This is a genomic window from Aeromonas piscicola (assembly GCF_000820005.1).
In the GTDB taxonomy this organism is placed as follows: Bacteria; Pseudomonadota; Gammaproteobacteria; order Enterobacterales; family Aeromonadaceae; genus Aeromonas; species Aeromonas piscicola.
In genome coordinates this window covers 142,152-199,822 of sequence record NZ_CDBL01000073.1, presented here as the reverse complement: position 1 = coordinate 199,822, position 57,671 = coordinate 142,152, and the positions used below count along the sequence as shown (strand labels likewise).

The window sequence follows — 57,671 nt, the reverse complement described above, 5'->3', positions numbered from 1 at the left end:
CATGGCCAGGGGGATGCGGCCAGCCTCGCCACCCTGCTTGGCCAAAGCGCACCTCCCGACCACAGCCAGAGCATGACGGTTGGCGCTCTGCTGCTCTCCCCGTCCCCGCTTACCTTCTGGCAGGAGTTAACCCCATGAGCCAAGCCATGCTGACCCTCGATGGCGAGCCCATCATCATGAAGTCGATGCGGGTATCCGCATCGATGCAGTTTCAGGACAAGGATCAGAGCGGCCAGACCAGCTCGACCAGCAGCGCCGAACAGGGCGCCAAGGGCAAAGAGCTCGACATCTCAGGTCTCATCCCGTTCAAGGATGAGCGCATGCTGAGCCGGCTGTTTGAGCTGGCCGATGCCAAGGGCGATGGCGGCAAACGCCACGTCTACCGGGTCGGCTCGCTGCTCGCCAAGTCGGTGAAGGTGCGCCAGGCCAAGTTTGCCGGCCGCATCACCGCCAGCGAACAGGAGGGACTATTGGCCTGGCAGGTGCAGTTCACCTTGAAGGAGTTCAACTCGGTACCGGAGAAGCGCGAACAACGCTTGCCGAAGAAAGCCCCCACCGTGGGCCAGAGTACCGCCAACACCCGCACCGCCAAGCCAGGCGCCAAAGGGACTGGCGACGACGAGCAAGACCTCAGCAGCTTCGAGCGCTATGTACTCAAACCGATGGATGACATGCTGGCATGAAACTCTCCACTTCACTGACCCTCGCCGGCCAGCCGGTGCACCTGGTCGACCATGACCTTGTGCTGGACATCAACGCCGGCGGCCGCGCCGCCCTGACCATTGAAGGAACGGCCAGCAAGGGGCAGACCTTCACCCTGGACACCGGCTACAACGGCGACCTGCGCCGCTGGTTCACCGGCTACGTGTACGACGTGCAGCCTGCCGCCAATGGCGCCAGCAAGCTGCTGTGCCGCGAGCTGGCCGGTGCCTTGGGCTCCCGGCTGCCGGTCAGCCAACAACACGCCACCCTACGCGGCCTGCTGGCCTGGCTGACCGACCAGACCGGTCTGACCTTCCTGCTGCCCCAGGGCAGCGATTACACCGACCGGCCGATCCCGAACTTCACCAGCGCAGGCACCGGCTATCAGCTGCTCGATAACGCAGGCCGCGCCTTCGAGGTACCCGACTTTGTCTGGTACCAGCAACCCAATGGCGCCATCTTTGTGGGCAGCCACGCCCACAGCCGCTGGCATGACAAGGAGGTCACGCTTGATCCCGCCTGGTCAGGCCGCCAGGCGGGCGACACCCTGACCCTGTCGCCGGTGCCGGCCATCCGGCCCGGGACCATCATCAACGGCAAGCGGGTTATGCGGGTGCGGCTCAAGGGTGATGAGATGACCCTGACCACAGCCACCCCGGGCAAGGTCAGCAAGTCGCCAGAGCGGCGCAAGATAGAGGGGGAGTTCCCGGAGCTGGCCGACAAGATGCACCTGCCCAAGTTCGGGCGAGTCGAGGCCATCAGCGATCAGGCCAGCTCTGGCCAGCTCAATGACCCCTTTCGCCCCCGCTATGCGGTGGACGTGCAACTGCTGGGTGAGGATGGCCAGCCGGACAAGGCCGCCCCACTTTATCGGGCCGTGCCGCTGCCAGTGCAGTTCGGCGGGCAGGAGCAAGGGCTGCTGCAGTTCCCCCTTGAGGGGACGCTGGTTGAACTGGGGTTCGCCTTCGGGCGGGCCGACCGGCCCTTTATCCGCACCGTGCTCGGTGGTGGCTGGGCCCTGCCGGACATCACCCCGGGCGAGCAGCTGCAGCAGCAGCGGGCCGAGGTGTTCAGCCGCACCGATACCGTGGGCAACCTGAGCCGCCACACCGACCGGTGCCTGCATGACCAAGCCCTGCAGATGCGCCACCAGAGTGACGACTACCTGGGGGAACATGGCCAGCATCAACTGCAGGTGGTACAGCACAGCATCGAGGAGGTGGGCGGGTTCAAGCTCATCGAGGCGCTGGGCGCCATCGAGCTGTTGGCTGGGGATGATCTCACCCTGGGGAGTCTGGGCAACATGAACCAGACCACGGCGGGGGATCTGGTCGAGGTGGTGGGTCAGCTGCGCCGTGCGGTCGCCGGCGAACTGCAACACCTGGAGGCGCCCCGTTCGTGGATGGGGACAGAGAGCTTGAACATCTTCCGGCTGCTGCTGCTGCTGATGAATGTGGTGGAGCAACTGGCCGCTGCCACTGCCAGCCACACCCATGGCAGCGGGCCAGTGCCCGGTAACAGCGGGGCCATGACGGGACATGGCCAACAGGCCAAGCAGTTGGCCAGCCAGCTCACCCCCATCATCGAGTAAAACGAAGGGCCTCTAAGGCCCTTACTCATTTTTGCTCAAACATCTCTTTGTTAAGCTTCTCTTTCAGTGCTTCCAGAGAGAGCTTGTCGAAAGCCTGATCCAGTTTCATTAGCCCTTGTGCACCACAATTTTGGGAGTAGAGGTCCTTGCCAAAACGCCAGCTCGTCTGTTTGACGTAACACTGCTCCCATCCCAAACGCTCAATACTCGACATACTGATTTTTTGCGTCAGCAGTCCCAGAACAGCAGCAACAATAATCAGAGAAATGACAACGATCCCCCGTCGCTTAACAGCCGTTGAAGAAAGGTCTGGCTCAGGTATGGCAATAGAAAACATCAATCTCCCACCGGCATACAGCATGAAGGGGGTCGAAAGTAAGCCAATGAAGATTGCAAACCAACCTCGCCAGTCATTCATTCGCAACGGATCTGCAGGTGTCAGTGCAAGCAGATCCAAGAATTCAGAACCAAATACCATGGCCATCCAAACGCCACCGATCCCGAGTAACGCGACCACCAATCCACTAGCCCGCATCTGCCATGAGACATGCACAGTCGTCATTCAAATTTCGCCTTAACCGCTTGTTTCATCATCTCAGAGAGCTCTGCTTCTTCGTCGGCAAAGTCGATGAGTTTACCAGCAACAATCGTTGCCAAAGCAAATACTGTCCCAGTTAACAGTATCCCAGGCCCAAAGACTGTAGCCACAACACCTGCTGCAATGATGCCTACACCATTGGCAAGCGTACCTTTAACAAGATCGACACCTACATTACTGAAGAGGTCGACCATCGTGACTTCATCTTTCAAGATGTAATCAATAACGTTGATAGATACAGAAAAGACAAAATCAGCCAAAAAACCCATCTTTACCAAGTGGGCATTTGCCTTTGCACCTATACCCAACCTAAGAATTTTGGGATTGCTGGCCTTCCAGATATTACCTGGGATCGTTTTGTGAACCTGCTTGTAGTTCTTGATGATCGTATAGGGCTCGCCATTGATAACTTTTGTGTAAGCAATTACCCCCATACCACCTAATGCTTTAGCGGTAGATTGAGCGAGCCGAATTCGTTCACCAGCGTCTTTGATAGATTTTGCATCCCCCAAGTTGTCTTTGGCGTTGAGCTCCTTCCAAAGCTCCTGGAGCTCTTCAAATGTCAGCACAGCAACGGTTTGTGCCGCCTGTGTATAAACGACATCAAGGTACTCACCAGTCAGGGGGTTATAAGGAGGCCAAAAACCGGGTGATGATGCGGGAATTTCCACAGGGCTAGTGGCTGGAGCAATCGCGGCGGCACGGGCAGATGGAGCTCCATCGCCAACCGTGACAGTTCCCCCACCAATGATTACACCACCACAAGAAACCCCCTTCCCTGTGAACGCGAGTGGCTGACCATTAACAAAGACGGTGGAAGAGCCCGCAGCGATAAACCTGGGATGTGGTGGGTTATTGGGTTTGTCATGAGGTTCAAGCGGGTCACCGAGTCGAGCAGCAGGAAGACCATCAATAAATACATCTGACGAGCCGGAGATAATCTTGGTCGGTGGAAACCCGTCATGGTCGGTTCCAATATCTCCGACCTTAGCCGCATTACCCATAGCGTGTCCCCATTCTGTGATTCAAGAACGGAACACTGTAAGGAGTCACTAGAAGCTTGGTCAAAGTTCTAAACCGAAAGTTAAGAACCGAGTCCCAAAAAGAACAGCCATACGACAAGGGGTGACCGAACGGCCAAGGCTGCCTGACAGCCCGAAGATGGCCAGGGAAAGGCGCCGCATCCATAGAGCCATCAGGCAGTGTTGCATCATACGTGAAGCCTGAGCGCGCTCACAGCCTCACCATGCAAGCTGGCGACGCCCGCCGCCGCGTCTACGTCACGGAATCCGCGCTCTTCCGCTCCCGCCTGCGCGCCGCACCGATAAAATTTTTTGCAAAAGTGGATTACCGCAAAACCATAGGCCCAGACCGCACCAGATAAAGGATCTCGGTCGATGTGAGGATCTGAAAGGATCGAAAAAAATTGCAGGGTTTTACAGTTTGAAAGGGGTCTGACTAGCGGTGTCGAAAACGTAAGTTGTTGAATGTATTGGGAGGGTCGTACTTTCCGTGGGGATTTGAATAATCAGGAAGGATCCGGATTGCTGCGTGGGAACAACTGGAAGGCGTTTGGTTTCAACCGGTTAGGTGTGATGAGGGCCGATTTGATAACTGAAATTTTGAAGGGGGTATGTGACTTTGATGTACTTGTTGGCCTATCCTCACGGAAAACAGAAGCCTGTAAGATGTGGTTGGCTGTATAAGCGTGGCCAGAATGTCAGAGTCGCGGACACATTGTGGACATGAAAAATTTAAATTCGTTATAAATCAAGGGATTGAAAACACACAAATGGCAGCCTCGGCTGCCATTTTCATTTGTTCTGCATCAGTCTGGGGTACGGGCCGCTCAGAGCGCGTTGCGCCTGGGCCCGAATGGCAAACGCCAGCGAAACAGGCTGTTGAAGGTGGCGCGCCACTGATTGGGTCGCCCCAGGATCTGTCTCTGCAAACGGGTCTCTTCCTTGAGCATCACCTCATCGCTGCGGGCCCAGGCCTGATGGTAGAGCTGCTTGATCCCCGCCAGCGCGTCCGGCGACTTGGTGATCAGAGTGCGGGCAAACTCCCGCGCCTCTGCCAGCGGATCCTCGCAGACCCGGCTCACCAGCCCGAGGGATTTTGCCTCCAGCGTATCGCATTCACGCCCGCTCATGGCCAGCTCCATGGCCGTGTCCACCCCCATCAGGTTGCGCAGGGTGACGCTGCCGCTCATGTCGGGAATGATGCCCCACTTGATCTCCATCACCGAGAAGCGGCAATCCGGGGTGCTGAACCGAAAATCGGCCCCCAGCGCAATTTGCAGGCCGCCACCGAAACAGACCCCCTGGGTCACCGCAATCACCGGCACGGACAGCTGATGCCAGCCGTAAGCCACCCGCTGGGCCAGGTTGGTCGCCTGATCCGCCTCGCGCTTGAGGATGTCGAGCGCAGCCACCGGCTGCTTGAGCATGGATTTCACATCCAGTCCGGCACAGAAGGCGCGCCCCTCACCGTGCAGGATCACAGCCCGCAGCCCCTTGTGCTGCTGCAACTCGCGCAGCGTCTCGTCGATCGCGCCAAACATGCTTCTATCCAGCGCATTGAGCTTGTCCCCCCGCGCCAGCATCACTTCGGCGATACCGTCCCGGATCTCGCACTTGACCCTTGGTTTTTCCATTATCCTCTGTCCTCTCCTGAGCCTGTACTGGTCATACCACCACGTTATCAGAGTGTTATCGCCAGGTACAGCGAGGGCATATGTTTCCCGTTGCAGATGCCGCGTGCGACTAAAGTCGGCTGGCTCAGACGCCACCGCTTTGTCAGACTGACCTGACGCCACCGGCCAAGGATTGCCATGACCACCCTGTTCAACTTTGCCCGCCCGCCGTTTGACAGCCTGAGCGCCGAGGCGCGCCAGCGGCTCGCGCAGAGCCTCTCCATCTGCTATTTCCGCGAGGGCCAGGTGGTGCTCAACGCTGGCGATGTCCCGCCCGGCCTCTACCTCGTCATCAAGGGGACAGTGGAGGAGTCCGCGCCTCACCACCACTTCGGTGACTACGGAGTCGATGATCTGTTCGACGTGCGTGCCCAGTTTGACGGCCGCTGTCGCCACAGCTTCACGGCACTGGAAGATACCCTCTGCCAGCTGATCCCCCGCCACACCTTTCTGGCCCTCTGCGAGCAGGCGCCGACGCTGGCCAGCTACTTCACCGCCAATCTGGTCGAGCGGCAACAGCAACAGGAGCAACGGGAACAGCTGGGCCAGAAGAATCTGGCGGAATTTATCCTGACCAGGATAGAACCCGGCCATCTGCAGGCGCCGCTCGTCGTCGAAAACCGCCTCAGCCTACTGGCAGCCACCGAGGCCATGGTGGCCAAGGGCACGGATTGCCTGCTCTACCCGGCGCCGGATGGCAGCCTGACCCTGGCGACCCGCAAGACACTGCTGCACGCCCTCACCCTGAAGGGACTGCCGCTGACGGCACCACTCGCCGTGCTGACCCCGACACCGCTGATTGGCCTGCCGCTGGGCAGTTACCTGTTCGATGCCCTGTTATTGATGACCCGTCATCGCATCAAGCGGCTGGTCATCTGGCAACAAGGCGAGGTGGCGGGCATATTGCAGCTGACCCAGGTGCTGGGGCTCTTTTCCACCCACTCCCACGTGCTGACCCTGCGCATCGCCCGGGCAGACTCCCAGCCCGCACTGGAGGCAGTGGCCCGCGAGCAGCAACAGCTGACTCGCTCCCTGTTTGGCCAGGGGATCCACACCGCCTTCCTGATGCGCCTCATCGCTACCATCAACGAGCAGCTGATCGCCAAGGCCTTTGCCCTGGTGATCCCGCCCGAGGTGCAGGACAAGGTGTGTCTGCTGATGCTGGGCTCGGAGGGGCGCGGCGAGCAGATCCAGAAAACCGATCAGGACAATGCCCTGATCCTGCCCGCCGGCCTGCACTGGCCGAATCAGCAGGCGGACTTGGCCGCCTTCAGCGCCCTGCTGGAGCGGCTCGGTTATCCGCCCTGCCCCGGCCAGGTGATGGTCAACAACCCGAGCTGGGTGAAAGAGGTCAACGAGTGGCAACAGGAGATTGAGCGGGCCTGCGTCAACGCGGGCGAGGCCGACTTGCTCTGGCTCGCCACCCTGGCCGATGCCCACCCCATCGCCGGGGATCGCAGCCTGCTGCCTCCCGTCGCCCGCAAGCTGCGGGAACAACTGGCCGATCGGCAGGATCTGCTGGCGGAGATGGTGCGGCCGGCGGTGGCCTTTCATGCGCCGCTGACCCTGTTTGGTCGGCTGGAGCGGGCGCCGGATGGGCTGGATCTCAAGCGGGGCGGCCTCTTCCCCTTGGTGCATGGCATCCGCATGCTGGCGCTGGAGGCGACCATTCTGGAGACCTCGACCCTGGGGCGCATCGAGGCGCTGGTGGCGTGCGATCGGCTCAGCGCCAGCTATGGCGCCAACCTGGCGGAGGCGTTCCGGCTCTTTATCCGCTTGCGCTTGCGCAGCCAGCTCAAGGGGGGCGACAGCCGGGTGCAGGTAAGCGAGCTCAGCCACGGCGAGCGGGATCTGCTGCGCCAGGCGCTGCATCAGGTGAAGAAGTTCCAGCAATGGCTCACCTTGCACTTTCGTCTGAGACAATAGGCATGTGGAACCACTGGCGACGCCGTTGGCTTGGTCGCGCTTTCCTGGAGGGAGAGTTCGCCCCGCTCTTCGCCCCGCCGCCGGGCGATGAGCGGATCGCCCTCGATTTCGAGACCACCAGCCTGGATCCCGAGCGGGCGGAGATAGTCTCCATCGGCGCCGTGCGCATCCAGGGCAACCGGCTGCTGACCGGCGAGGCGCTCACCATCAAGGTGCAGCCACCCGCCAGTCTGAGCGCGCAATCCGTGGTGATCCACGGCCTGCGCCATCAGGATCTACAACAGGGGTTGACGCTGGAAGCCGCGCTGCGCCTGCTGTTGGCTTTCATAGGCCCGCGCGAACTGGTGGGTTACCACATCGCGTACGACCTGCGCATCCTCAACATGGCCTGCCAGAAACTGTGGGGGCTGACCCTGCCCCAGCGAGGCATAGAGGTGAGCCGCCTCTATCACGACAGCCTCTATCGGCGCTATCCCGACGCCGCCATCGATCTGCATCTGGCGGCCATCTGCCAGCACCTGGCATTGCCTCCCCTGCCCGCTCACGACGCCCTGAGTGACGCCATCACGGCCGCCCTCATCTACCTGCGCCTGACTCAAGGCGGGCCATTGGCTTATCCCAAAGTCTAATTGCTCATAAATAACATTTAATTCACATTTTAATTACATGAGCAGGTCTGCTGCTCGGTAGGGACCTCCCTTCATCCACCGCTGACACTCAATGTCATGGAGAACTGCAATGGAACAGCAACCTTATCTTCGGATCCAGCAAGATCCCAACTTCCAGGAGCTGATCGCCAAGCGTCAGCGCTTCGCCTGGACTCTTTCCATCCTGATGCTGGGGCTCTACCTGGCCTTTATCATGCTCATCGCCTTTGCCCCCGGCTGGCTCGGCACCCCCTTGAGCCAAGGCTCCACCATCACCCGTGGCATCCCGGTCGGGGTGGGGCTGATCCTCGCCTCCTTCGTGCTGACCGGCATCTACGTGTTCCGCGCCAACGGCGAGTTTGACGAGTTGACCCAGAAGATCCTCAAGGGAGTGCAATCATGAAAGGCAAGTCTCTGCTGTTGCTGGCCACGCTGGCCTCTTTTCCCCTGCTGGCGGCCGATGCGCTGACCGGTGAAGTCCATCGCCAACCCCTCAACACCTCAGCCATCGTGATGTTCGTGATCTTCGTGGCGGGCACCCTGTTCATCACCTACTGGGCCTCCAAGCGCAACCGCTCCGCCTCCGACTACTATGCCGCTGGCGGACGCATCACCGGCTTCCAGAACGGACTGGCCATCGCCGGCGACTACATGTCCGCCGCCTCCTTCCTCGGCATCTCGGCCCTGGTCTACACCTCGGGCTACGATGGCCTCATCTACTCCATCGGCTTCCTGGTGGGCTGGCCCATCATACTGTTCCTGATCGCGGAGCGGCTGCGCAACCTCGGCAAATATACCTTTGCCGACGTGGCCTCCTACCGCCTCAAGCAGACAGAAGTCCGCACCCTCTCCGCCAGCGGCTCCCTGGTGGTGGTGGCGCTCTACCTGATCGCCCAGATGGTGGGTGCCGGCAAGCTCATCGAGCTGCTGTTCGGCCTGCAATACCACGTCGCCGTGGTGCTGGTGGGCATACTGATGGTGCTCTACGTGCTGTTTGGCGGCATGCTGGCCACCACCTGGGTTCAGATCATCAAGGCGGTGATGCTGCTCTCCGGTGCCAGCTTCATGGCCATCATGGTAATGAAGTCCGTCAACTTCGACATAGGTGCCCTGTTCAGCGAAGCGGTCAAGGTGCATGAGAAAGGCATCGCCATCATGAGCCCGGGTGGTCTGGTGGCCGATCCCATCTCCGCCATCTCGCTCGGCCTGGCCCTGATGTTCGGCACCGCCGGCCTGCCCCACATCCTGATGCGCTTCTTCACCGTGAGCGATGCCAAGGAAGCGCGTAAGAGCGTGTTCTACGCCACCGGCTTCATTGGTTACTTCTACATACTGACCTTCATCATCGGCTTTGGCGCCATCCTGCTGGTCAGCACCAATCCGGCCTTCAAGGATGCCACCGGCGCCCTGCTGGGCGGCACCAACATGGCAGCCATCCACCTGGCCGATGCGGTCGGCGGCAGCCTGTTCCTCGGCTTCATCTCGGCCGTCGCGTTCGCCACCATACTGGCAGTGGTCTCCGGCCTGACCCTGGCGGGCGCCTCGGCTGTCTCCCACGATCTCTATGCCAGCGTCATCAAGAAGGGCAAGGCCAACGAAACCGACGAGCTGCGCGTCTCCAAGTACACCACTGTGGTGCTGGGAGTAGTCGCCATCGGTCTGGGGATCCTGTTCGAGAAACAGAACATCGCCTTCATGGTGGGTCTGGCCTTCTCCATCGCGGCCAGCTGCAACTTCCCGGTGCTGTTCCTCTCCATGTTCTGGTCCCGTCTGACCACCCGTGGCGCCGTCTACGGTGGCTGGCTCGGGCTGATCAGTGCAGTCAGCCTGATGATCCTGGGCCCGACCGTGTGGGTGAAGGTGCTGGGGCATGCCCAAGCCATCTTCCCCTACGAGTACCCAGCCCTCTTCTCCATGGCAGTGGCCTTCATCGGGATCTGGCTGTTCTCGGTCACCGACAAGTCGCAGAATGCAGCCGACGAGCACGCCAAGTTCCTGCCCCAGTTCGTCCGCTCACAAACCGGGCTGGGCGCCTCCAGCGCCACCGCCCACTAAGCGCAAATCCCTTTTTGCAAGCCGGCCCTGTGCCGGCTTTTTTCATGGTCGCCCATCATGAGCGACAAGCCGTGCGCAATGGGGGCGGATCACAGTTCTTGCTAAAACTTTTAGGGGATCTGTGCCATAATGCGCGCCATTTGGCAGACAACCCGGGACACATCCTTTGTTAAGCAGCAACAATATCACCATGCAATTCGGCGCCAAGCCGCTGTTCGAGAACATCAACGTCAAGTTTGGCGGCGGCAACCGCTATGGCCTGATTGGCGCCAACGGCTGTGGCAAGTCCACCTTCATGAAGATCCTCGGTGGCGACCTTGAGCCCACTGGCGGTAATGTGAGCCTGGACGTCAATGAGCGCATCGGTAAGCTGCGCCAGGATCAGTTCGCCTACGAAGAGATGCGCGTGCTGGACGTGGTCATGATGGGCCACAACGAGCTATGGGCCGCCATCGCCGAGCGCGATGCCATCTACGCCAACCTGGAAGCCACCGACGACGACTACATGAAGGCCGCCGAGCTGGAAGGTTTGGTCGCCGAGTATGACGGTTACACCGCCGAGGCCCGCGCAGGCGAGCTGCTGCTGGGTGCCGGCATTCCCATCGAGCTGCACAATGGCCCGATGAGTGAAGTGGCACCAGGCTGGAAGCTGCGGGTGCTGCTGGCACAGGCACTGTTCTCCAACCCCGACATCCTGCTGCTGGACGAACCGACCAACAACCTGGACATCAACACCATTCGCTGGCTGGAGCAGGTGCTCAACGATCGTGAAAGTACCATGATCATCATCTCTCACGACCGTCACTTCCTGAACTCGGTCTGCACCCACATGGCGGATCTGGACTACGGCGAGCTGCGCGTCTACCCGGGCAACTACGACGACTACATGACGGCGGCCACCCAGGCCCGCGAGCGTCTGATCTCCGACAACGCCAAGAAGAAGGCCCAGATCGCCGATCTGCAGTCCTTCGTCTCCCGTTTCAGCGCCAACGCCTCCAAGTCGAGCCAGGCTACCTCCCGTCTCAAGCAGATCGACAAGATCAAGATTGAGGAAGTGAAGGTCTCCAGCCGTCAGAACCCCTTCATCCGTTTCGAGCAGGAGAAGAAGCTGTACCGCAACATCCTGGAAGTGGAAGGCGTTGCCAAAGGCTATGGTGAGGCGCCCCTGTTCAAGGGCCTGAGCATGATGCTGGAAGTGGGCGAGAAGGTCGCCATTCTGGGTACCAACGGTATCGGTAAATCCACCCTGATCAAGACCCTCATGGGCGAGCTGGCACCGGACAGCGGCACCATCAAGTGGTCAGAGAACGCCCAGATCGGCTATTACGCTCAGGATCACGCCGACGATTTCGATACCGATCTCAACGTGTTCGACTGGATGGCCCAGTGGAAACAGGCCAACGAAGACGAGCAGGCGGTGCGCTCCGTGCTGGGTCGTCTGCTGTTCACCCAGGACGACATCAAAAAGCCGGTCAAGGTACTCTCCGGTGGCGAGCAGGGTCGCATGCTGTTCGGCAAGCTGATGATGCAGCGTCCCAACATCCTGATCATGGATGAGCCGACCAACCACCTGGACATGGAATCCATCGAATCCTTGAACCTGGCGCTGGAGATGTATCAGGGCACCCTGATCTTCGTCTCCCATGACCGTGAGTTCGTGTCGTCCCTGGCGACCCGCATCATGGAGCTGACCGAAAACGGTATCCGCGACTTCGGCGGTACCTACGAGGATTACCTGCGCACTCAAGGCGTGGTATAAGCCTCGCCAGCCAAGGCGCTTGAATAAAAGAAACCGGCAAGCGATTGCCGGTTTTTTTATGGCCGGCGATCGTCCCCTGCTGATGATCAACCTGGTCCGCGCTGCAACGCAGTGCAATGTACCCGCGCAACCAGCATAACGACTTAAGTGCCAATCCTGCAGATAAAAAAACGGCCCCATCACGGGGCCGTTTTCAATGGGTTGCAACCGGTCGGGTTTATTCGACTGTGGCTTCCACATCGGTGAAGTACTCGATCTTGGCGGCTTTGCGCAGCTCGTCGATCAGCGACTTGTAGCTCACCTGGGCCTTGCCCTGGCCAAGCTGGCCTTGCAGCAGGCTGACCATCTGGGATGGCTCCTTGGTCACGTTGACCTTGTCCAGAGCCACCACGACGCGATCGCCATTGGCTTCGGTCACCAGCTCGACGCTCGGCTTGCCATCCTGCGGATGAGGCATGCGGAACGCCTGGGCCAGCAGGTTCTGATCCATGTCCTGAGTGAAGCGGGCAACGCCCTTGTGCGTATCCACCTTCAGACCCAGTGCGGTCAGGTCGGCCTGGATGTTCTCACCGGCTTTCAGCTTGTCCAGCAGACCCTGCGCCTTGCCACGGGCCACTTCACTGGCCTTGTCGTGTTTGATGGCAGCAATCACCTGCTCCTTGATCTCCGCCAGCGGTTTGGCCGCTTTCGGTTGATGGCCGGTGATGTGCATGACCAGGGCCTTGCCATCCGCCAGCTCGATCACGTCGGAGTTGGTGTTGTCATCACGCAGCTGCTCGGAGAAGGCAGTGGACAGCGCCTTGGGATCATTGAGCGGTGCCGGCGCATCGGCCTGACTGAAGTAGTCAGAGGAGATGACCTTCAGGCCCATGGCATCGGCGGTCAAGTCCAGCGAATCCGGGTTTTCGAAGCTGCTGTCAGCCATCTTCTGCTGCTCGGCAAAGAACAGCTCCTTGGCCTTGTCAGCTTGCAGACGGCTGATGGTCTCTGCTTTCACATCGGCAAACGGCTTGGTCTGGGCAGCTTCAACCCCCAGCAGCTTGATGACGTGGAAGCCGAACAGGCTCTTCACCACGGTGGAGAGATCGCCCGCCTTGGCCAGCGCGAAGGCCGCCTTCTCGAACGCCGGATCCATCACCCCTTTCTCGAACCAGTCGAGCTCGCCGCCCTTCTTGGCGGAGAAGGTGTCGGAAGAGTTGGCCTTGGCCAGAGCGGCAAAATCATCGCCCCCCTTGGCCTGTGCCAGCAGGGCGTCAGCCTTCTGCTCGGCCGCTTTCTCGTCCTTGCCAAACGGGATCAGTATATGCGCGACGTGACGACGCTCGGCACGCTGGAACAGGTCCTGGTGCTGATCGTAGTAATCCTGGGCATCCTGCTCGGTGACCTTGATATCCTTGCCGAGGGTGGCGGCATCCAGCAGCAGATAGTCGACCTTGACCTTCTCGTCGTTCATGAAACGGGCGCTGTTGGTCTTGTAGTACTGATCCACTTCCTCATCGGAGACTTGAACATCCCCCATGTAGGCGGCGGCAGCCAGACGCACCAGGCGCAAATCCCGGGTCTGGTTGTAGATCCGGTCGAGCTGCTCGGCTTCACCCTTGAGTGCAAATTCGGAGCCCAGCAAGGCGCCCATCAGCTGCTGACGCACCATGTCCTGGCGCAAGGAGTCACGGAACATCTCGGGGGTCATGCCGGCACGACGAATGAGCTGCAGGTAGCGGTCATTGTTGAATTTGCCATCTTCGGCAAACTCCGGCATGGCGACGATGGCCTGCTTGATCTGCTCGTCGCTGACGCGCAGACCCAGCTCGCGGGCCTTGCTGTCAAACAGGGCCTGATCGATCAGCCGGTCCAGCACACCACGGCGGAACTGCTTCATGTAATCGGGATTGGCGGCCAACTGGCTGAAAGACTCCCCCATTTGGGATTCCATGCGGGCCCGCTCGTTGCGATAGGCATTTTCCAGCGCAGCTGAGCTGATCTCATTGCCGTTGACGGTGGCGGGGGCGGTACGTGCCGGGCCATTGAGGTAGCTACCTACACCGGCCAAGGCAAAGGAGAGGATGATCAGGCCCAAGATAACCTTGGCTACCTTGCCCTGCGCCCCTTCGCGTAGTTTATCCAACATCATGTTTGTACTTATGCTCCCGTACTCGATGGGCGTAAATAATGAAAAGGCGCACCGATTGCGATGCGCCTTGGTCAATCAGTATGAGGGAGAGCCCTCTCACTTGTCTGGTCTGCGACCAAGGACGGTGGCCGATGTGATATCAGCGCCCGGACTTAGTTGACAGCGTCTTTCAGGGCCTTACCGGCTTTGAAGGCAGGAACTTTACCAGCGGCGATTTCGATGGTCGCGCCAGTTTGCGGGTTACGGCCAGAACGGGCAGCACGCTCGCGCACGGCGAAAGTACCGAAACCCACCAGAGCAACCTGGTCACCCTCTTTCAGGGCTTCACCAACGGCGTCAATGAAAGCATCCAGCGCACGGCCAGCAGCGGCTTTGGAGATATCAGCACCGTCTGCAATCTTGTCAATCAGTTGAGATTTATTCACTCTTATATTCCCCTTTTATCGAACATCGCTGCGGCGCCGATTTCCCTGGCCACAACAAGTGGAGGTTTTATAGCAAGCCTCCTGATCAGTTGCAAGTGACAATCTAGCGCAAACCCGCGCCACATCACGCATTGCGACTCATCATGAGTACCCGATCGGTGGTCAAGGCTACTTCCGTTACCCGGCGCATGCAAGCCTTAACCACCCCCCGAATGCGCCAAATTTGCGGCGCATCAACATTTACACGACAGAAACGCGCTCAAACCCCTGCGGATTGTCCTGCAACGCCAGTTCCAGCACCTCGTCAATCCAGCGAACCGGATAGATTTCAAGGTCTTGTTTGACGTTGTCCGGGATCTCTTCGAGATCGCGTTCGTTCTCTTTCGGGATGAGCACACGCTTGATACCACCGCGATGCGCCGCCAGCAACTTCTCTTTAAGACCGCCGATGGGCAAGACTTCGCCGCGCAAGGTGATTTCCCCCGTCATGGCCACATCAGCACGGACCGGATTGCCGGTCAAGCTGGAGACCAAAGCGGTACACATGGCGATACCGGCACTCGGACCGTCTTTCGGGGTCGCCCCTTCCGGCACGTGCACGTGGATATCGCGCTTCTCGTAGAAGTCAGCATTGATGCGCAGCTTGTCGGCACGGGCCCGCACCACCGTCATGGCGGCCTGGATGGACTCCTGCATCACGTCACCGAGCGAGCCGGTGTAGGTGAGCTTGCCCTTGCCCGGCATATTGGTGGTCTCGATGGTGAGCAGATCGCCGCCCACTTCGGTCCACGCCAAGCCACAGACCTGACCCACCTGGTTCTGGTCGGTGGCCTTGCCGTAATCGAAACGCTGTACCCCGAGGAACTCCTTGAGGTTGGCCTGATTGACCTGAACATGCTTGATGCTCTTGTCCAGCAGGATGCGCTTGACCGCCTTGCGACAAATCTTGGAGATCTCGCGCTCCAGATTCCGCACCCCCGCCTCGCGGGTGTAGTAGCGGATCACCCCAACCAGAGCTGAATCTTCGATGGTGATCTCGGACTCTTTCAGGCCGTTGCGCTGGATCTGCTTGGCAACCAGATGCTGCTTGGCAATGTTGAGCTTCTCATCTTCGGTGTAACCGGAGAGACGGATCACTTCCATCCGGTCCAGCAGCGGACCCGGAATGTTCATGGAGTTGGAGGTGGCCACGAACATCACGTCCGACAGGTCATAATCCACTTCCAGGTAGTGATCGTTGAAGCTGTTGTTCTGTTCCGGATCCAGCACTTCCAGCAAGGCGGAAGCGGGATCGCCGCGCATGTCCGAGCTCATCTTGTCGATTTCATCGAGCAGGAACAGCGGGTTCTTCACGCCAACCTTCGCCATCTTCTGGATAAGCTTGCCTGGCATGGAACCTATGTAGGTACGACGGTGACCACGGATCTCCGCCTCGTCACGCACACCGCCGAGCGCCATGCGCACGTACTTGCGACCGGTCGCCTTGGCGATGGACTGGCCCAGCGAGGTCTTGCCCACACCGGGAGGCCCGACCAGACAGAGGATGGGGCCCTTGAGCTTGTTCACCCGCGCCTGCACCGCCAGATACTCGAGGATGCGATCCTTGACCTTCTCCAGGCCAAAGTGATCCGCGTCCAGCACCTCCTGCGCCTTGCCAAGGTCTTTCTTGACCTTGGAGCGCGCCTTCCACGGCACCTGCACCATCCAGTCCACGTAGCTGCGCACGACGGTGGCTTCGGCAGACATGGGGGACATCATCTTCAGCTTGGAGAGCTCGGCCTGGGCCTTGTCACGGGCCTCCTCCGGCATCCCCGCCTCTTCAATCTTGCGATTGAGGGCTTCGAATTCATCCGGGCTGTCTTCCAGCTCACCCAGCTCTTTCTGGATGGCCTTCATCTGCTCGTTGAGGTAGTACTCGCGCTGGCTCTTCTCCATCTGCTTCTTGACGCGAGTGCGGATGCGTTTCTCGACCTGCAGCAGGTCAATCTCCGACTCCATCATCGCCATCAGAAACTCGATGCGCTCGGACACAGAGGCGATTTCCAGCACCTTCTGCTTGTCTTCGAGCTTGAGCGGCATGTGCGCGGCCATAGTATCGGCCAGACGAGCAGCGTCGTCGATCGCCGAAATCGAGGTCAGCACCTCGGGCGGGATCTTCTTGTTGAGCTTGATATAGCCTTCAAACTGACCGATGGCGGAGCGTACCAGCACATCCTGGTCCTTCTCCTCGATGGCGGTGGAGGCGATGTACTGCGCCTCACCGACGAAGAAATCCTTGTCATCGATCATCCGCTCAAGACGGGCACGCTGGCCACCCTCCACCAACACCTTGACGGTGCCATCCGGCAGCTTGAGCATCTGTAGAATATTGGCCACTGTCCCGACGGAGAAGATCTCCTCCACCGTTGGCTCATCGGTTGACGCATCCTTCTGGGCCACCAGCAGAACTTTCTTGTCCTGCTCCATGGCCGCTTCCAGACAGCGAATGGATTTTTCCCGCCCCACAAAGAGTGGAATGACCATGTGGGGGTAAACCACCACGTCACGAAGAGGCAGGACGGGAATCTCGATGCGTTCTGAACGCTCTAGGTTCATATATGTCCTCTCGGCTTGTTATACCGTTGGCAAAGCGCTTGGCTGAGTATATGGGGGCGCAGAGATGAGATTCAATCGCCGAAACCGTAAAAAGCATGAAAGGGGCAAAAAGCCCCTTTCATTTGATTAAAAATCAGACTGTTACTCTGATGCAGCGGCCTGGGTCTCAGGATTTTCGTAGATCATCAAGGGCGCGGAGTCCCCTTTGATCACCGTCTCATCGATAACCACCTTGCTGACACCGTCCAGAGACGGCAGGTCATACATGGTATCGAGCAACACGGCTTCCACGATAGATCTCAGACCACGGGCACCGGTTTTCCGCTCCATCGCCTTGCGCGCAATGGCGTTCAGAGCATCATCACGGAACTCCAGCTCCACCCCTTCCAGATCGAACAACGCGGCATATTGCTTGGTCAGCGCGTTTTTCGGCTCTTTCAGGATCTGGATGAGAGCAGCCTCGTCCAGCTCGGTCAAAGTCGCGACCACCGGCAGACGCCCGATGAACTCGGGGATCAGACCGTATTTGATCAGATCTTCCGGCTCCACCTTGGCGAAGTTCTCGCTCAGGGTCGCTCTGGCATTCTTGGATTTGACGTCAGCGCCAAACCCTATGCCGGTGCCCTTGACGGAGCGCTGCTCAATGACCTTGTCCAGACCGGCAAAGGCGCCGCCACAGATAAAGAGGATCTTGGAGGTATCAACCTGCAAGAACTCCTGCTGCGGGTGCTTGCGTCCACCTTGCGGCGGGACGGAAGCAATAGTGCCTTCGATCAGCTTGAGCAGGGCCTGCTGCACCCCTTCCCCGGACACGTCGCGGGTAATGGAGGGGTTGTCTGACTTGCGGGAGATCTTGTCGATCTCGTCGATGTAGACGATGCCACGCTGGGCCTTCTCTACGTCGTAGTCACACTTTTGCAGCAGCTTCTGGATGATGTTCTCCACGTCTTCGCCCACATAACCGGCTTCGGTCAGGGTGGTGGCGTCGGCCATGGTAAAGGGCACATCCAGCAGACGAGCGAGTGTTTCGGCCAGCAGGGTCTTGCCGCTACCGGTCGGGCCAATCAGCAGAATGTTGGACTTGCCCAGCTCCACACCACCGGCTTCGCTGCTGTTGCGCAGACGCTTGTAGTGGTTGTAGACGGCCACGGCCAACACCTTCTTGGCATATTCCTGCCCGATCACATAGTCATCCAGGTGAGCACGGATTTCATGAGGGGTCGGCAGCTCGCTACCATCACGCTTGGGAGAGATCTCACGGATCTCTTCGCGGATGATGTCGTTGCACAGCTCGACACACTCATCACATATGTAGACGGAAGGGCCAGCGATCAGCTTGCGCACTTCATGCTGGCTTTTGCCGCAAAAAGAGCAGTAGAGCAGCTTATCACCCTCACCCTTGCGTTTTTCTGTCATTCAGCAACCTCGTTTTATCAATAGAGGATGGATCGTCCTGTTGAGTTTACAACAGTCCGGGACACCCTGCTCAGCCGCGCTGGCTCAGGATACCGTCTACCAGGCCATAGGCCACGGCTTGATCGGCCGACATGAAATTGTCACGGTCGGTATCACGCTCTATGGTGGCCATGTCCTGTCCGGTGTGGAAGGCCAGACGATCGTTCAGGGTATTCTTGATCTTCAGGATTTCCTGGGCATGGATCTGGATGTCAGATGCCTGGCCCTGGAAACCGCCCAACGGCTGATGGATCATCACGCGGGCATTGGGCAGGCAGAAGCGCTTGCCCTTGGCACCACCGGCCAGCAGGAAGGCACCCATGGAGCAGGCCTGCCCCATGCAAACTGTGCTGACATCCGGCTTGATGAACTGCATGGTGTCATAAATGGACATGCCGGCCGTGACGGCACCACCCGGAGAGTTGATGTAGATGCTGATGTCCTGATCAGGATTCTCTGACTCCAGGAACAGCAGCTGAGCTACCACCAGATTCGCCATATGATCTTCGACCTGACCGGTCAGGAAGATCACCCGCTCCTTCAGCAGACGAGAATAGATGTCGTAGGAACGCTCCCCTTTTGCAGTCTGCTCTACCACCATGGGGATGAGCGCATTGCGTGGGGATTCAGTCACATCGTTATAGTTCTTGTACATAAGGCATTGTCCCTAAAATAAAATGGCCCGAGTGGAGATCACACGAGCCATTATACTTAACAGTCTTGACCTTAAGTCAAATGTTCTTAGGCAGCGGCACCGGACTTGTTGATCACTTCGTCAAAGGCAACTTCTTTCTCGGTCACTTGCGCCTTGGACAGGATCAGGTCGATGGCTTGATCTTCAACCGCCAGATTGCGCACGCCATTCAGCATTTGCTCATTCTTCTGGTAGTACTCGATCACTTCCTTCGGATCTTCGTAGGCAGTGGCCATGGACTCGATGATGCTGGTCACGCGAGCATCGTCAGCCTTGATCTCGTTGGTACGAATAACGTCACCCAGCAGCAGACCTACGCGAACACGACGCTCGGCCTGGGCCTGGAACAGCTCGGCTGGCAGCTCAGGTGCGTTGCCGCCCTGGAAACCACCGAAACGCTGCAGGGCCTGTTGACGCAGGGTGTCGATTTCCTGAGCAACGGCAGCCTTCGGCAGATCAATCTGGTTGGCTTCAACCAGACCGTTCAGCACTTGCTCTTTCACGCTGTTTTTCAGGGCTTGAGCCAGTTCGCGCTCCATGTTCTTGCGCACTTCGGCTTTCAGCTCTTCAACGTTGCCGCTCTCGATACCGAAACGCTTGACGAACTCTTCAGTCAGCTCAGGCAGGATCTGCTCTTCAACCTTGTTAAGCTTGGAAGCGAACTTGGCCGCTTTGCCTTTCAAGTTTTCAGCGTGGTAGTCAGCCGGGAAGGTCACGTCGATGGTGAACTCGTCGCCTGCTTTCTTGCCCATGATGGCGTCTTCGAAGCCCGGGATCATGCGACCGGCACCCAGTACCAGGTTGAAGCCTTCGGCTTTGCCGCCGTCGAACTCTTCACCGTCGATGGAACCGATGAAGTCCATGGTCACACGCATGCCATCGGCAGCGGCGGCATCAACATCAGCCCAGGTGGCGTGCTGCTTGCGCAGGGTGTCGATCATGTTGGCCAGATCTTCATCCTTGACGGTCGCAACCGGCTTCTCGACCTTGATGGTCTCGAGGCCAGCCACTTCAAACTCGGGGTACACTTCGAAAGTGGCGCTGAATACGAAGTCCTGACCTTCCTGGATCTCTTTCGGATCCATGGTCGGGGCACCGGCCGGGCTCAGTTTGTTTTCGATGATGGCCTTGATGAAGTTGCTCTGCATCATTTCATCAGCAACGCGAGCGTGAGCCATGGCACCGAACATCTTCTTGATGATGGTCACCGGAGCCTTGCCAGGACGGAAACCGTCGATGCGACGGGTTTTGGCCAGGCCATTCAATTCTTTACGCACGGCAGCGTCAACGGTAGCAGCCGGTACAGTGATGGTAAGACGGCGTTCCAGACCCTGGGTTGTCTCTACAGAAACTTGCATTCTTTTACCTCGTTCAACTCAGCACTGTGTGCTGACCCTTATTGCCCCTGGGCAAAGCCCGGAGTCTTCCTGTTTATAAAGACAACGACTGTCTTTGTGATGAGAAAATATGACGCGACATTATAGCGGCGCACTTTGGTCGAGTCGAGCCACACATCCCCCAACGGGGGTGCCGATGGCACAATTCGCGCAAATCTGACTCTTATATGGGGAAGCACAGGCCCGACTTCAAGCGCGCAATGCACAAGAATTTGCACTTGCTCACCTTTTTTCGCGCAAAGGCCTACTTTTTCACCTCATTTCCCGCTAAAAAGCCGCCCGGTTCGCAGGCTGCGACCCAAATTGTCCACCCCATCACATCAACCATTGCGTCCATGGCTGCTGCTCGCTATGGTGACAGCCAAATTTATGAGTCTGGAGTGACCAACATGGCCTTTTTCCGCTTCTTGTTTAACCTGCTCTGGTTTGTACTGGGGGGCGTCTTCATGGGGCTGGCCTGGTGGCTGGCCGGGCTGCTCTGCTTTGTCTCGCTGATCGGGATCCCCTGGGGTCGCGCCTGCTTCGTCATCGGCACCTTCACCTTCTTCCCGTTTGGAAAGCAGGCGGTGAGCCGCAAGAGCATGACGGGGCAGAGTGACATAGGCACAGGTACCCTGGGGCTGATTGGCAATATTCTCTGGTTTCTGGTGATCGGGATCTGGCTGGCCATCGGCCACATCGCCTCGGCGCTGGCTTGCTTCGTGACCATCATAGGCATCCCGTTCGGCATCCAGCACCTCAAGCTGGCGCTGATTGCCCTTGCCCCCATAGGGCAGATGGTGGTGACCAACCACGAAGCCGAATCCGGTCGCTACATTCGCTGAGCACCACGAAAATCGCACAGGCAAGCTGTCTGTGCCGTAAAAAAAGGGCAGACTAGGGTCTGCCCTTTTTCATTGCCACCATCCGAGGCCTGCCATGCTTTCCAGCCACTTTTTCGCCAATCTCGCCCGCATGAAACTCATCTATCGCTGGCCGCTGATGCGCAACATACAACCCGAAAACATCGCCGAGCACAGCCTGCAGGTGGCCATGGTGGCCCACGCCCTCGGGCTCATCCACAATCGGCTGTTTGGGGGCAAGGTCGATGCGGATCGCGCCGCCGTAATGGCGCTCTATCACGACAGCAGCGAGGTGCTGACCGGCGATCTGCCCACCCCGGTCAAGTACTTCAATCCCGAAATTGCCCGGGAGTACAAGAAGATAGAGCTGGCCGCCGAGCAGCGCCTGCTCGCCATGCTGCCGCCGGAGCTGGTGGAGGATTTTCGCCCCCTGCTGGACTCGGGCGCACAGGACGCCGAGCTGACCCGGCTGGTGAAGGATGCCGATACCCTCTGCGCCTACACCAAGTGTCTGGAGGAGATCAACGCCGGCAACCGGGAGTTCGAGCCAGCCAGGAAACGCCTCGAAGCCATGCTGGAGGCAAGAATGAGCCCGCAGATGCGCTACTTCATCGACGTCTTCGTGGCCAGCTTCTCGTTGCCGCTGGATGAGCTCAACGCCCACTAAGCCAGCCCAAATCACCTGAAAACAGCAGGGCCCGCCGGTTTGCACCGGCGGGCCCTTCGTTATTTATCGGCAGATCAGATGCCGCACATCAGTGCCCCAACTCACGCGATGGCACCAGTCCGCTCGCCCGCCAAGCGGGGTAAAGCGTCGCCAGCAGGCTCATCAGCATGGCCGCCCCGGTCACGATCAGCAGATCCTGCATGTGCAATTCGGTGGGCAGGAAGTCGATGAAGTAGATGTCGGGGTTGAGGAACCTGTGGCCTATCAGCCCCTCGATGAAGCTCAGGATCTGGGTCAGCTTGCTGGAGAGCAGACCACCGAACAGGGCACCTAGCAGCGCCCCCGCCACCCCGTTTACCATGCCCTGAATGACGAAGGTAAGCCGGATCTGGCCCGGGCTCGCCCCCATGGTCTTCAAGATGGCGATTTCGCTGCGCTTCTCGTTCACCGCCATCACCAGGGTGGAGACGATGTTGAAGCAGGCCACTGCCACCACCATCAGCATCACCACGTACATGACGGTACGCACCATCTGGATGTCCTGATAGAGGTAGCCCTGGCGGCTCATCCAGCTGCTGATGTAGACGTAGTGCGGGAATTTCTGGGCAGCGGCCACCGTGATGGATTGCGCCTTGAGCACGTCGTTCACTTTAAGGCTGAAGCCCTCCACCGCACTGCCCATGCCGGTGATGGCCTGAGCATCGGCCAGGTGCATGAAGCCGAGCACGCCGTCGAGCTGGCCGCCGATCTCCAGCAGTCCCACTACCTTGAGGGATTCCCGTTTCGGGTTCTTGATGGCGGACGCATCCCCCGCCTGGGGCAGCAAGAGGGCAACCGTATCCCCGATGGTGACCCCCAGCTTGTCGGCTATGGTTTTGCCGAGAATAAGCCCGTGCTCGCCGGCCTGCAGCTCGCGCAGACCGCGACCCGTCATGTACTTGCCCGCATCGGACAGATTGGCTTCGAGCTCGGGCAGCACGGCGCGCACCTGCAATCCCTTGAGGGCATTGCCGTGCTCCAGCAGCCCATCGAGCCGGATGACAGGTGCGGCGGCTTCCACGCCGGGCTGGGCCAGCAGGTAGTCCCGCAACTTGGGCCAGTCGGGCAGCGGTGCCTCCATACCCATCAGCTCGCCGTGAGGCACCACGGATAGCACCCTGTCTTTCAGCTCCCGCTCGAACCCGTTCATGGCAGACAAGCCCAGAATGAGCGCCATCACCCCCAGGGCGATGCCGATGAGGGAAGAGGCGGAAATAAAGGCGATGAAGCCGTTGCGACGACGGGAGCGGCTGTAACGCAGGCCCAGAAACAGGGGCAGCGGTTTGAACATCAGGCGACCTCCGCCATGATGCCGCTCACCAGGGTCACCCGCCGATGAAGCTTGGCAGCCAGACTCAGGTCATGGGTGACCACCACAAAGGCAGTGCCCAGCTCGCGGTTGAGCTCGCACAAGAGCTCGTAGACGGCGGTGGCACTGGCGTGATCCAGGTTGCCGGTGGGCTCGTCCGCCAGCACCAGGCTAGGCTCGTTGACCAGGGCGCGGGCGATGGCCACCCGCTGGCGTTCGCCACCGGAAAGCTCGGATGGCCTGTGGTTGAGGCGATGAGAAAGCCCCACCCGACCCAGCATGCGCGTCGCCTTGTCGGTGGCGACGGCCACCGACTCACCGGCGATGAGCAGCGGCATGGCGGTGTTCTCCAGCGCGGTAAACTCGGCGAGCAGGTGGTGGAACTGGTAGACGAAGCCCAGCTCCTGATTGCGGAATCTGGCCTGGGTGCGACTGTCCCAGTGATGGATATCCTGCCCCTTGAACAGCACGGCACCGCTTGACGGATTGTCGAGGGCCCCCATCAGATGCAGCAAGGTGGTCTTGCCCGAACCCGAGCTGCCCACCACCGCCAGCATTTCGCCGGGGGCGACGGACAAGTCGATCCCCTTGAGCACCTGGGTCTCCAGCTCGCCCTCTTGATAAACATGATTCAGTGCCTGACAACGCAGCAGAGGTTCACTGGACAAGGGTTCATTCATAAAGGGAGCTCCACTTACACCGGTAATCTCACCGGAGGTAACAACAGAAGATGAATTATTCATAACGCAGCGCCTCGGCCGGTTTCACCCGGGCCGCACGGGCCGCAGGGTAGAGGGTGGCACTGAAGCTGAGCAGCACGGCGCCCAGCAAGATGGTAATGACCTGGGTTGGCTCCACTATCACCGGCAGGCCGCTGCCGCCCGCCGTCATATAGAGGTTGAGCCCCACCGCATCGAGCAGTGGGTTGAGTCCGAGCGAGAGTGCGAGCCCGGTCAGGCCGCCGAGCAGGGCACCAATCACACCGCTGGAGGCGCCGAGCACCATGAAGATCTTGACTATCCCTGTCTCGCTCATGCCCATGGTGCGCAAAATGGCCACCTCCCCTTCCTTGTCGGTAACCACCATCACCAGAGCGGAGAGGATGTTGAAGGTGGCGACCGCGATGATCAGCACCAGCATCAGCCCCATCATGCGCTTCTCCATGGCGACCGCCTGAAACAGCTCGCCGCGCTCGCGGCGCCAGTCCTGCCACTCCAGTCCGTCCGGCAACGCCGTCTTTATCACCTGATCGGCGGCGAAGGGATCGTCCAGCCAGAGCCGAATACCACCGACGGTTTCTGTCGGCAGGCGCAGCAGACGCTGGGCATCTCCCAGCGCGATCAGCGCGACCTGGCTGTCCACGTCGGCACCGACCCCGAAGATCCCGGAGACAGTAAACAGCCGCTGGGCCGGCACCCGGCCAAAGGGGGTGAAACGGGTGCCTTCGGTCAGAAGCAGACGAACCTGATCGCCCATGGAAACCTTGAGGCGATTGGCCACCCCCTGCCCCAGCACTATGTGGTATTCACCGCGCTGCAGACTGTCGAGGCGTCCCATCTGCATCTGGGCGTGCAGTATGTCATCCTTTGGCCAGCGGGCCGGATCTATGCCCTGCACGCTGACGCCGGTGAGCTGACCCGGGCTCTGCAGCATGCCTTCGCTGTCGAGCATGGGGGCGCTGGCGATCACATGGGGCAACTTGGCCAGATCGGGCAAACCTGCGGGCTGGGCGTCGATGCGGCCAGCCTGATTGGTCACCACCACATGGGGGATCACTCCCAGGATGCGCCCCTTGAGCTGCCCCTCGAAGCCGTTCATCACAGAGATGACCACCATCAGGGCCGCGACCCCGATGGCGATACCAAAGGTGGAGAACAGGGAGATAAATGAAACGAAGCGGTTACTGCGTCGTGAGCCTGCGTAGCGAAGGCCTATGGCCAGCGACAGCGGCTGAAAAAGTCCAGTCTTCAAGGATATCTACGTTGCCAACAAAATAAGATACCGGATAATAAAGGGAAACCGTCCATGACAACAAGGGATAGCCTCCATGCAGGAACAGTTCTTCAGCGTCACCCATGCCACCCCGGTCAATGTGATCCCCATGCCCGGTGACTTTCATCTGCCGACGCTGGAGGCACTGGAAGCCGAACTGCCCGAACCCTTTCGCATCGCCTCCTCCATCACCTCCATCGACATGGTGACCAGTCGCCTGATGCGCAATCAGAACGAGTCGATGCACGACCTGGTGGAGATAGTCAATCAGCAGTCCCGCAAGATCGACATGATCATGGGCTATGTGCTGTCGGTGCAGGATCACCCCGAGCATCGCTTCCACACCCTGCGCTTTGGCGCCGGCCAGCTCACTTACCTGCATCCACGCCAGGGTCATGGCGAGCCGCCGCACCTGCACCAGATAGTTCGGCTCAAGATCTTCCTGCGGGAAGAGGCTTCCGCCATCTACTGCTACGGCCAGGTCAAGCAGCTGGAACCGAGCGAGCACGGCATGCACGTGGTGCTCGACTATGTGCGGATCCGCGAGGATGACCGCGAACTGCTGGTGCGTGCCAGCCTGCATGTGCAATCCAAGCAACTCAAACTTCGTGCGCAAGACCGCCAACGTTAAAAGAATCGAATGATGCCAATGAAGCTTCCCGCCTTGCCCGCCAAGGCGGGCCAAAAGTTAACGCTCGGCCAGTTGACAGGCAGCAGCCTCTCGCTGGTTGCCGCCCGCCTCACCCAGGAGGCCGACCGCCCCGTCCTGCTGGTGACCGCCGATACCCCGAGTGCCCTGCGCCTCGAGCAGGAACTGCAGTTCCTGCTGGCAGATCAGGGCTTGCCTGTGCTGATGTTCCCGGACTGGGAAACCCTGCCCTACGACACCTTCTCTCCCCATCAGGACATCATCTCCCAGCGCCTCGAGACCCTCTACAAGCTGCCGCAGATGAGCGCCGGCGTGCTGATCGTGCCCATATCCACCCTGATGCTACGCTGCGCCCCCCGGGTCTATCTCGACAAGTACAGCCTGATGGTGAAGGCCGGCCAGCGTCTCAACCTGCAACAGTTGCGCGGGCGCCTGGCCGAAGCCGGCTACGTGGCGGTGGAGCAGGTGCTGGAGCACGGGGAATTCGCCGCCCGTGGCTCACTGCTCGATCTCTTCCCCATGGGCAGCAACAGCCCCTATCGCATCGACTTTTTCGATGACGAGGTGGACTCCATACGCCCGTTCGATCCCGAGACCCAGCGCTCCAGCGAACCGGTCAAGACGGTCAGCCTGCTGCCGGCCCGGGAGTTTCCCACCGACGAGGCCGCCATTGAGCTGTTTCGTGGCCAATTTCGCGAACAGTTCGAGCTGTCGCGCGCCGAGGGCTCCGTCTATCAGGAGGTCAGCAAGGGGCGCTGGCCCGCCGGCATCGAATACTATCTGCCGCTCTTCTTCAGCCAGACCGCCAGCCTGTTCGATTATCTGCCGGACAACACCCTGCTGCTCACCGTGGGGGATATCTATCCCGCGGCCCAGCGGTTCTGGAACGACATAGGCCAGCGTTATGAGGACAGACGCTGGGACAACACCCGCCCGCTGCTGCCCCCTCAACAGATCTACCTGCCGGTGGAGCAGCTGTTTGCGGCGCTGGGCCACTATGGCGCCGTGCGGTTGCAGGAGGCCGCCACCGACGGCGGGGCCGGCCAGCGGGATCTCCCCATAGCCCCCCTGCCCGACCTGCAGCTCGATCACAGCAAGGAGCAGCCCATGCTGGCGCTGGGCCAGTTCCTGGACAGCTTCACGGGTCGCACCCTGTTTGCGGTGGAATCCGAAGGGCGCCGGGAAGTGCTCGGCGATCTGCTGGCACGAATATCCTTGCAACCCAAGGAGTTCGCCTCCCTCGAGTCCTTCATGGCGAGCAAGGCGCGCCACGGCCTGCTGGTGGCGCCACTGGAGCGAGGCTTCCTGCTGCAGGAGAGCGGCAAGGACGCGCTCGCCCTCATCACCGAGACCGAGCTGCTGGGGGGCAAGGTCCGCAGCAAACGCGCGCGGGAGAAGAGCAAGAACCTGAGCTCGGACGCCGTGATCCGCAACCTCGGCGAACTGACCCAGGGCCAGCCGGTGGTGCACCTGGATCACGGGGTCGGCCGCTATCTCGGCCTCGAGACCATAGATGCCGGCGGTCTGCCCACCGAGTTCCTGACCCTGGAATATGCCGGGGGCGACAAGCTGTTCGTGCCGGTGACCAGCCTGCATCTTATCAGCCGTTATACCGGTTCGGATAACCCGCCCAGCCACAAGCTCGGCGGCGAGGCCTGGGTCAAGGCGCGGCGCAAGGCGGCGGAGAAAGTGCGCGACGTGGCGGCCGAGCTGCTGGATGTGTACGCCCTGCGGGCGGCCCGTCACGGTTTTGCCTTCCAGCACGACAGGGAGGCCTACCGCCAGTTTGCCGCCGGTTTCCCGTTCGAGGAGACAGAAGATCAGCTCAACGCTATCAACGCTGTGCTGGGGGACATGTGTCAGGCCAAGAGCATGGACCGGCTGGTATGCGGCGACGTGGGCTTTGGCAAGACCGAAGTGGCGATGCGGGCTGCCTTCGTGGCGGTCCATGGCGGCAAGCAGGTGGCAGTGCTGGTGCCGACCACCCTGCTGGCCCAGCAGCACTACGACAACTTCCGCGATCGCTTCGCCAACTGGCCGGTGCGGGTCGAGGTGTTGAGCCGCTTCCGCTCCGCCAAGGAGCAGAATGCCGTCATGAAAGAGCTGCGCGAGGGTAAGGTCGACATCATCATAGGCACCCACAAACTCTTGGGTTCAGAGCTCACCTTCAAGGATCTGGGGCTGCTGGTCGTCGATGAGGAGCACAGATTCGGGGTACGCCAGAAGGAGAAGATCAAGGCGCTGCGCGCCGACGTGGATATCCTCACCCTCACGGCGACGCCGATCCCGCGCACCCTCAACATGGCGATGGCCGGCATGCGGGATCTCTCCATCATAGCCACCCCGCCCGCCAAGCGGCTCGCCATCAAGACCTTCGTGCGCCAGCAGGAGCCCGCCGTCACCCGCGAGGCCGTGCTGCGTGAACTCAAGCGCGGCGGCCAGGTCTACTACCTGCACAACGACGTGGAGAGCATCGAAAAATGCGCCAGCGATCTCGCCGAGCTGGTGCCCGAAGCGCGTATCGGCATCGCCCACGGCCAGATGCGTGAGCGCGATCTCGAGCGAGTCATGTCGGACTTCTACCACCAGCGCTTCAGCCTGCTGGTCTGCACCACCATCATAGAGACCGGCATAGACGTGCCAAGTGCCAACACCATCATCATGGACCGCGCCGACCATCTGGGGCTGGCCCAGCTGCACCAGCTGCGGGGCCGGGTTGGCCGCTCCCACCACCAGGCCTATGCCTACCTGCTCACTCCCCATCCCAAGCTGATGAGCAAAGATGCGGTCAAGCGGCTCGAAGCCATCGCCTCGCTCGAAGATCTCGGCGCCGGCTTTGCGCTGGCGACCCACGATCTGGAGATCCGCGGTGCCGGCGAGCTGCTGGGCGACGATCAGAGCGGCCAGATAGAATCGGTCGGCTTCACCCTTTACATGGAGATGCTGGAGCAGGCGGTCGAGGCGCTGAAAAACGGCAAGGAGCCATCGCTGGAGCAGCTGATGAGCCAGCACACAGAGGTGGAGCTGCGCCTGCCCGCCCTGTTGCCGGAGGAGTACATACCGGACGTCAACATGCGTCTGTCCATGTACAAGCGCATCGCCAGCGCGGCGGACGAGCAGGAGCTGCGTGAGTTGAAGGTAGAGCTGATAGATCGCTTCGGCCTGCTGCCGGAGGCAACCAAAACCCTGATGGAGCTGGCCGCCTTCCGCCAGCGCGCCACCGCCCTCGGTATTCGCCGGGTGGAGATGAGCGAGCGCGGCGGTTACCTGGACTTCACCCAGGAGACCCGGGTCAATCCAGGCTATCTGGTCAAGCTGCTCTCCGAGCAGCCGCGCATCTACAAAATGGATGGGCCGACCCGCTTGCGCTTCCAGGTGCCGACCCCGGACCGCGCCATGCGCCTGAAACTGGTGGATGGCTTGCTGGCAGATCTTGCCAGCCATACCAGTCACTGAGGCAAGCAACCTCACCCAAACAAAACGGGAGCCATCATGGCTCCCGTTTTTTATCTGCTCATCGCAGGCACGACATCCGGGCATCAACCCTGATTGGCAGGATCCTCATGGGCGGAAAACTCCCGCATAAAGGCCTCGGCCCGCTCTACCATCTTGGTGGAACCGACGAAGTAAGGGGTGCGCTGGTGCAGTGCGGTGGGCTGGATATCCATGATCCTGCCAAAGCCGTCGGATGCCTTGCCACCGGCCTGCTCCACCAGAAACGCCATGGGATTGCACTCGTAGAGCAGGCGCAGCTTGCCGTTCGGGGAGTTGGTGCCGGACGGATAGATATAGATGCCGCCCTTGAGCAGGTTGCGATGGAAGTCCGATACCAGGGAGCCGATGTAACGGGAGGTGTAGGGCCTGTGGGTCGCCTCGTCCCGCTCCTGGCAATATTTGAGGTACTTCTTCACCCCATCCGGGAACTTGATGTAGTTGCCCTCGTTGATGGAGTAGATCTTGCCCTCCTCCGGGATGCGGATGTTCTCGTGGGAGAGGCAGAAGCAGCCGATGGAAGGATCGTAGGTGAAGCCGTTGACGCCAAAGCCGGTGGTGTAGACCAGCATGGTGGAAGAGCCGTAGACCACGTAACCGGCGGCGACCTGGCGGTTGCCCGGCTGCAGGAAGTCTTCCAGGGTGACTCCGGCACCGGGCATGCTGACGCGGCGGTAGATGGAGAAGATGGTACCGACCGAGACGTTGACATCTATGTTGGAGGAGCCGTCGAGGGGATCGATCAGCACCACGTATTTGGAGTGACGGGAGAGTTCGGAATCGAAGGAAACGAAATCCTCCTCCTCTTCAGACGCCATGCCGCACACTTCGCCGCGCGCCTCCAGCGCCGCCTTGAAGCGCTCGTTGGCGTACACATCCAGCTTCTGCTGCACCTCGCCCTGCACGTTTTCAGCGCCCATGGAGCCGATGATGTCTGCCAGCCCCGCCTTGTTGATCTCCCGGTTCACCACCTTGGCGGCCAGGCGGATGGAACTGAGCAACGAGGTCAGCTCCCCGGTCGCGGTGGGATAATCCGCCTGCTTTTTGACGATGAACTCGCCCATGGTGATCATGTTTCGCATTATTGTTCCTTTAAGATCGTTTCCGTTGGCCTTGAAAACGTTTGCACGCATCGACAAAAAAAGTGCCGATCCTCGGCAGCCTTGTTTTGTAACCTAATGTAACGCCTGTTTTTTGTTTTTGCAGCGAATTAAGCCGCTGGATAAATGCGCATCATGGCCGTCAAGACCCTATCAAAACCCCCTTTAATCGGTGCCAATCGGTGACTTTTACCATGTTAATTCGTGGTGAAAAGTCACGAACAGGCCGCCATGGTGAGTGCAACGGCGCACTTGGCCCCCTATCTGGGTAGCTGGCGGCAAGACCCGTGCCCACCGCTTGAGATCTCCAGATCAATCCAGCACACTGGTCAGGCTTTGGAAGCAAAAAAACATAAGGATATTCAATGAAAAGGACACTCATTGCTGGCACGGTTGCCGCCCTGTTCGCGTTACCCGCCCTGGCTGCCCAGGTACCGACCGGCACCAAGCTGCTGCCCGGCGATCAACAAACCTTCGTGCGCAATATAGGTACTGAACCCGCCTCCATCGACCCCCAGATGGTGGAAGAGAGCGCGGGCAGCGACATAGTCAACGATCTGTTTGAGGGGCTCTACACTCTGGATGGCGACGGCAAGCTGCAAGCCGCCGGCGCCCTTGACTATGAGCTCGACAGCACGGGCACCGTCTACACCTTCAAATTGAGACCCGAGGCCAAATGGTCCAACGGCGAGCCGGTCACGGCGGCGGATTATGTCTATGGCTGGCAGCGGGCGGCGGATCCCAGAAACGCCTCCAACTATGCCTGGTTCATCGAGTTGACCGGCGTCACCAACGCCAGTGACGTGGTGCAGGGCAAGAAGAGCCCGGATGCCCTCGGCATCAAGGCCCTGGATGCGCATACCCTGCAGATCACCTTAAAAAACCCTGTGCCCTTCTTCCTCAAAACCCTCTCTCACTACACCACCTTCCCGGCGCCGAAGGCAACCATAGAGAAGTTCGGTCATGAGTGGGTCAAGCCGGGCAACATAGTCTCCAACGGCGCTTTTATGCTCAAGGAATGGACCCCCAACGAGCGGCTCATCTCCGAGCGCAACCCCCATTACTGGGACAACCAGCATACTGTGCTGAACAAGGTGCTCTATCTGGAGATAGTCTCGGAAACCGCCGCCTACAACCGCTATCGTGCAGGGGAACTGCACTACACGACCTATCCGCTGGAGCAGTACAAGCAGCTCAAGAGCCAAAGCCCGGAGGAGCTTGTCAACGCCCCCATGCTCGCCACCTATTACTATGTGTTCAACACTCAGCGCAAACCGTTCGACAATCCCAAGGTGCGCAAGGCGCTGTCACTGGCCATCGACAGAGACACCATCACCGAGAAGATCCTGGGACAAGGTCAGCTCTCCGCCTTCAGCCTGACCCCACCGAGCGTGGACGGCTTCGAGCTCAAGCGCCCTGCCAGCCAGTTGCTGAGCAAAGAGGAGCGAGTCAAGCAGGCGAAAGCATTGCTGAGCGCGGCAGGCTACGGCCCGGACAAGCCGCTGGATGTGGACATCCTCTACAACACCAACGAGAGCCACAAGAAGATAGCCCTGGCCATCTCCTCCATGTGGAAGCGCAACCTAGGGGTTACCGCCAAGCTCAACAACATGGAGTGGAAGACCATGGTGTCCGCACTCAATGAAGGGGATTTCGGCGTCAGTCGCTACTCGTGGAACGGGGATTACAACGATGCCTCTACCTTCCTCGACATCATGACCTCCAGCAGCAGCGCCAACAGCGGCAAGTGGTTCAACAAGCAGTATGATGCCCTGCTGGCGAAGGCCCATGACTCCAAGGATCCGGCCGAGCGCAACCAGCTCTATCAGCAGGCCGAGGCACTGATCGATGACGAGGCTCCCATCGCTCCCGTCTACTTCTACGTCAAGTCGAGGCTGCTCAAGCCCAATATCAAGGGCTATCCCTATCAGAACCCGCAAGACGTGGTTTATTCGAAAGACCTCTATCTCACCGCGCAGTAACGCCCTGACCCCCTAGACAGAAAGACCGCCTCGAAGGCGGTCTTTTTTCAATCTTCCCGACAGCTCGCCAGCACTACCCTGGCTCGGCGACGCAGCGCCACAGGCTGCACCAGCAGCTGTGCCAGCAAGACCCCGAGCAGCGTCATGCCGCCCCCTATCAGGTGATAACTGGTCAGCTTTTCCCCGAGCCAGCAGATGGCCAGCGCCGCCGTCATCACCGGCAACAGGTTCATGAAGATGGCGGTACGGCTCGCCCCCAGCAGAGCTATGCCCTGCATCCAGAGCCAGGGTGACAAGGCCGAGGTAGGGATACCGGCGTAGAGGATGAGCCAGAGCGCGCGGCCATCTGGCCACTGCCCGTCCACCAGCAGGTAAAATGGGGTGAGAAACAGCAGGCTGCACAGCACCTGGCCATAGAGCATGGACCAGTTGTCCAGCCCCAGATCCCACTTCTTGAGCAGCACGCTGTAGAGCGCATAGGTCGCCGCCGACAGCAGCATATAGACGGAGCCGATGTGAATGCCCTGGGTGATCAAGCGGGAGGGATCCCCCTGCCCCAGCAAGATGGCCAGCCCCAGAATGGAGATGACGCCGCCGAGCAGGGCGCCCCAGGTGGGGCGCTCACGCAGCAGCCAGATACTGAGCAGCACCGTCATCAGCGGGGTCAGCCCCATCATCAGACCTATCTCGGTCGCCCCCAGGGTCTGCGCCGCGTAGTAGCCGAAGGTCTGGTTCAACACCATGCCGAGCAGGGCCAACGCCGCCAGCTGATAGAAGCCGGCCCGCAGCTTGGCGCGATCCTGCCAGGCGCGGTGCGCGAGGAAAGGCGTCAAGATGATGGCGGCCACCATCCAGCGCGACCAGGCCAGCGCCGCGGGTGAGAGCACCCCAACCGCCAGCTTGCTGACAATGGCGTTGCCAGCCCAGATGGCCATGCAGGAGAAGGGAAACAAGAAGGCAAGGGGCATCACTATATCCAGAAAAAACGAGCGGGTATTTCCGGCGGGAGTATAGAGAGGCAAACAGGATTAGCAAGTGCTTGCCGGCCTTGCCAATGCAGGCAGGTTTGAAACGGAATCGAACAGAGCCAACTCGAGCAGATCAGGGCCAAAAACAATCATGCCCGCACGGTGGCGGGCATGAAGCGTCTGGATGGGATAGTGAAATAATCACGCCGCATCCATGTGCAGTCTGGAGATCATGGCGTTGACCTCGACCACGGTCTGGCGGTGGGGAATGTCAGCTGGCGTTGGCATCATCAGCAAGCCTGACTGGAAATCAAAACGCCCCCTGCCGTGGATATAGATCCGTCCCTTGAAGAAGGTTTTGACATGTTTTGCCACCATCAGTGGCAGGTACTTCTTGAACACTCTCATCGTTTGCAACCTCTTGCAGTTGTATCCGTATGACAGCAGCTTCTGCGAAATAATTCCGTAAATTCTTTATAAAAATCCGGAAAAATCGCGACTCTCTTCCCCAAAAAACCAATTTATAACTTTTTATTAACTTTTAGCGTATTGTATGTGGTCCTTCCAGCCAGAGCAATACCCCCTTGCCATCTTGCCATTCGATACAGGCCATGCCTGACGTGGCAAACATGGGGGCACCTGCCGCCGGGCAGAGGCTCTGCACCAGATAGCCCACCAGTGGCAGGTGGCTGACCATCAAAATATGGTCATGTGTTGCCGCCAACGCAGTGAGATAGCTTGCGACAAAAGCAGGATCCCCATAGGGAGTGATCTCCTTGCTCTCTTCGACCTTGGTGGCCTTGGGCAATTCACTGCATATGCTCTGCCAGGTTTGTCTGGCGCGCAGATAATTGCTGTGAACCACCAAATCCAGTACCCCGTCCAGCTGGGGCGCCAGCCAACTGGCCATGTGGATGGACTCTTCAATGCCCTGCTCGGTCAGTGGACGCTGTTCATCTGTTTTCGCATTCATGCCAGCCTGGCCATGACGCATGATGTAGATTTTCATTACAACCTCGCCCAAGGGGCCTGTTTTGATAGCGGGGGGATCTTACCCCGCCATGCCGGGGGAAACAATTGCGCTACCTCTCAGAAAAGGGTTTGCCTCACTGGATAGCGGGGTCGATAATCATGTTTAAATTCAAATAAATCCAACATGAGTCACGCGCCAATGAGCCCATATGCCAGCCCTAATGACCATCGGCAATATCACTATCTGGAGCTGGCAAACCGGCTCAGGGTCTTGTTGATCTGCGATCCCGATACCGACAAGTCTGCCGCTTCCTTGGCCGTCAACACCGGTCATTTCGACGATCCGGCCGATCGGCAGGGGATGGCTCATTTCCTTGAGCATATGCTGTTCCTTGGTACCCGCACTTATCCCAAGCCTGGTGAGTACCAGCAATTTATGAGCCGTCATGGCGGTAGCAACAATGCCTGGACCGGCACCGAGTTCACCAACTTCTTTTTCGAGATAGACACCGGCTTCTTCGAGGCCGGTCTCGACCGTTTTTCCCAGTTCTTCATCTGCCCCACCTTCACCCCCGAGTGGGTGGACAAGGAGCGCAACGCGGTCGACTCCGAGTACCGCCTCAAGCTGCAGGACGATGTGCGCCGCAGCTACCAGGTACATAAAGAGACGGTCAACCCGGCCCACCCTTTCTCCAAGTTCTCGGTCGGCAACCTGGATACCCTGGCGGATCTGCCCGGTCGGGATCTGCGCGCCGATCTCATCCGGTTCTACGAATCTCACTACAGCGCGGATCGCATGGCGCTGGTGATGATCTCGCCTGAATCCATAAAGACCCAGATGGCTTGGTGCGATCGCTTTTTCGCTCCCATTTTGAATCGCAATTTGGGAATACCGGCACTGACGCCCCCCCTCTATCGCCTCGACGATCTCGGCATCCGCATCCGCATCAATCCGGTCAAGGAAACCCGCAAGCTGGCGCTGACCTTTCCGCTGCCCAATGTGGATGAGTTTTATGACAAAAAACCCCTCACCTTCCTGAGCCACCTCATCGGCTATGAAGGGGATGGCAGTCTGCTCTCCCTGCTGAAAGCAAAAGGCTGGGTCAACCAGCTCTCCGCCGGGGGCGGCATCAGCGGCGCCAACTTCAAGGATTTCGGGGTGAGTTTCGGCCTCACGCCGCTTGGGCTCGAACACGTCAACGAGATAGTGGCCGCCCTGTTCGGCTACCTGAAGCTCATCGAGCGCGGCGGGGTGGAGAGCTGGCGCTACGAAGAGAAGCGCACCGTGCTCGAGTCGGCGTTCCGCTTTCAGGAGCGGGGCCGGGCCCTCGACACCGTCTCCGGGCTGGTGTTGAACCTGTTCAGCTACACGCCCGAGGATCTGCTCTACGGCGATTACATGATGCGCGAATACGACGAGGCGCTGATCCACCGCCTGCTCGCCAAGCTCACGCCACACAATCTGCGCATGACCATCACGGCGCCGGAGCTGGCCACGGATCGCCTGGCCCGCTGGTATCAGACCCCCTATGGCGTCGACATCATCACGGAGGCGGAAAAGATCCACTGGCAGCAGAGCGAACCTGATCCGGCCCTCACCCTGCCCTTGCCGAACCCTTTTATCAGCAACCGGCTCGATCCGCGCCAGCCAGCGCTGCAGGCCGACATGCCCGCCTGCATCATCGACAGGCCCGGGTTTCGGCTCTGGCATCTGCACGAGCATCAGTTCAGCGTGCCCAAGGGCAATCTCTACATCTCCATCGACAGCGAGCACGCGGTCAAAAGCCCGCGCCACATCGCCATGGCACGGCTTGCGGTAGAGCTGCTCACCGATCACCTCAACGCCCTCACCTATCCGGCGGAGCTGGCGGGGCTGGGCTACCAGATCTATGCCCATCAGGGCGGCTTTACCATCAACCTGAGCGGCTTTGCCGACAAGCAACCCCTGCTGCTCGACATGATCCTCGGCAACCGCACCCTGGGCTATCCGGATCCGGGCCGCTTCTCCGAGATAAAAGAGCAGCTCATCCGCAACTGGGACAACCAGTCCAAGGCGCGGCCCATCTCCCAGCTGTTCAACCAGCTCACCAGTTTGCTGCAACCAAACAACCCGCCGTTCGAGCAGTTGCTGCGCCATCTGCGCACCGTGGAACTCGGTGAGATGCCGGCGTTTGTCGCCAAGCTGTTCGGGGAGGTACACATAGAGGCGCTGGTTCACGGTGACTGGAATGCCGCCGAGGCGCTCGAACTGGCCGCCCTGCTGGAGCGCCACCTTGGCACCCACAGCCAGCCCAGTGCCGAGACCCGCCGCCCGCTCATCTCCATTCAAAACAGGGGCACCCTCATTCGCGAGCAGGGGTGCGAGCATGAAGATTCGGCGCTGCTGGTCTACTACCAGTCCCGCACCACCCGGGCGCGGGATCTCGCCTGCTTCACCCTGGCCAACCACATAATGTCGTCCACCTTCTTCCATGAGCTGCGTACCCGCCAGCAGCTGGGGTACGTGGTAGGTGCCGGCAACCTGCCCCTCAACCGTCACCCCGGCCTCATCTTCTATATCCAGTCGCCAGTGGCAGGGCCCCAGCACTTGCTGGATGCGGTGGAAGAGTTCATCGACCTCTTCCCGCTGGCCATGCTGGAGCTGACCGAGCAACAGTGGCAAGACAGCAAGGTGGGCCTGCAGGCCCAGCTGAGCGAACGGGATGCCAACCTGCGCAGTCGCGGCCAGCGGCTCTGGGTCAGCATAGGCAACAAGGATCTGGGCTTCGATCAGCGGGAAAGGGTGTGCGAGGAGGTGGGCATACTGAGCCGCGCCGATCTGGTGCGCTTCATCATACAGCTGCGCTCACGCACCTCGGACAGGCTGATCCTCTGCAGCTATGGCCAGGGTCACGAACACGACGAGCGCATCACGGGCCAGTTTATCGACGACCCCAAGGCGTTTCGACTCAACGCCAGCACCTTCGAGGCCTGAGCAGGCATACTTGTCCATCAGCAATTCCCGCCCAATAAAAAGCCGACCCCTGGGGGTCGGCTGGAAAAACCATAATCAATTGCGACCTAAGCCGCCAAAAGTGAACATGAGCGTGAAAATCAGACACTGAGTTGATGATCGGCCATATGGTTCAAACCAGAGCTCATCTGCCGATGCCAACAGTGATTGAGAAACAGGCTCATCTTAGGCACTCCCCTCCCTTGCCACGTTGATCTATGTCAAAGGAGGTAGCAAAGAGTCCGTGACCTGCGGCTTTGTCGCGCGGGATCACACTTTCAACTGCGCCTCAGCCCCGGCGGATCAGGCGATAGGCCACTTCATCGAAATAGGAGAGCTGGCCGGAGAGCACTCTGGGGTGATCCACCTCTGCCGCCCTGCCCAGCACCTCCACCCGAAAATCGCGCTCGAACAGGGTGCGCACTTCCATCTCCCCCACCGAGAAGGGCGGCTGTTTCTGCTGCTCCGGCTGATACTCCAGGGTCACCAGCAGGATCTGACCACCGGTTTCCATCAGGCGGCTCATCAGCTCCGCATACTGGCGGCACATCTCCGTTGGCAAAGCGATCAGCGCCGCCCTGTCATAAGCCAGCCGGTAGCGACGCCCCAGCTCGGGGGCGGCAAAAAAATCCCCCTGATGGATGCGCAGGGAACCGTGCTGATGACACTGATAGGGGCCCAGCTCGCTGAGGGTATCGGTGAGCTGGTTTTCACTGAAAAACTGCTCGATGGCGAGCGCCGAGAGCTCGAAGCCATCGATGGGGTGGCCCAGGCCATTGAGCCAGAGCATGTCGCGGGATTTGCCACACAGGGGCACCAGCACGGGTTCATCCTGTTGCTGGGCAGACCACCAGGATTGCAGCCAGCGATTGAAGTCTGCCTGATGAAAGCCAATCCGGTTCTCTTTCCAACGCTGATGCCAAAACGCAGCTTCCATCCTAATACCCCTGTTACCTGAAGATGCCTCAATATCACAACTTAACCCGGCGCACGCAAGCCTTGCGCCGGGCCGATGGGTGATTTTTGCCAGAAAAACGATTGCAACATGAAACGACGCTCCAAGGCGTCTTTTTGACATCTTTGTGTCATGGGAGTCTGCTGCCTGCTGTGCAGCCCCTGCTCGCAGTCAGATGCCCGCTCATCGCGCAGGCTCAGGCACAGACGGGCTCGGCCTCCATCATGGCCGCCACTGCCGTTATCCTGGCCGAGATCTGCGCGAACGAGGGTCGCTGCAACACCTGCTCGCAGAGGCATGCCCGAGCCAGCAGGGCAAGATCCTGCAGTGCCTCGCTCTGTGGCTGGCAGCGTGCCAGCAACTCGTCCAGCAGGCAGCCAAAGGCCCTCACCTCTATCCGCTCCAGCCCCTCGGCCAGCACGCATTCCGTGCGGTCGTAGCAAGAGGCAGCGCCAAAATCGCCGAGCAGCACCTGACCCTTCCCTTGCAAGGAGTGCAGTATGTTATGGCCATAGAGATCGCCGTGCATGATGCCTCGCTCATGCAGATGCCCCGCGGCAGCCGCTATGCCCTGCGCCATGGCGAGCACGGCAGCCGGGGGGAACGACAACCCTGCGGGATAGACGTCGCGAGTGCAGGAGTCCAGACTCGGCGGGCCCGCCAGATTGGCAAACGTTGGGTCTATCAGTTCCATCACCAGCGCCGGCATGCCGGAGGGGTGATCCGCCACCTTCCCCAACACCCTGATCAGGTTGGGATGAGTGCCGGCCGCCAGCGACGCCGCCATCTCGCAATGGGGCAAGCCATCGCTGGTCACAGTCCCCTTGAACAGCTTGACCGCCACCGAGCGCGGCCCGTTACCCTGCAATCCGTCGCAAGTGATGCGGGTGGCACTGTGGATCACCCCAGAGGCCCCCTGCCCCAGCAGCTCACCCAACTCAAGCGCCCGCCACGGCACTGGGGCGATATGAGCCACATGATCCACATCGATGGCCCGCGCCTCCTCCCTCTCGCTAAAAGGGTTGCCGGAATAGGCGAGCCAGGCGAGGCGCGGCAGCGCCAGCAGCCAGTCGGGGAAGCGCTCAATGCGGTTGGCGGCGATCCGCAGCAGCTCCAGATTACTGCAGTTGGCAAGGCTGGCAGGCAGCTCGCGCAGGCGATTACCCGCCAGCATCAGCTTTTGCAGGGCGGCGCACTGACCCAACTCATCGGGCAACTGTTCGATGGCGTTGTCAGTCAGGATCAGCCAACGCAAGCCCACTGGCAGCGACGCGGCGGGGACTGTGGAAATCTGGTTGGCCTTGAAGCCCACCATGGTGAGTGCCGGGCAGCGCCCCAGCACCTCGGGCAGCACGGTAAAGCGATTCTCGGAGCAGAAAATGATGCGCAGTTTGCTGAAACCGGCCAGCTCGTCAGGGAGCGAGCTTAGCTGGTTGCCGGTCAGATCCAGCACCTCAAGCGTCTCTTTAAGGCTGAGGATCTCGGGTGGGAACTCCACGAGATTTTCCGAGAGCTTCAGATGGCGGGCGCCGCACAGTTCACCCGCACGCAGCTGTTCCAGAGTATGCATAACCGTTTCTCAATCCTGATCATCTGCCTGATGGCGTAGCCAGCCATCAGCTCGCGCCGAACCTGCGTCCGACGGTTTTAAAGGGGGGCATTATAAAGAATTCGGGGCGCAGATCGCCCCTTTTGTTGCTTTGGCAAGGCTCAGCACTCCGCCACACCACCCCAGCGGATTAACGAAAAACGTAGGGTGCAATAAGCGCAGCGCATTGCACCCTACGGTACAGTCCATCACATGTGCCTCTCACGCCGCGCTCTGCGGTAATTTTGGAGCACTGCGTAAAAATTCTCCGACAGCAGAGCTTTGTTATACGCCCCCGACAAGAGGCAAAATAGCTACTCAAATCTTTGCTCCCGCCGGTTGTACTCCTCGACCTCACTCTCCCTATTCTCTCTAATAGCCCTATTTAGAAGAGAAAGCTTGGTCTTAGCCACCTCTCGCACCTCAGGTGACACATGAGTTAATAGCTCTGCGAATGCCTCCGAACGAACTTCAAGAATATCGGCAAGTGATCCTGACCATCCACTAGGATAAGACCTAGAGAAAATAGCTTCAACTATCTCTACTTTGTTTTCTGCAGCATCTAAAAGGGAGCTAATGTGATGACTGAGAATTACTTTCTTTGGGTTGTCTAGTGGCTGTAATTCCTTGTCTAAGGACGTGTATGCCGAAACGGCACCTGCTACTTTATGAATCCTATCTTGATTTCCATTACACCAATGTAGCACGCGCTCGATAGGCACTAAGTTCAATGGTGAGATACTACGGAGGCCCCTGTCTTTGAAAAGTAAATATATAAGTTGTTCGCTATTATTACTATCTATTAACACTCGATCCAGTACAAATTCAGGATAGCTTTCCACTAGATAAGCTATGATAGTTTCTAATTCGAAGCCATATAATCGATACGTCTCAATGCCATTGCAGAGCAAGTTAATAATATTGCGAATTTCATTCTCCGGTGCTGGCTCTGATAAACACTCTGCAATAACACGGTCTATTCCATGGAACTGCCGCCTGCTAATTTCGTCCCTATGCATTGATAAAAGCTTCAAAATGGCCTGTCTTCCGACAGACCGCAGGTCATAGTTAGGACTGTAGTTGCTACCCTTTTTATTAAAGAATCGCATACTCAAAATTTCAATGGTTGAAAAAATCCCATCGGTTAAACCATTAAGCGCGGCAAGTAATTCTGTTAAATCATCATCAGGAATGGATTCATGAACTCGACCGTAACTTATCTGTTGAAATCTCCATGCTTCCAGTTCACCAGCCTTCGCCAGCTCAATAAGTTTTTTTGTCCCCCAAGGGGCTATCGGCGTTGCAGTCAAAATATTAACAAAATACTTTTTAAGCTCTGGCACACCTAATACAGACTCTTGAAGTCTCCGAGACAAGCTAGGGTCGCAGGAATGAACACCAGCAATAAAACCGCGAAAGAGGATAGGCTCTACTACTTCTAGCTCTTGCTTTTTCATCAGGCGGACAAGCGTATCAAAGGTTAAAGCTTGGTCTGATGAACCTTTAGCCAACCCTTTGCCGAATGACCAAAGCGCATCAATATTTTTTTCCCATAACCTTGGCGCCAATCTTTCAAGGTAATCTGGTTCAGATGACGCAAGCTCACCTAGCTTTTCTATCTTCTGATGAATTTTTTCAGAATCTTCTGTGTTACTCTCCCCCCTAAATTCTACGTGATCCCATGTGTTAGTCAGAGCATATGCCTCGATTTCGAAATAGGGATCCGCCGGTGCGGAAAAATGCTCAAGTGCTTCAATTCTTTTAAATAACTCAGGTGTGTGGTTCTTCCCGTTGTAATGGATTGTCCGTTTAATGGCCATCCACATATCTGGCCATTTACCGCCAGTGCCATATTTACGCACTATGTTTTCGAGAATGTCAAAGCAGCCAGCATAGCTCCATAGTCCTACAAAGTGGTTTGCTAGTATCATCTTTGCCCAATTGCAAAGGGGTTCATTGTTCGAATCTAAAAATGGCACTAATAGCTCAATATAACCTACGTACCAGTCTAATATCTCTTTATTCGTTGTCGGCTCCCATCCAAAGTCCCTGCTACGAGCGCCAAAATCAAATTCTCCAAATGAGCTCCAATGAGAAGCCTCAAACGCAGACTTAAGAATATCCTGCGCAATCTCAAGCTGTCTCAAGTTGTCAACACCTAACATTCTTTTCACAAAAGAATGTCTTCGCGTTGGCGTAGCCTGTGTCCCAGAGAGGTATAATGAAAAAAGGCTCGCCAATTGACTAGCGATACTATTGTTGTTCTCGCCAACATTTTCTGTTTCCGCAAAACGAAGAATTAGCCCGGCAGCACGGTCAAAGTACTTATCTTCATATGCTATTTTTCTAAGTAATCGAACGAACGTAGAGAAATTTTGATTATCTCGTGAACAGAAATCTGGAGATTCCGAAGCATTCTCTATAGCGATTAACACTACATCTGGAAACACTGGTGCAATGTGAGTTAGTGCCATAAGCAACTCAGCATTGCACCGTGCAATGTTATGAAATGGCCCATCAATCTTCATCCATGTATTGGCGAGATATCTAGCAGGTTCAAAGTCATGCAGATATCCTAGTCGATGAGCGCATGACTTGAATAAACGAAAATTATCAGCCTTTAACAACTCAGCATTAATTTTATCAGGATCGATGTTCTGAAGAGCTCGCCGTGCGAGACGGTTAGCTACTGCATGCGGGAGTACTGCTCGCCAGTTTCCCCGCTTTTGCGATAACTGCCTCCGCAATAGCTCTGCATGACTGCGATTCAACCTGTCACGTTCAAATCCGCCAATTCTAGAAAGAGTGCTCAATTCATCATTAAGCTCTTTCGGGGAAACATTGAACGAATAAACTAGGGATAGAACCTCTGCGCTTTCAAGCAAACTTTCGGTTGTCCCTTTTCTTTGATTGAAGAGCCTCTGAAACAAGTCTTCATCAGAAAAATTAGCCAAGGTCTCATCTGTGCCCACCCTACTTGCCAATGCGATCGCAACACGTGCATTCCCTCCGGAAAACTCTGCAACTTTATCGGCATTAACACGCCCTAGAGACGGAAACCTCTTTTGAATAAGTTTAGATACGGTCTCCTCGCTTGATGGTTCGATGTGTATTACTTCTGTTTCTTCTGGGCGGTCATCTGAAATATCGTACTCGATAGAAAGAAGACTCAACTTTGCTTGATTTGCCGAAACCTGCTTTTGCAGTTTTCTATGAACATCTGGTGGGCAATTATCCAATACCAAATAGCTTGAAAAATCATTAGCTATCAAGTACGAGACAAGCTCAGATGCTGTTGGAGTTAAGTCATCACCAAGATCTGCATATATTACATTCGCTCTCGGCAGAGAGTTATCGCATACATCATTTTCAAAAAGTGCCTGAGCAAAGCGTGTTTTTCCTACTCCTGACAGGCCTGTTATTCGTACCACCGAGCCAGATCTTTGTAATCTTTCACGCACAAGCCTGATTCCATCCGAAATCGCTATAGGCTCTTTGTGATGTGAATTCATATCGATGACGCAAGGGTGTTCGTCAAGCAAGAACTCATCATCTTTATCGACTGGGGTGGAAGTCCATCTCCCAAACGGTCGCCATCCAGATAATGGCTTGCCTAGCCTAGAGCGAACCCACAGGGCAACCCCAGGAAATTGTCTCAACCATGCGCTGAGTCGATCCCGACCATAAAAGTCAATCAGAAGATCTTCGCTATCTGGCAAGCCTTCGAGCGCAGATTTCATTCCCAGAAGACGTTCTGATAGCATTTTATCAGAACAATCATCTTTGCCACTAACAATTATATAAGCGCCTTTTTTTCCTAAGATATCTAATATAACAGTTTTTAGCGTTCCCTTATCAAGCATCTCATTTCTGCAAGCTGCTTTACTCATATTGTTTTTCTTTACTTGAAAACCAGTATTTTCACGACTTACAAAGCCAGGTTTTAATAAAGGGATAGCATCGACAACTCGAACATCAAGACCACCATCAGCAGCTTCCTGCGCTCCCCCCCACAGAACACAAGATGTCTGAATATCTTGGCGAATCAATTCCACTTCACACAACCTAGCGACCATTTCTCTTAGATCAGCATCGTTGAGATTTGAGATATCAGAAGGTTCAAGTTCAAAAAATATCATTAGGTTTCAAAAGTCCCTATATTGCAAATTGATATTAGTAACATTGAAAGAGCGTATAACAGTGATTAGATGGAAGGCGGTACTAATTCAATAGCAGTACCTTCCGTATAACTCCGCTTCATCTTCATAACCACCTCAAAAACTCATTTTAAATCATAATATTACCAAACTGTCACTGGCATCTGGCCGCATTCGCTTCCATCCACTGCGGTCCCCACTGGCGTTCAACATACTCGCGGCGTACCCCAATAACAGCCACACTACCGCACGACAACCCCTAGTTTGGCTGCTTTTAACCCACGCAATGTACTTAGCTTGGCTCATAGATGACACCAAAGAGACCACTCCATACGACTATCCTAGTGAGCAAGGAAGATAAGAAAAAGAGGATGATGATAGTTTCCTGAGCAAGATCAAAAAATTAAATAATAAGTACCAATGCTGGCCACATATCAACGGTGCCGGATCGTAGATAAAGAAAAGACGCCCTAAGGCGTCTTTCTTATTTTCAGGATTTGGAGCAAACAGGTTGGAGGTTATTCCGCCTCCCCGCCTTGCCCCGCCCCCAAATCAGATCGGGGTGATGGAGGTGATATGGGCATCCCCGTCCAGTGATTTGAAGATCTGCACCACGGCTTCGCCATGGATCGGTTTGGCAAGCGGCACTGTGCTCTTGCACTTGAAGCGGTAGTTGGTGCCGGCCACCACCTGGGTGCAGACTTCAAAGGGTACGTACTGCACCCCGACAAATCCTTTCAGCGCCTGGTCAAATACCGCCTGATCCTCGGCGGTCAGCTTGTGATATGCGGTCCATCCACCCACCAACACTGCTTGTTCTGACATAACAAACCCTCCGTGATCTCTTGTCCCTACTCGTTTGGCTGTTCGGGTTCCGCCCCGTTGATTCAAGTGGTTGCTGGTCTCCACTGGGGTGACATACCGAGAAAGTTCAATGGTATGACGATGGGCCATCTTGCGCTGGTTAACGCGCCTGCTGGCCCTCCCCTTTGCCACGATCGCCGCCTCACAGCACCGGTCTCAATTGGCATGGCAGAGCCTAGTACCGGATCCGCAAAGCGCCCCTGTCACATCTGACAGGGGCGATGAGGCCAAAAAGCGGCTAATGAGCAGAAAATTGAGGCGCAAACGATTGGAAAAAGAAAAGACGCCGCAAGGGCGTCTTTTTTGCATTTTTATGCTCGAAGGGCAGAAGGGTGTGAGCCGCTTATTCCCATTCGATAGTGGCGGGCGGCTTGCCGGAGACATCGTACACCACGCGGGAGATGCCATTGATCTCGTTGATGATGCGATTCGACACGTGGCCGAGGAAGTCGTACGGCAGATGGGCCCAGTGGGCGGTCATGAAGTCGATGGTTTCGACGGCGCGCAGGGCAATCACCCAGTCGTACTTGCGGCCATCGCCCATGACGCCAACGGAGCGCACCGGCAGGAAGACCGCGAACGCCTGGCTGACCTGGTTGTAGAGGTCGGCTTTGCGCAGCTCTTCGATAAAGACGGCGTCGGCGCGGCGCAAGATATCGCAGTACTCTTTCTTCACTTCGCCAAGGACGCGCACGCCCAGACCCGGGCCCGGGAAGGGGTGACGGTAGAGCATGTCGTAGGGCAGACCCAGCTCCAGACCGACGCGGCGCACTTCGTCCTTGAACAACTCACGCAGCGGCTCGACCAGACCCATCTTCATCTCGGCCGGCAGGCCGCCAACGTTGTGGTGGGACTTGATGACGTGAGCCTTGCCGGTCTTGCTGGCAGCCGATTCAATCACATCCGGATAGATGGTGCCTTGTGCCAGCCAGCGAGCATTTTTCAGCTTCTTGGCTTCGTCGTCGAACACTTCAACGAAGACGCGGCCGATGATCTTGCGCTTGGCTTCCGGCTCATCTTCACCGGCCAGGGCCGAGAGGAAGCGCTCTTCGGCTTCGACCTTGATGATGTTGAGACCGAAATGATCACCAAACATCTCCATCACCTGCTCACCCTCGTTCAGGCGCAGCAGACCGTTGTCAACGAAGACGCAAGTCAGGCGCTCGCCGATGGCGCGGTGTACCAGCATGGCGACCACGGAGGAGTCGACACCGCCGGATAGGCCCAGGATCACCTCGTCGTCACCCACCTGCTCGCGAATGCGGGCAACGGCGTCGTCGATGATGGTGGCCGGGGTCCACAGGCATTCGCAACCGCAGATGTCCTTGACGAAGTGCTCCAGCATGCGGGCACCCTGACGGGTGTGGGTCACTTCCGGGTGGAACTGCACGCCGTAGAAGCCCTTGGCCTCGCACGCCATGGCGGCATGGGGACAGGTGGCAGTCTGGGCTATGGTGGTGAAGTCGGCCGGGATGGCGGTGACCTTGTCGCCGTGGCTCATCCAGACGTCCAGCAGCGCATTGCCGTTGGGGGCGATGGCATCTTCGATGCTGCGCAGCAGGGCATTGGTCTGGCCCAGCACTTCCACCTGGGCATAACCGAATTCACGTTCGGTGGAGGATTGCACCTTGCCACCCAGCTGCTCGGCCATGGTCTGCATGCCGTAGCAGATGCCGAACACAGGCACACCGGCGTTGAACACATACTCGGGGGCACGGGGGCTGCCAGCCTCTGTCACGGATTCGGGGCCGCCGGAGAGGATGATGCCGCTGGGATTGAATTCGCGGATCTGTGCTTCGGTCACATCCCAGGCCCACAGTTCGCAGTAGACGCCGATTTCACGGACACGGCGGGCGATAAGCTGGGTGTACTGGGAACCGAAATCCAGGATCAGGATACGGTGCTGGTGAATGTCTTTAGTCATTTTATTCCTGCATCAGGCTGATGTTGTAACAAAAGGCTCGGGGATAAAAACTGGTGGAGAAACGGGGCCGCAGCCCCGTTTTATCAGCCCATCCGATAGTTGGGGGCTTCTTTGGTAATGGTCACATCGTGGACGTGGGACTCTTTCATCCCGGCGCCGGAGATGCGCACGAACTCGGCCTTGGTGCGCATGTCGTCTATGGTAGCGCAGCCGGTCAAGCCCATGGAGGAGCGCAGGCCGCCCATCTGCTGGTGAATGATCTCTTTGAGGCGGCCCTTGTACGGTACGCGCCCTTCGATCCCTTCCGGCACCAGCTTGTCAGCGGCGTTGTCGGTCTGGAAGTAACGGTCGCTGGAGCCCTTGGACATTGCGCCCAGAGATCCCATGCCACGGTAGGACTTGAAGGAGCGGCCCTGATAGAGCTCGATTTCGCCCGGCGCCTCTTCGGTACCGGCGAACATGGAGCCCACCATGACGCAGCTGGCGCCAGCGGCGATGGCCTTGGCCACGTCACCGGAGAAGCGGATGCCGCCATCGGCAATCACGGGCACGCCCGTGCCTTCCAGCGCGTCAACGGCGTCGGAGATGGCAGTGATCTGGGGCACGCCGACACCGGTCACGATGCGGGTAGTACAGATGGAACCCGGGCCGATACCCACCTTGACGGCATTGACGCCGGCAGCGACCAGCGCCAGGGCGCCAGCGGCAGTGGCCACGTTGCCACCGATGATTTGCAGCTCAGGATAGGCATCGCGGGTCGCCTTGATGCGATCCAGCACGCCCTGGGAGTGGCCATGGGAGGAGTCAATCAGCAGCACGTCCACACCGGCTTCCACCAGGGCGGCGACACGCTCTTCGTTGCCGGCACCGGCACCGACGGCGGCGCCAACGCGCAGGCGGCCGCGCTCGTCTTTACAGGCGTTCGGCTTGCGTTCGGCTTTCTGGAAGTCTTTGACGGTGATCATGCCCTTGAGTTTGAAATCGGCGTTGACCACCAGCACCTTCTCGATACGGTGCTTTTGCATCAGGGCAACCACCTCTTCACGAGGGGCCCCTTCACGCACGGTCACCAGACGATCTTTCTGGGTCATGATCTGTTCGACTGTCTGGGAGAGATCGATCACGAAGCGCACGTCGCGGCCGGTGATGATACCGACCAGCAGGTTGCCCTCGGTCACGACCGGGTAGCCGGCGAAGCCGTTCTTGTGGCTCAGCTCCTTGACCTGGGCGATGGTCATGTCAGGGCGTACTGTGACGGGGTCAGTGACCACGCCGCTCTCGTACTTCTTGACCTTGCGCACTTCTGCAGCTTGCTGCTCGATGGACATGTTCTTGTGGATAAAGCCGATACCCCCTTCCTGGGCCAGTGCGATAGCCAGACGGGCTTCGGTCACTGTGTCCATGGCAGCGGAAATCATGGGGATATTCAAGCTGATAGAGGATGTCAGCTGGGTACGCAGATCGGCAGTATTGGGAAGAACATCGGAGTGGGCGGGAACCAACAGTACATCATCGAAGGTTAACGCTTCTTTGGCAATCCTGAGCATGGCAATATCTCACCGTTGAGGAAGTGGGGGTGTAAAATATTGCCGACAAAGTTTACTCACCGATTGGTCACTGGTAAAGAAGTTTTTTGAATTTTTTATGGCGTAGCCCGTGTTTGACGTGCCAAGAGGCCAAAAAAACAAGATTATCAGTCCTAAAAGGGCACTTTGGGGGCAGAAGAGTTGCCAGACTGCTGTTTTATGCAAAGTGGCCCTCTGCCCAGTCGCCAACCCGGATCCCAAGGTCACACACTCGCTTGCCAAGACACTCCCATATGACGCAACTCAGGCTGCGCTGACATGGCCGGGGCAACGGATGGCGGCATGCAGATCAGCCGGGGCCGTGGGGAATATCGCTGTGTTCACTTTGACCAAACCTCGCGTATCATAATTAACATTCTGAATTGAAATGGAATTTCATGATGAGCAATGAACATCATCAAGGGCGCATGGCGATTACCCTGGCCGCCTTGGGCGTTGTCTACGGTGACCTTGGCACCAGCCCGCTCTACGCTTTGAAGGAGTCCTTTGCCGGGCATATTGGCCTGCAGCCGGCCCCTGCCGAGATCCTGTCGATCATCTCTCTCTTTTTTTGGACCATCATGATCGTGGTCTCATTTAAATATGTCTTGCTGGTATTAAGGGCTGATGACAAGGGTGAAGGGGGCATCTTGACCCTGGCTTCCCTGGCCTCACGCCGCCTGTCGCCCAAGGCCCGCTCCCTGGTCATGTTGCTGGGGCTGGTCGGGGTCGGCTTGTTCATCGGGGATGCGGTGATCACCCCCGCGATTTCGGTGCTGTCTGCCGTCGAGGGCCTGCAGGTGGTCGCCCCTGAACTGGCCTCTTTCGTCTTGCCCATAACCCTCATAGTGCTGGTGATACTGTTTGGCATTCAGCATTACGGCACGGCAGGAATAGGCCGACTCTTCGGCCCCATCATGTTGCTCTGGTTTGGCGTGCTGGCAGGACTCGGGGCAAGTGAAATCGTGCAAAACCCTGTTATCCTGCAGGCCACCAATCCCCTCTATGCCCTTGATTTTCTGCTCACCCGGCCAGGTGTGGCCTTCATCACCCTGGGCGCGGTCGTGCTCTGCGTCACCGGCACAGAGGCGCTTTACGCCGACATGGGCCATTTTGGCCGAGGCGCGATCCGGCTGGCATGGGGCTCTCTGGTGATGCCGGCCCTGCTGCTCAACTATTTCGGCCAGGGGGCGCTGCTACTGCGCCGTCCTGAGGCCATTGAAAACCCATTCTATTTACTCGCCCCCACCTGGATGGCCATACCGTTATTGGTCCTGGCGACCATAGCGACTGTCATCGCATCCCAGGCCGTCATATCCGGCACTTACTCAGTCGTACGCCAGGCTATCCTGCTCGGGTATCTGCCACGCCAGGAGATCCGCCATACCTCCGAGCATGAGATTGGCCAGATCTACCTGCCAGTGGTGAACTGGCTGCTGCTGGCCGGCATAGTGCTGGTGATATTCTGGTTCAGAAGCTCCAGCAATCTGGCCGCTGCCTATGGCATAGCGGTGACAGGCACCATGGCGATCACCACCCTGTTGCTGATGGTGGTCGCAGCCCATCGCTGGAAATGGCCAACCTGGCTGATCGTGATCGCGGGGACCCCTCTCCTGCTGGTCGATGTCACCTTCTTTGCCGCCAATACCACCAAGTTCCTGGCCGGAGGCTGGTTGCCCATCCTGTTCGCGCTGCTGACCATAGTGGTGATGACAACCTGGAAGCGCGGTCGAGAGCTGGTTCTCGAGAAGCTTGAGCACAAGTCACTGGTGCTGAAAGGGTTTGTCAACAACATGCTGGCTCATCCACCACTGCAGGTGCCGGGTACGGCCGTGTTCCTCTCCAAGTCGGTGCAGGTGGTTCCTCATGCCATGTTACACAACCTGAAACACAACAAAATCATGCACGAGCGGGTCATTTTTCTGACCATCCAGATAAAGGATGAGCCCTGGTTGTCTTTCAAGGAGCGCATCGTTCTCACCCACCTCGGAGAGGGGTTCTGGCAAGTCGTGGCGCACTTTGGTTACAAGGAGGTCCCTTCCATAGAGGAGATCTTCCAAGCGTGTGCCCAGCAAGATCTGAAGGTCTCCATGAGCAATGCCTCCTTCTTTCTCTCTCACGAAAATCTGGTCAGTACCGACCTGCCCGGCATGGCACGCTGGCGGGAAGGCTTGTTCGTCTGGATGAATCGCAACTCCCTCAAGGCGACCGACTTCTTCCATATTCCGGCCAACCGGGTGGTGGAGCTGGGGGTTTTGCTGGAGCTGTGACTGGTAGCCCGGCGCCCGATGCAAACCTCCGGATGGCACTCCACCCCGTTCACCCGGCTAGCAGGATGCGGCTGGCTAGCGCATGCCGGATCCCGCATGACGGGTAGCGGCTCGGCCAGTGTCTGGCGGTTGTATCATTCGATTAAAATACGATTGATAATGGTTGTTGTTTGTGATTGGTGTCATCAGGCATGCTAGCACCCTGTCCTGGCTCTAGCACACTAGCCGTTTGAGTATGAACATGTCGATTTGGAATGGAGGACAGTGATGGATGCCTGCAACCCGAGGCCAACACTGCCCGCCAACGATCCCGATGCCGTCCGCCTCGCTTGCCTTGCCATCGCGGTCATCCTGCATCTTGCCGCCTTCTGGTGGCTCTATGAACACCAGCCTGCGCCCATCACTCCGCCCCTGCCGCTGACCCTGTCGGCCCGCTGGGTCGGCGAGGCCAGCACCAACGACGCGCCGGCCAAAGCGCCAGCGGCCACCCAGGCGCAGCCCCTGGTCAAAAAGCCGGTGCCGGTTCAAAAGAAGGCTATTAAAAAACCGGTCAAAAAAACCATTGCCAAACCAGCACCCAGGGTGCCGGCACCGCCAACACCCAAGGCCACTCAGGTGGCCAGGGCAGAACCGGTCGCGGCGCCCCCGGCCTCCGCCACGCCGGTGGCTGCCAATGCCCCACAAGGCGACAGTGGCAGTGCGCCGGTCAAGTCTCAGCAGAGCGGCAGCGGGGCTGGCAGCAGCGCCCCCATCGCCCGCGATGCACGGCTGAACAACCCTGAGCCACCCTACCCCTATGAATCAAGAAGACGGGGTGAGGAGGGGCGCGTCATCCTGAATGTGCTGGTGGCGGCCGATGGCACCGCCTCCTCGGTGGAGGTAGACAAGGGCAGCGGTTATCGGCGGCTGGACATGACGGCGCGCAAGACGGTCAGTCGCTGGCGCTTTATTCCCGCCAAACAGAACAATGCGGCCGTCGAGGCCTGGGCAAAGGTCACCATCATTTTTAAATTAAGGGCTTGAATATGGATCCGGAAATCGCAAACAACGGGATGGGCGTCGCCCATCTGCTCAGTCAAAATACCGGTGTGGGGCTGCTGCCATTCATTTTGCTGGTATTGATGTCCCTCGGCACCTGCTATTACACCCTGCTGAAAATAGTGCTGGGTCAGCGCGAGCGGCGCCTCAACGCACAATTCGTGACCCGCTTCTGGCAGCACGAAAGCGTGCAGGATATGGAGCGCCAGCTGGCCCATCTCCCGCCGCAGGAGGCCTATGGGCGTGTGACCAGCACGGCGCTGGCGACGGTGGCGCAACTGAACCGGGCCGGGGAGCGGACAGTGTCGCTCAAGCTGGGTTCACCGGACGAGTATCTGTTGCGGGCACTGCGCCAAGCCATTACCCACGAGCGGGTAAGGCTGGAACACGGCCTGGCCTTCCTCGCCTCCGTGGGCTCGGCGGCCCCCTTCATCGGGCTGTTTGGTACCGTCTGGGGCATCTATCATGCGTTGCTGGCCATAGGTGCCGCCGGCCAGAGCAGTCTGGACAAGGTGGCAGGCCCCGTGGGCGAGGCGCTGATCATGACCGGCTTTGGCCTCGCCGTCGCCCTGCCGGCTGTGCTTGTCTACAACTTCTTTGTACGGCGCAATCGCCTCAAGCTGGCCGCGCTCGAGGCCTTTGCCTACGACCTGTTTGCCCTGCTGGTGACGGGCTTTGAGCAGGCCCCCTCCAACGTGACCCAGCTGACCGAGCGGGAAGCCAAGAAGGGGCACGGCTAATGGCATTTGGCAAATTGTCGGACGACGGAGACGATCAGCCCCTCTCCGAGATCAACATGATCCCCATGATCGACGTCATGCTGGTGCTGCTCATCGTCTTCATGATCACGGCCCCCCTGCTCACCAATGCGGTCAAACTCGAGCTGCCGGAGGCCAGCAGCCTGCTCAATCAGCCGGAGAAGGAGGACATCACCCTCGCCATCGATGGCACCGGCAAGATCTACTGGAACGACAAGGAGGTCGATGAGGCCGCCCTGCTCGCCCAGATGGAGACTGCCGGCAAGGCCGAGGGGGAGCTGTCCGAGATCCAGCTGCGCATCGACAAGCGGGTCGAGTACGGCATCATAGCCAAGGTGATGGCGCAGGCGTCCCAGCATGGATTGCACAAGATTGCCTTTGTCAGTCAGCCTGACGGCAAGTAAGGGGACAGAGGAGGGCCATGTCAGAAGCAGGGGCCAGATAGCGGCTCCTGCCGCGCGCCGGATTAAGACAGCGGCCATCATCCCGGCGCAGCCAGGGCAGACAACAGGTATGCCATTGAACCTATATACCCCATCCAGTACGGCGACGGGCTGTGAGTCGCGGGTCTTTACCATCCCCCCATCTCAACAACACCAAGCCAGTAACAACAACCCTTGCCCCCCCTTACCGCTGCACACCCGATCACCTGATATTTCCAGCGACCCAACCCCCATCGAACCGGTTATTTCCGGCCAAGCATTCGCAGCAAGGTAAGGTCTTTATCCAGCAGGTGATGTTTTAACGCCCCGACAATATGCACCAGCAACAGGGCCAGCATGATATAGGGCAAGTAAACATGGACGGCATGGGCAATATCCCGAATGGATTCACTGTATGGAATGACATTGGCAGGATCATTGATATCTGGATTCATCGGGATAATAAACCAGCCAAACAGGGCAACGCCACGCCCGGCCGCGCCGGAATAGCAGAGACCTGAAACCGGAATAAGCAGGGTTGAAACAAGCAATCCCCAATGGATCGCCTTGGCTGCCAATGCCTCGTAAGCGGGATATTGGCGAACTGGCGTCGGCCACCCTTTGCCAAGGCGGATAATGGCGCGTGGCAGGATCAAGACCAGTGCAATGACTCCCAGGGATTTATGCAGGGCGTAGAGATCCCATATTTCAAATTTCACCATCAGATAACCCAGCAGGGTCAAGCCAATCATCAGCAAGGCAACCGACCAGTGCAGCAAGCGGGTCGTCAAACTTAACGGGATCGAGGAATTCATGAGCTACTCCAAACAGGGGGGTGGGTAAAGGTGGTCAAGGTCGTGGAACCCTGAATATCAACGGCAAAAAGTGACCCGCTGCGGGCAATCGCGAACGCTTTTGTCGGGAGCCATACTGCCTGTCCGGATAAATGGCTGCGTTTCCAATCTTGCTTTTCTGCTGCTGGCCCTGGCCGGCCACTCATCCCTTTGTGCGAGCGTGCCGGGATCTGCAGGCACCTCCTGTTTAGCGCCCTCCCCCAGTTTCGGGTTAAGATAGCGGCCATCGTTTTATCCCGGCGCAGCCGGAGCAGACCACAGGTGCGCCTTTGAACCGATTTACCTCATCCAGTGCGGCGAACGGCCGCGAGCAGCAGGTCTTTACAGTCACCCGCCTCAACAGCGCCGTGCGCATGATCCTGGAGCAGGATCTGGGACTGGTGTGGCTGACCGGCGAGCTCTCCAATCTGGCGATACCAAGCTCCGGTCACTGGTACTTTTCGCTCAAAGATCTGGGGGCGCAGGTGCGCTGCGCCATGTTCAAGGGCAACAACCGGCGGGTGGCGTTTCGCCCGCAGGATGGCATGCAGGTGCTGGTGCAGGCGCGGGTCTCCCTCTACGAGCCGCGCGGCGACTATCAACTCATCATCGAGTCGATGCAGCCCGCAGGCGATGGCGTGCTGGCCATGCGCTTCGAAGAGCTCAAGCGCCGCCTCGGGGCCGAAGGGCTGTTTGACGAGAGTCGCAAGCGGCCGCTGCCCCGCGAGCCGCGAGCGGTGGGACTGGTCACCTCCGCCACCGGTGCCGCCCTGCACGACATGCTGACCGTGCTCAAACGGCGCGCGCCGGATCTGCCCGTCTTTATCTACCCGACCCAGGTGCAAGGCAGCGCCGCCATCGGCCAGATCGTCGCGGCCATTGCCCTGGCCAACCGCCGCGCCGAGGTGGACGTGCTGATCGTCGGTCGCGGCGGCGGCTCATTGGAAGATCTCTGGTGCTTCAACGAAGAGGCGGTGGCGCGCGCCATTGCCAACTCCGCCATCCCCATTATCAGCGCGGTGGGCCACGAGGTGGACGTGACCATCAGCGACTTTGCCGCCGACCTTCGCGCCCCCACCCCATCGGCCGCAGCTGAACTGGTGGCACCGGACAACCAGGCCCGCATCCAGCGCCTCGCCCATCTGTGGCAACGGCTGGCACAGGGCATTGGCCGCCACCAGATCGCCGCCCGCCACGGCTTCGCGCTGCTGCAAAAACGGCTCGACCATCAGGATCCGAAACGGCGGCTGGAGCAGCAATCCCAGCGCCTCGACGAACTCTCCGCCCGCTTGCAACAGCTGATGAATCAACGGTTGCATCAGGGGGAGCGGCGCCTCGCCAACCTGGAACTGCGCCTGCAAGGCAAGAGCCCGGAGCGGTTGCTGGCCGCTGGCAAGCGCCGCCACCAGCTGGCCGAGGAGCGACTCTACGCATTGATCACCAAACGCCAGGATCTGGCCAGCCACCGCCTCGCCATGCTCACCGCCCGCCTCGACGGTGTGAGCCCGCTCGCCACCCTGGGGCGGGGTTACTCCATCACCCGTACCCAGAGCGGTGAGGTGATCAGCCGCGCCGCCCAGGTGAATGCCGGGCAAACCCTGGTCACCACGCTCGCAGAGGGGCATCTGCAGGTGCGGGTGGAAGAGGTGCACAACCGATAACTGAACCCGGGGGCGCTTTGCAGCGCCCCCGTTTCATCCCCTTCCCTTTCGTTGACGCCTGTCCGTCACACCAGTGAGTGGCGCACCATGTCGGCCGGAGCCGGCACCGCATCAGATCCCGCCAGCGGATTGAGTTGCAAGTACTCGAACAAGCCTGCCTGCAGATTGACGTTCCAGAAACGCCCCGCCAGGGTCAGTTCAAGCCGCGCTTGCGTGAGCGTCGCCAATCCGTGCCGCTGCCAGGCCTCAAACAGCGGCAGCAGGTGGGCCCGCAACGATGCGGGTAGACGAGCCAGCGTCAACCAGCCGCTGTCGAGGGCGCCGCGCAGCAGACCGTCCATGAGGGCATTGGGGTTCTTCCCCATCACCATGCCGGGCGCCCGCACACCGCCTGCCAGCGCCTCGTGCCAGAGGGCCAGATCCCGGCCATACATGAGGCCATGGCCGTGCACGCTGCCTCCGGCTCCCGCCCCGAAGGGGAGGATCTCGGCGCCGCGCTTGGCCATCTGGTTGTAGCGGCTCTGCTCGGCATCGCCGCGCCGCCAGTGACTGCAGGAGAGCCGCTGCCAGTCGCCTTGCTCCAGCGTCTGGGCGCCATAGGCATACATGCCGGCCCGCTGCTGACCATCGGCCGCCCAGCCCGGCTTGCCGCTCGCCTCGGCCCGTTCCAGGTTGGTGCCCGCCATGGCGATCAGCTGATAGAGATCCACGCCGTGCACCCCGCTGGCCATCACGTCCGCGATATCCTGGCGCCACACGGCATCATCCTGCCCCGGCAGACCGAAGATGAGATCCGCCACTATCACGGCGGCATCATCCCGGGTCAGCTCGGCCAGCCGGGCCAGCAGGGTTTGCCTGTCATCGAAGCGGGCCGCCTGCTGGCGTACCCGGGTGTCAAAACTCTGCACCCCGAACGAGAAGCGGTTGAAGCCCCCCGCCAGCGCTGTCTGCCACTTGGCATCATCGAAGCCGTTGAGGCGCCCCTCCAGGGTCACCTCGGCATCTGCGGTCAGCGGAAAAGCCTGGATAGCCCTGGCCAATTGCGCCAGATCCTCAACCGCCATGTCGGTCGGTGTGCCGCCCCCCACATAGACGGCCGAGCAGGGCTTGCTCTGCCCAAAGGGGGTATCCGCCGCTTGCTTCAGACTGTCGCACAGGGCCGCCATGTAACGGCTCATGCGCGCCGGATTGGCGCCATTTTCGAAGAAATTGCAGAAGCTGCAGCGCTTGCGGCAAAACGGAATATGGATATAGAGCGCCCGCTCCCCGGCCTCGCTCCCTTGCTGCCACCAGGCTTGCCAGCCCCCGTGGTCAAGGGTGAAAGGGCGAATGCCACCCCGGCTGGCATGGGCCGAGGTTTTGGCGACGAAGGCAAATTTGAGGGGATCCGGCGTGTCGAGTCCGGTCATGGTCGGGGTCAGGTGTAATGTCATCGCTGGCTGGTTACCGCATGGAAATAATGCAAATGATAACCACTATCAATTTATGCCAGGTTTGTGCTGGATCAAACCAGGCTCAGACAACCCAGCTTTGCTACCCATCCTTAACCTCCATCATGGATCCAGTTAACAGATAATTTACTCAAGATGGGGTAGGGTGAGCCGATAGAGAACCATCTCCCCCGCCCTGACGAGCGAGCGCGGGGAGAGTCGCCCGGCATTGACGCTCGCCCACTTGCGCATGGACCCTGCAAACGATGCAAAATCTGTCACTGAACTGGAAAATCTTCCTTCCCCTTACCCTGGTGATAGGTTGTACCTTCGCCCTCAGTTTCGAACTCTCCGCCTGGCTGCAACGGGATCTCGCCATCCGGCTGGCCGGTGAAAAGGTCGAGAGCGCCGCCAACACCTACATGGATCAGCTCAACGTCATGATGATGACGGGAGCCATCGCCAACCGACAAATCGTGCAGACCAAGCTCAAGAGCGAGGCGGGGATCGTCGAGGCTCGCCTGATCCGCGC

43 protein-coding genes and 1 pseudogene (1 of these 44 only partly in view) are annotated in these 57,671 nt (G+C 58.7%); 20 read left to right on the top strand and 24 right to left on the bottom strand.

Annotated features, from left to right (window positions below; genetic code table 11):
- The 3 genes in view from BN1128_RS18885 to BN1128_RS18875 are tightly spaced (each overlapping or abutting the next) and all read left to right on the top strand, a layout consistent with a single transcriptional unit that may run on beyond the window.
- A protein-coding gene (locus BN1128_RS18885; protein ID WP_042871594.1) for a hypothetical protein crosses the window boundary here: on the top strand, nt 1–138 show its end. 744 nt of this gene lie to the left of the window's left edge; only the last 138 of its 882 coding nucleotides appear in the window; its start codon lies off the left edge, out of view; the stop codon is at nt 136–138.
- A complete protein-coding gene (locus tag BN1128_RS18880) occupies nt 135–683 on the top strand; it encodes a baseplate complex protein (RefSeq protein ID WP_042871593.1) in 549 nt (182 codons plus the stop codon). The genes BN1128_RS18885 and BN1128_RS18880 overlap by 4 nt, the downstream gene beginning before the upstream one ends.
- Complete coding sequence (locus BN1128_RS18875; RefSeq protein WP_042871591.1) at nt 680–2,293, top strand: hypothetical protein; 1,614 nt, start codon at nt 680–682, stop codon at nt 2,291–2,293. Before BN1128_RS18880 ends, BN1128_RS18875 begins: the two co-directional genes overlap by 4 nt.
- A gap of 25 nt (nt 2,294–2,318) precedes the next feature.
- Here BN1128_RS18875 and BN1128_RS18870 read toward each other — a convergent pair whose 3' ends face one another.
- From BN1128_RS18870 to BN1128_RS18860, 3 genes are all read right to left on the bottom strand, one after another.
- Entirely contained in the window at nt 2,319–2,855 is a 537-nt protein-coding gene (locus BN1128_RS18870) for a hypothetical protein (protein ID WP_042871589.1), read from the bottom strand.
- A complete protein-coding gene (locus BN1128_RS26345; protein WP_082030478.1) occupies nt 2,852–3,895 on the bottom strand; it encodes a type VI secretion system PAAR protein in 1,044 nt (347 codons plus the stop codon). Before BN1128_RS26345 ends, BN1128_RS18870 begins: the two co-directional genes overlap by 4 nt.
- Nucleotides 3,896–4,740: 845 nt before the next feature.
- Nucleotides 4,741–5,547, bottom strand: a complete 807-nt coding sequence (locus tag BN1128_RS18860; protein ID WP_042871586.1) for a crotonase/enoyl-CoA hydratase family protein — start codon at nt 5,545–5,547, stop codon at nt 4,741–4,743.
- A 177-nt stretch (nt 5,548–5,724) separates the two neighbouring features.
- Here BN1128_RS18860 and BN1128_RS18855 point away from each other — a divergent pair, with 177 nt between their 5' ends.
- The 5 genes from BN1128_RS18855 (at nt 5,725) to BN1128_RS18835 (ending at nt 11,973) form a co-directional block, all read left to right on the top strand.
- Nucleotides 5,725–7,512: a putative nucleotidyltransferase substrate binding domain-containing protein gene (locus tag BN1128_RS18855; protein WP_042871583.1), complete on the top strand. Its 1,788-nt coding sequence runs from the start codon at nt 5,725–5,727 to the stop codon at nt 7,510–7,512.
- Nucleotides 7,513–7,514: 2 nt separating this feature from the next.
- Complete coding sequence (locus BN1128_RS18850; RefSeq protein ID WP_042871581.1) at nt 7,515–8,141, top strand: 3'-5' exonuclease; 627 nt, start codon at nt 7,515–7,517, stop codon at nt 8,139–8,141.
- Between the two features lie 109 nt (nt 8,142–8,250).
- Nucleotides 8,251–8,562, top strand: a complete 312-nt coding sequence (locus BN1128_RS18845; RefSeq protein WP_042871578.1) for a DUF485 domain-containing protein — start codon at nt 8,251–8,253, stop codon at nt 8,560–8,562.
- A complete protein-coding gene (locus tag BN1128_RS18840) occupies nt 8,559–10,214 on the top strand; it encodes a cation acetate symporter (RefSeq protein WP_042871576.1) in 1,656 nt (551 codons plus the stop codon). The genes BN1128_RS18845 and BN1128_RS18840 overlap by 4 nt, the downstream gene beginning before the upstream one ends.
- A gap of 166 nt (nt 10,215–10,380) precedes the next feature.
- Nucleotides 10,381–11,973, top strand: a complete 1,593-nt coding sequence (locus BN1128_RS18835) for an ABC-F family ATPase (protein WP_042871574.1) — start codon at nt 10,381–10,383, stop codon at nt 11,971–11,973.
- 217 nt (nt 11,974–12,190) lie between these two features.
- On the opposite strand, the gene ppiD is transcribed toward BN1128_RS18835, so the two are convergent.
- The 6 genes from ppiD to tig form a co-directional block, all read right to left on the bottom strand.
- The gene (gene ppiD / locus BN1128_RS18830; protein ID WP_042871572.1) at nt 12,191–14,104 is read right to left on the bottom strand and encodes a peptidylprolyl isomerase; all 1,914 of its coding nucleotides are present in this window, start codon (nt 14,102–14,104) and stop codon (nt 12,191–12,193) included.
- A gap of 152 nt (nt 14,105–14,256) precedes the next feature.
- Complete coding sequence (gene hupB / locus BN1128_RS18825) at nt 14,257–14,529, bottom strand: nucleoid-associated protein HU-beta (protein ID WP_005315375.1); 273 nt, start codon at nt 14,527–14,529, stop codon at nt 14,257–14,259.
- Between the two features lie 240 nt (nt 14,530–14,769).
- Complete coding sequence (gene lon / locus BN1128_RS18820; protein WP_042871570.1) at nt 14,770–17,124, bottom strand: endopeptidase La; 2,355 nt, start codon at nt 17,122–17,124, stop codon at nt 14,770–14,772.
- 141 nt (nt 17,125–17,265) lie between these two features.
- Entirely contained in the window at nt 17,266–18,540 is a 1,275-nt protein-coding gene (clpX, locus tag BN1128_RS18815; protein WP_042037414.1) for an ATP-dependent protease ATP-binding subunit ClpX, read from the bottom strand.
- A gap of 70 nt (nt 18,541–18,610) precedes the next feature.
- Nucleotides 18,611–19,234 (bottom strand): ATP-dependent Clp endopeptidase proteolytic subunit ClpP, encoded by a 624-nt coding sequence (clpP, locus tag BN1128_RS18810; RefSeq protein WP_042871569.1) that lies wholly within the window; start codon nt 19,232–19,234, stop codon nt 18,611–18,613.
- Nucleotides 19,235–19,320: 86 nt separating this feature from the next.
- Nucleotides 19,321–20,631 (bottom strand): trigger factor, encoded by a 1,311-nt coding sequence (gene tig / locus BN1128_RS18805; RefSeq protein ID WP_042871565.1) that lies wholly within the window; start codon nt 20,629–20,631, stop codon nt 19,321–19,323.
- A 428-nt stretch (nt 20,632–21,059) separates the two neighbouring features.
- Here tig and BN1128_RS18800 point away from each other — a divergent pair, with 428 nt between their 5' ends.
- Both BN1128_RS18800 and yfbR read left to right on the top strand, forming a co-directional pair.
- Nucleotides 21,060–21,494, top strand: coding sequence for a YccF domain-containing protein (locus BN1128_RS18800; protein ID WP_011898663.1), 435 nt, complete (start codon nt 21,060–21,062; stop codon nt 21,492–21,494).
- A 94-nt stretch (nt 21,495–21,588) separates the two neighbouring features.
- Nucleotides 21,589–22,179: a 5'-deoxynucleotidase gene (gene yfbR, locus BN1128_RS18795; RefSeq protein ID WP_042871563.1), complete on the top strand. Its 591-nt coding sequence runs from the start codon at nt 21,589–21,591 to the stop codon at nt 22,177–22,179.
- Between the two features lie 88 nt (nt 22,180–22,267).
- Here yfbR and lolE read toward each other — a convergent pair whose 3' ends face one another.
- Genes lolE through BN1128_RS18780 form a run of 3 tightly spaced genes read right to left on the bottom strand, consistent with a single transcriptional unit; the run spans nt 22,268 to nt 25,498 of the window.
- Nucleotides 22,268–23,509 carry a lipoprotein-releasing ABC transporter permease subunit LolE gene (gene lolE / locus BN1128_RS18790; RefSeq protein WP_042871561.1) on the bottom strand — a complete coding sequence of 414 codons (1,242 nt, stop codon included), beginning with the start codon at nt 23,507–23,509 and terminating at the stop codon, nt 22,268–22,270.
- A complete protein-coding gene (gene lolD / locus BN1128_RS18785) occupies nt 23,509–24,207 on the bottom strand; it encodes a lipoprotein-releasing ABC transporter ATP-binding protein LolD (protein ID WP_017411862.1) in 699 nt (232 codons plus the stop codon). Before lolD ends, lolE begins: the two co-directional genes overlap by 1 nt.
- A gap of 55 nt (nt 24,208–24,262) precedes the next feature.
- Nucleotides 24,263–25,498, bottom strand: a complete 1,236-nt coding sequence (locus tag BN1128_RS18780; RefSeq protein WP_042871559.1) for a lipoprotein-releasing ABC transporter permease subunit — start codon at nt 25,496–25,498, stop codon at nt 24,263–24,265.
- Between the two features lie 76 nt (nt 25,499–25,574).
- On the opposite strand from BN1128_RS18780, the gene BN1128_RS18775 reads away from it, so the two are divergent.
- Together BN1128_RS18775 and mfd are read left to right on the top strand one after the other, a co-directional pair.
- A complete protein-coding gene (locus tag BN1128_RS18775; protein ID WP_042871557.1) occupies nt 25,575–26,150 on the top strand; it encodes a PilZ domain-containing protein in 576 nt (191 codons plus the stop codon).
- A gap of 9 nt (nt 26,151–26,159) precedes the next feature.
- Nucleotides 26,160–29,624 (top strand): transcription-repair coupling factor, encoded by a 3,465-nt coding sequence (mfd, locus tag BN1128_RS18770; RefSeq protein WP_042871555.1) that lies wholly within the window; start codon nt 26,160–26,162, stop codon nt 29,622–29,624.
- A gap of 83 nt (nt 29,625–29,707) precedes the next feature.
- Here mfd and fbp read toward each other — a convergent pair whose 3' ends face one another.
- Nucleotides 29,708–30,742, bottom strand: a complete 1,035-nt coding sequence (gene fbp / locus BN1128_RS18765) for a class 1 fructose-bisphosphatase (protein WP_042871553.1) — start codon at nt 30,740–30,742, stop codon at nt 29,708–29,710.
- Nucleotides 30,743–31,125: 383 nt separating this feature from the next.
- On the opposite strand from fbp, the gene BN1128_RS18760 reads away from it, so the two are divergent.
- Nucleotides 31,126–32,742, top strand: a complete 1,617-nt coding sequence (locus BN1128_RS18760) for a peptide ABC transporter substrate-binding protein (protein WP_042871550.1) — start codon at nt 31,126–31,128, stop codon at nt 32,740–32,742.
- A 47-nt stretch (nt 32,743–32,789) separates the two neighbouring features.
- Here BN1128_RS18760 and BN1128_RS18755 read toward each other — a convergent pair whose 3' ends face one another.
- The 3 genes from BN1128_RS18755 to sixA form a co-directional block, all read right to left on the bottom strand.
- Nucleotides 32,790–33,710, bottom strand: a complete 921-nt coding sequence (locus BN1128_RS18755) for a DMT family transporter (protein WP_042871549.1) — start codon at nt 33,708–33,710, stop codon at nt 32,790–32,792.
- 201 nt (nt 33,711–33,911) lie between these two features.
- Entirely contained in the window at nt 33,912–34,118 is a 207-nt protein-coding gene (locus tag BN1128_RS18750; protein WP_042037401.1) for a DUF1107 domain-containing protein, read from the bottom strand.
- A gap of 133 nt (nt 34,119–34,251) precedes the next feature.
- The gene (sixA, locus tag BN1128_RS18745) at nt 34,252–34,719 is read right to left on the bottom strand and encodes a phosphohistidine phosphatase SixA (protein WP_042871547.1); all 468 of its coding nucleotides are present in this window, start codon (nt 34,717–34,719) and stop codon (nt 34,252–34,254) included.
- 162 nt (nt 34,720–34,881) lie between these two features.
- Between sixA and BN1128_RS18740 the strand changes: the two genes are divergently transcribed.
- Nucleotides 34,882–37,656: an insulinase family protein gene (locus tag BN1128_RS18740; protein ID WP_042871546.1), complete on the top strand. Its 2,775-nt coding sequence runs from the start codon at nt 34,882–34,884 to the stop codon at nt 37,654–37,656.
- Nucleotides 37,657–37,963: 307 nt separating this feature from the next.
- Here BN1128_RS18740 and BN1128_RS18735 read toward each other — a convergent pair whose 3' ends face one another.
- The 6 genes from BN1128_RS18735 to guaB all read right to left on the bottom strand — a co-directional run bounded on the left by BN1128_RS18735 (nt 37,964) and on the right by guaB (nt 48,709).
- Nucleotides 37,964–38,611 (bottom strand): thiopurine S-methyltransferase, encoded by a 648-nt coding sequence (locus BN1128_RS18735; protein WP_042871544.1) that lies wholly within the window; start codon nt 38,609–38,611, stop codon nt 37,964–37,966.
- 214 nt (nt 38,612–38,825) lie between these two features.
- A complete protein-coding gene (locus BN1128_RS18730; RefSeq protein WP_042871542.1) occupies nt 38,826–40,199 on the bottom strand; it encodes a leucine-rich repeat-containing protein kinase family protein in 1,374 nt (457 codons plus the stop codon).
- A gap of 332 nt (nt 40,200–40,531) precedes the next feature.
- Nucleotides 40,532–44,356 carry a hypothetical protein gene (locus tag BN1128_RS18725; RefSeq protein WP_042871540.1) on the bottom strand — a complete coding sequence of 1,275 codons (3,825 nt, stop codon included), beginning with the start codon at nt 44,354–44,356 and terminating at the stop codon, nt 40,532–40,534.
- A gap of 570 nt (nt 44,357–44,926) precedes the next feature.
- Complete coding sequence (locus BN1128_RS18720) at nt 44,927–45,199, bottom strand: hypothetical protein (protein ID WP_021141118.1); 273 nt, start codon at nt 45,197–45,199, stop codon at nt 44,927–44,929.
- 382 nt (nt 45,200–45,581) lie between these two features.
- Complete coding sequence (gene guaA / locus BN1128_RS18715) at nt 45,582–47,162, bottom strand: glutamine-hydrolyzing GMP synthase (RefSeq protein WP_042871537.1); 1,581 nt, start codon at nt 47,160–47,162, stop codon at nt 45,582–45,584.
- 83 nt (nt 47,163–47,245) lie between these two features.
- Entirely contained in the window at nt 47,246–48,709 is a 1,464-nt protein-coding gene (gene guaB / locus BN1128_RS18710) for an IMP dehydrogenase (RefSeq protein ID WP_017412971.1), read from the bottom strand.
- Between the two features lie 419 nt (nt 48,710–49,128).
- Between guaB and BN1128_RS18705 the strand changes: the two genes are divergently transcribed.
- The 4 genes from BN1128_RS18705 (at nt 49,129) to BN1128_RS18690 (ending at nt 53,197) form a co-directional block, all read left to right on the top strand.
- Nucleotides 49,129–50,997, top strand: coding sequence for a potassium transporter Kup (locus BN1128_RS18705; RefSeq protein WP_042871534.1), 1,869 nt, complete (start codon nt 49,129–49,131; stop codon nt 50,995–50,997).
- A 267-nt stretch (nt 50,998–51,264) separates the two neighbouring features.
- The gene (locus tag BN1128_RS18700; RefSeq protein ID WP_042871532.1) at nt 51,265–52,020 is read left to right on the top strand and encodes an energy transducer TonB; all 756 of its coding nucleotides are present in this window, start codon (nt 51,265–51,267) and stop codon (nt 52,018–52,020) included.
- 2 nt (nt 52,021–52,022) lie between these two features.
- Entirely contained in the window at nt 52,023–52,775 is a 753-nt protein-coding gene (locus BN1128_RS18695) for a MotA/TolQ/ExbB proton channel family protein (RefSeq protein WP_042871531.1), read from the top strand.
- Complete coding sequence (locus BN1128_RS18690; protein ID WP_042871529.1) at nt 52,775–53,197, top strand: ExbD/TolR family protein; 423 nt, start codon at nt 52,775–52,777, stop codon at nt 53,195–53,197. The genes BN1128_RS18695 and BN1128_RS18690 overlap by 1 nt, the downstream gene beginning before the upstream one ends.
- A 281-nt stretch (nt 53,198–53,478) precedes the next feature.
- Here the strand turns inward: BN1128_RS18690 and BN1128_RS18685 are convergent, their stop codons facing one another.
- Complete coding sequence (locus tag BN1128_RS18685; RefSeq protein ID WP_033115204.1) at nt 53,479–54,030, bottom strand: cytochrome b; 552 nt, start codon at nt 54,028–54,030, stop codon at nt 53,479–53,481.
- A 308-nt stretch (nt 54,031–54,338) separates the two neighbouring features.
- Between BN1128_RS18685 and xseA the strand changes: the two genes are divergently transcribed.
- Complete coding sequence (xseA, locus tag BN1128_RS18680) at nt 54,339–55,709, top strand: exodeoxyribonuclease VII large subunit (RefSeq protein ID WP_042871527.1); 1,371 nt, start codon at nt 54,339–54,341, stop codon at nt 55,707–55,709.
- Nucleotides 55,710–55,774: 65 nt separating this feature from the next.
- Here the strand turns inward: xseA and hutW are convergent, their stop codons facing one another.
- Nucleotides 55,775–57,142 (bottom strand): heme anaerobic degradation radical SAM methyltransferase ChuW/HutW, encoded by a 1,368-nt coding sequence (gene hutW / locus BN1128_RS18675; RefSeq protein ID WP_042871525.1) that lies wholly within the window; start codon nt 57,140–57,142, stop codon nt 55,775–55,777.
- A gap of 263 nt (nt 57,143–57,405) precedes the next feature.
- On the opposite strand from hutW, the pseudogene BN1128_RS18670 reads away from it, so the two are divergent.
- Nucleotides 57,406–57,671, top strand: a pseudogene (locus BN1128_RS18670) (methyl-accepting chemotaxis protein); the annotation flags it as partial.

Bases quoted from the DNA above. Each gene is read 5' to 3' on its own strand.
- BN1128_RS18880 (WP_042871593.1), top strand. From the start codon at position 135: ATGAGCCAAGCCATGCTGACCCTCGATGGCGAGCCCATCATCATGAAG.
- BN1128_RS18875 (WP_042871591.1), top strand. From the start codon at position 680: ATGAAACTCTCCACTTCACTGACCCTCGCCGGCCAGCCGGTGCACCTG.
- BN1128_RS18870 (WP_042871589.1), bottom strand. From the start codon at position 2,855: ATGACGACTGTGCATGTCTCATGGCAGATGCGGGCTAGTGGATTGGTG.
- BN1128_RS26345 (WP_082030478.1), bottom strand. From the start codon at position 3,895: ATGGGTAATGCGGCTAAGGTCGGAGATATTGGAACCGACCATGACGGG.
- BN1128_RS18860 (WP_042871586.1), bottom strand. From the start codon at position 5,547: ATGGAAAAACCAAGGGTCAAGTGCGAGATCCGGGACGGTATCGCCGAA.
- BN1128_RS18855 (WP_042871583.1), top strand. From the start codon at position 5,725: ATGACCACCCTGTTCAACTTTGCCCGCCCGCCGTTTGACAGCCTGAGC.
- BN1128_RS18850 (WP_042871581.1), top strand. From the start codon at position 7,515: ATGTGGAACCACTGGCGACGCCGTTGGCTTGGTCGCGCTTTCCTGGAG.
- BN1128_RS18845 (WP_042871578.1), top strand. From the start codon at position 8,251: ATGGAACAGCAACCTTATCTTCGGATCCAGCAAGATCCCAACTTCCAG.
- BN1128_RS18840 (WP_042871576.1), top strand. From the start codon at position 8,559: ATGAAAGGCAAGTCTCTGCTGTTGCTGGCCACGCTGGCCTCTTTTCCC.
- ppiD (WP_042871572.1), bottom strand. From the start codon at position 14,104: ATGATGTTGGATAAACTACGCGAAGGGGCGCAGGGCAAGGTAGCCAAG.
- lon (WP_042871570.1), bottom strand. From the start codon at position 17,124: ATGAACCTAGAGCGTTCAGAACGCATCGAGATTCCCGTCCTGCCTCTT.
- clpX (WP_042037414.1), bottom strand. From the start codon at position 18,540: ATGACAGAAAAACGCAAGGGTGAGGGTGATAAGCTGCTCTACTGCTCT.
- clpP (WP_042871569.1), bottom strand. From the start codon at position 19,234: ATGTACAAGAACTATAACGATGTGACTGAATCCCCACGCAATGCGCTC.
- tig (WP_042871565.1), bottom strand. From the start codon at position 20,631: ATGCAAGTTTCTGTAGAGACAACCCAGGGTCTGGAACGCCGTCTTACC.
- BN1128_RS18800 (WP_011898663.1), top strand. From the start codon at position 21,060: ATGGCCTTTTTCCGCTTCTTGTTTAACCTGCTCTGGTTTGTACTGGGG.
- yfbR (WP_042871563.1), top strand. From the start codon at position 21,589: ATGCTTTCCAGCCACTTTTTCGCCAATCTCGCCCGCATGAAACTCATC.
- lolE (WP_042871561.1), bottom strand. From the start codon at position 23,509: ATGTTCAAACCGCTGCCCCTGTTTCTGGGCCTGCGTTACAGCCGCTCC.
- lolD (WP_017411862.1), bottom strand. From the start codon at position 24,207: ATGAATGAACCCTTGTCCAGTGAACCTCTGCTGCGTTGTCAGGCACTG.
- BN1128_RS18775 (WP_042871557.1), top strand. From the start codon at position 25,575: ATGCAGGAACAGTTCTTCAGCGTCACCCATGCCACCCCGGTCAATGTG.
- mfd (WP_042871555.1), top strand. From the start codon at position 26,160: ATGATGCCAATGAAGCTTCCCGCCTTGCCCGCCAAGGCGGGCCAAAAG.
- fbp (WP_042871553.1), bottom strand. From the start codon at position 30,742: ATGCGAAACATGATCACCATGGGCGAGTTCATCGTCAAAAAGCAGGCG.
- BN1128_RS18760 (WP_042871550.1), top strand. From the start codon at position 31,126: ATGAAAAGGACACTCATTGCTGGCACGGTTGCCGCCCTGTTCGCGTTA.
- BN1128_RS18755 (WP_042871549.1), bottom strand. From the start codon at position 33,710: ATGCCCCTTGCCTTCTTGTTTCCCTTCTCCTGCATGGCCATCTGGGCT.
- BN1128_RS18750 (WP_042037401.1), bottom strand. From the start codon at position 34,118: ATGAGAGTGTTCAAGAAGTACCTGCCACTGATGGTGGCAAAACATGTC.
- sixA (WP_042871547.1), bottom strand. From the start codon at position 34,719: ATGAAAATCTACATCATGCGTCATGGCCAGGCTGGCATGAATGCGAAA.
- BN1128_RS18740 (WP_042871546.1), top strand. From the start codon at position 34,882: ATGAGCCCATATGCCAGCCCTAATGACCATCGGCAATATCACTATCTG.
- BN1128_RS18735 (WP_042871544.1), bottom strand. From the start codon at position 38,611: ATGGAAGCTGCGTTTTGGCATCAGCGTTGGAAAGAGAACCGGATTGGC.
- BN1128_RS18730 (WP_042871542.1), bottom strand. From the start codon at position 40,199: ATGCATACTCTGGAACAGCTGCGTGCGGGTGAACTGTGCGGCGCCCGC.
- BN1128_RS18725 (WP_042871540.1), bottom strand. From the start codon at position 44,356: ATGATATTTTTTGAACTTGAACCTTCTGATATCTCAAATCTCAACGAT.
- BN1128_RS18720 (WP_021141118.1), bottom strand. From the start codon at position 45,199: ATGTCAGAACAAGCAGTGTTGGTGGGTGGATGGACCGCATATCACAAG.
- guaA (WP_042871537.1), bottom strand. From the start codon at position 47,162: ATGACTAAAGACATTCACCAGCACCGTATCCTGATCCTGGATTTCGGT.
- guaB (WP_017412971.1), bottom strand. From the start codon at position 48,709: ATGCTCAGGATTGCCAAAGAAGCGTTAACCTTCGATGATGTACTGTTG.
- BN1128_RS18705 (WP_042871534.1), top strand. From the start codon at position 49,129: ATGAGCAATGAACATCATCAAGGGCGCATGGCGATTACCCTGGCCGCC.
- BN1128_RS18700 (WP_042871532.1), top strand. From the start codon at position 51,265: ATGGATGCCTGCAACCCGAGGCCAACACTGCCCGCCAACGATCCCGAT.
- BN1128_RS18695 (WP_042871531.1), top strand. From the start codon at position 52,023: ATGGATCCGGAAATCGCAAACAACGGGATGGGCGTCGCCCATCTGCTC.
- BN1128_RS18690 (WP_042871529.1), top strand. From the start codon at position 52,775: ATGGCATTTGGCAAATTGTCGGACGACGGAGACGATCAGCCCCTCTCC.
- BN1128_RS18685 (WP_033115204.1), bottom strand. From the start codon at position 54,030: ATGAATTCCTCGATCCCGTTAAGTTTGACGACCCGCTTGCTGCACTGG.
- hutW (WP_042871525.1), bottom strand. From the start codon at position 57,142: ATGACATTACACCTGACCCCGACCATGACCGGACTCGACACGCCGGAT.